Consider the following 57671-nt stretch of genomic DNA (forward strand, 5'->3'; position numbering starts at 1 on the left):
TGCAGTTGTTAAATCATTACTGTCAGCCTGCTCTACAATGGCCTGATGCAGACGTACATTGCCATCAGCTTCAAAGAAGTCTGCAAAGGCTTCGTATTCATCACAATATTGATTAAATAGCTCTACATTAATGCAATACACTAAGGTGTCTTCGAGGGCCTTGGCAGGAAATCGGACTTTGCGGTTCATCAGCAAACCCATTTGTCCGAAAATACCACCGACAGTTAAGCGGTTATACAAATCACCATCGCGTCGATACATTTCGACGGCTCCGGTTCTAATTACATATAAATCGGCAATATCATCGCCGTAATTAAGGATTTGTGTTCCCGCTCTGAAGTAGGCTATCTCTACTTGTGAAGCGAGAGTGTTAACCGCTTCTTCGGGCAAATCATCAAATGGAGCATGATCACTTAAAAATTGTGCTATATCGACGTGTTCGGCTTGCATAAGCGTACCTAGTTTTGAGCTTTTCCTTGATTGTGAGTGTAATCTGCTATTTTTTCAAAGAAAAAATAGCAGATTTAAATGGATTAAGCCTTTTCTAGTTCTTCGGCCAGAAGTTTCGACTCATCACCACGAGGTTTGGTAAAGCGCGCTAAACCAAGATAAATCACAGGTGTAAGGTATAATGTGAACAGCACTGCTAATGCTAAACCACCAAATACCACCCAGCCAATCGCGTTACGCGCTTCGGCACCGGCACCGGTGGATAATATAAGTGGTAATGCACCTAGCAAAGTAGACACTAAGGTCATCGCAATTGGGCGTAACCTCACAAGAGCAGCTTCTTCAACTGCTTCTCTAACACTGCGACCTTTATCTCGTAATTGGTCAGCAAATTCCACCAGCAAAATAGCATTTTTAGCTATTAAGCCAATAAGCATGACCAAACCTATTTGTGAATAAATGTTCAATGATGTACCCGTTAGATACAAGGCCAAAATTGCCGATGTAATGCCAAATGGCACAGTGATCATCACTACAATGGCACTATTAACACTTTCAAATTGCGCAGCTAACACAAGTAATACAATCAAAAATGCCAAAATATAAGTGATCAGCACTTCATTAGCCGTTTCTTCAAAGGTGAGTGCCTCACCCTTAAAGGCTAAACTGATACCAGCTGTCAGGTTTTGCTCAGATATTTCACGGATTTTATTTACAACTTCGGCAATGGTAATGTCATCTGGCATTTCCATGCTTAATTCGATTGCTCGGCGCTGAGCATGGCGCTCTAGTTCTGCTGCAACACCTTCTTCTGTAATGGTTGCCACACTACTCAGTGGCACTAACTGACCATTACGACCCCCAACATATAAGTTTGCTAAGTCACTTGGGTTTGTAATAGTTTGGTTTTGTGCTTGCAGCATAATAGGGATTGATTGGTCGCCGATGTTTAAATCAGCAATGTCATCGCCGTTAATGGCTGCTCTAAGCGTAATAGATATATCACTGAGCGATACGCCGAGCTCTTCAGCACGACGTCTATCAATATTAACCCGTAATTGTGGTTGTGACGGTTGGTACGAGATACGTACTGGCGCCACTTCTGGCAAGGCTTTTTCTATTTCTGCCGAGAAATTTTGTGCCGCTTTAAAGATCTCAAGGTAATCTTGCCCCAATAAAGCAAGCTCAATACCACCGCCTTGACCACGCAAGTTCAAACTATTTGAACCACCTGGATAGCCAGCCGCACCTGGAATGTTTCCTAAAGGCCCACGAATTTTATTGATAATTTCTTGCTGACTAAAATTTCGTTCGTCCCAATGCTTTAACGGCACAGTGATAAATACGATATTCGGATCCCATTGCCCAACGACGGTATAAATTGACTCAATATCACCACTTTCAACATAGGGCAGTAAAATATCTTCCATTTGCACCGCTTGCCTGTCCATAAAGTTAAGGCCGACACCATCTGGGCCACGGGCGAAAATGCGAATTTTACCGCGGTCTTCTGTCGGCAATAATTCATTATCTAAATTGAAATACAGCGCACCAGAGCCTGCTGCAACGAGTAAGCAAGCAAAAAATGTTAGCCATGCATGTTTAAGTACACCATGAATTGAGCGTTTATATATATTCGCTAAAGCATGCCCAACTTTTGCAAAAGGGTGAAAACCACCCTGCTTTAATTTAAGTTTTGAGGTTAGTGCAGGCACTAAAGAAAGCGCTACAAAGCTTGATATAATCACAGCTCCAGCAAGCACACCACCAAACTCTCTAAATAATCGCCCTGCTGTTGAAGGCAAAAAGGCAATCGGCACAAACACAGCTGCTAATACAGCGGTTGTTGCCACCACAGCAAAAAATACTTCGCGGGTGCCAATTACAGCCGCAGCTCTGCGGCCAAGGCCTAAGCCACGCTGACGTTGAATATTTTCACTGACCACAATCGCATCATCTACAATAAGGCCTGTCGCTAATACCAGCGCCAACAAAGTTAAGATATTAATCGAGAAACCAAGCGCCCAAATAAGTGCTAAAGAACCAATTAACGCAACAGGTATGGCAAATGCGGGGACGAGCGTTGCTCGCCATGAGCCAATAAACACCCAAAGTGTGATCACTACTAACAACACTGTCAGTAATAGAGAGTTTATTACTTCATCCACTGAGCTTCTAATAAACTCCGCATCGTCGGAGGTTAAAGTAAATTCCATTTCAGGAAAACGTACTCTCATACGTTCGATTAAGGTCAGCACTTCATCAGAAATTTCGATAGTATTTGATTGAGCTTGGCGTATTATCTCCATGCCAATCACTGGCGTCCCATTTAATCGCACGAATGAACGCGGATCAGCTGGGCCAAAATACACTGCAGCAACATCACCAATACGTGTATCGTCGCGCACTATAATATCTGCCACTTGTTCAGCTGATATTGACGTAGCATCGGCACGAACAATCACCTGTTGATCGCTTGATTTTAAACTACCGGCAGGCACATCAAAGGGAGCTTGGCGAAGTACATTGGCAATATCTGGTACCGTAAGGTTAAAGCTGCTTAGCTTAAGTGGGTCGATGCGCACTCTAAGCACCCGCTCACGGTCGCCATTTAAGCGAACATCAGCAACCCCAGGAATAGTTAAAAACTGCGGGGCTAAGTCAACATCAACGCGTTCAGTAAGTGCTTCTAATGATAAGCTGTCGCTTGATACCGTTAGCGATACCACCGCTTCGGCATCGTTATCAGCTTTAATGATAGATACACGCTCTACTTCTTCGGGCAATTCTCGCTGTACACGGGCAACCGATTCGCGCGTTTCGTTGGCTGCATCATCTAGGTTAACACCCGGGCGAAACTCAACCACAATACGGGCATTATTTTCTTCACTTTGCGCACGAATTGTTTTAACACCACTTACCCGAGCAACAGCCCCCTCAAGTTTACTGGTTACCTCGGTATCAACGGTTTCAGGCGAGCCCCCAGGAAACGATGCTGAAACAGTAATGCGAGGCCTGTCTACATCAGGTAGTTCACGTATTTCAATACCAGCAATAGCGGCAATACCCGCTATGATGATTAACAAATTCAGCACCACGATTAATACGGGGCGACGTATCGCCATTGATGGTAAATCTTCCATCATAGGTTGCTGTTTCATTATCACTCCTTGGCAAGCGTTGTATCATTCATAAAAGTAAGCTCTTGGTTTGGGCGTAAACGTTGCACGCCTTCAGTAACCAATAAATCACCTTCTTTTAAGCCACCAGATACCAATAACCGACCGGCTAAACGCTGTTCAATTTTAACATCAACACGTGTGGCTTTTTTATCAACACTTTTCCACACGTAAGGGCCCGCGGCTCCCCACATCATGGCAGCTTCAGGAACCACTGCATGCTCTTCACCAAGTAAATTAATATGCACACGAAAACTCATACCAGGCATAAACTGATGAGATTCATTATTTAACTTTGCTTTGGTTCTTAAGGTGCGCGCTTGAGGATTAATACGAGAGTCTAACTGGGCAACTTGTGCGCTGTAAGTTTTGTCGCCTAGCCAAGGGATCACTTCAACAGCTGATTTTTCCTTTAAAACATCAATTGCTGCTTCTGGTGCATTAAAGTTAATGTACAGTGTTGATACATCATCAATCGTTGCAATCGCAGTCTGTGTTGTGATCCGGTCGCCAACTTCTACATCTGTTAGCCCCATCACACCACTAAACGGAGCACGAATTTCGCGGTCTTCACGCTCTGTTTTTGCTTGCATCAACTGAACTTTCGCAAGCTCATGCAACGTTTTTGCATCGTCTAAATCGCTTTGTGGTACAGCACCTCGAGCATGGCTTTCTTCGAGCCGCTTCATTGTTCGCTCTGTGTCATTTAAGGTTATTTGTGCTTCTAAAAGAGCAGCTTGCTGCCTACGCGAATCAAGCTCAAGTAGCAAGTCCCCTTTTTTGACATTGTCACCGGGTTTGAAGTGAACAGCAGTCACTCTGTCCCCAACCGCAGGGTATAAGGTTACAGAACGCACAGCTTCAGCACTACCAACTGCTTTTATTTGTTGTTTTGCTTTTTCAACCGTAACTGATTCAACAACTACGTTTGCAGCCTCAGCGACTGATACGCAACTAATTAAGGCAAGAAAAGTCCATGCATGCAATTTGCCAATTATCAAAAGTGTCACCTAAATAAGAATCGTTTTAATTGTTACGAAGTGTAACAGCTTTGTGATCAATAAAAAGGATGCTTCGTTTAATAAACAAATTGATAAGTTAAAATGAATAATTAGAAATACGGCGCTGATTTTGCCGCATTTCTATCTGTAAAATCGTTTATTTAAGTGAGCTATTTTCAGGCAATAAATCCTTACTGATAGCTAAGTCACTTTAAACGCATGTAGCAACAGGTTTTATCCCTCAAACTGGTTTGTATGAATGCAGATTAATCTTATAAATTAATACAGTTAACTGCAGGCACGGTTTTTAAACGCGCTTCTGAGGCAATGGTCACTTCTACACAACCAGAATTAAGATCAATTTCGTCCTTTTGAATAACAGAAAAACGCCCTTCTTGCTCTGCTCTAAGTGCGTATTCAAAGGCATTGTTGCTACCCTCTGCAATGGCAGTAAAAAGCCCACCAATAATTGCACCGGCTAATGCCCCAGCAACCATATCTTCATGATTGCCATCTAATTCATCGATAAGCCCTATTGCAGAGCCACCAACAATGCCTGTTTTTACATTAGATGACAGTTTTACAGGTTTAACATCTTCAACTTTGGCGTAAAATTTTTTAATCATGACCTGCTGATCGGCTCTATCAACACCTTGTGTCGCGCAGCCACCTAGTAATAATAAGCTCACTAGTAGTTTCTTCATACCCATTTAGTCCTATAAAGTATTGCTGTTAGTTAGAATAATAACTACTTAGTTCGTAAGGGACTGTGAGATATATGTAGGTAAGTGTAAAAAAGCGCACTAACTTATTACTAGGTAACTTAACTAAAAAATCCTCGGGTAAATCAGATCTTAAACACTATTGAAGCAACGATATTATGTGTGTTGCTATCATTAATTTTTGTATTTTCATAATCAAGTGTTAAGGCCGTACCACTAGACAATGCATAACCAATACCTAGCCCGGTTAAAAGTGATACTCCAGAGTCTTTTTGATCAACAATAAAGTAATCATCAGAGAATTTTTGAAGAAAGCTAAAATTACTATCCCAAAGTACACTACCTAAATGCGCCCTAACAAATACATTGCCAGTAATTGGGTATGTACCAAGTAAACGCAGATCAAGTGCATTGGTTTCAAGCCCTCCGCTGTAAACAGAATTTTTAACGACCGTACCACTTTGATTAGTTGTTTCGCTATAGACATTAAATTCGGCTTCGCCAAGCACACTAAAACCTGCTTCTATTGCTAGATATTGATTAAATTGGTAGCCGGCAAATCCTCTAAATCCAGTTCCTGTGTCACTGTAGTCATAACGTAACGGTAAAATTTCTTGCTGTTCTATCAAGGGGATAAAATTAACATCGTAGTAATTTTTTTGAGCAGAAATGCCAATGTAACCAAATTTATTTTCGTTAAGCGCTGAATGAGCAAAAAATGGCATTGAACACATTGCCACCGTAAGTAGTTTGTACATTGTATATATCCTTATACTTCAAACGTTTACTTTTTAAAATTAAGAAAAGATAGTGTTGGAGATGGTATCTAAAATAAATAATCGGCAGATTGTACAGCAATAAGGAACAAATGGTAGCTTTTATAGCAATTACAGTGACTTAATAAACAAAGTAACTATATTTAAAAAGCTAACTAATAAATAATCCATAAAAAAACCCCAGACTATGCTGGGGTTTATAAGAAATTTGCTAAAGGTTACTGTTGGCGCTGTGCTTCTTTTTGCGCTCTTTTAGCTTCTTTACGTTTACGAAGTACTTCTTGCGCTTCGTTACCGATGTGACCTTCGCCACGCGCTTGTGCTAATTCGATTTGCTTTTGACGCTCAGCAAAGCGTGCACGTTGCTCTTCTGTTAGGCTGTCGTGACAGTGGTGACACGAAACACCTTCCATGTATTCAGGCTTTTGCTTTTCTTCTTCAGTGATAGGCATACGACAGGCATGGCATTGGTCGTAAGAGCCTTTTTGTAAGTCGTGATTTACCGCAACGCGGTTATCAAATACAAAACACTCACCTTCCCACATGGTTTCTTCTTTTGGTACTTCTTCTAAGTACTTAAGGATACCGCCTTCAAGATGGAATACCTCGTCAAAACCTTGCTCTTTCATATACGCAGTTGATTTTTCACAGCGAATACCACCGGTGCAGAACATAGCGACTTTCTTATGCTTTGCTGGATCTAGGTTTTCTTTTGCCCATGCTGGGAATTCGCGGAATGTCTTCGTGTTTGGATCAACCGCATTTTGGAAAGTACCAATCTCGATTTCGTAATCATTACGCGTATCGATAAGAATCACTTCAGGGTCTGAAATTAACGCGTTCCAATCAGCAGGCTTAACGTATGTACCCACTACTTCACGTGGGTCAATACCTTCAACACCCATAGTTACGATTTCTTTTTTAAGTTTTACCTTAGTACGGTAGAACGGGCATTCGTCATCGTATGACTCTTTAGTCACAATGTTATCTAGGTTTGGTTGTGCATCTAACCATGCTAATAGGTTATCAATACCTTCGCGCTTAGCAGAAACAGTACCGTTGATACCTTCAGCCGCAAGTAACAAAGTACCGCGTACTTCATTGTCTTCCATCACTTTAAGTAATGGTTGGCGAATAGCTTCAAAATCTGGAAGGGCTACAAATTTGTAGAGTGCGCACACAACAAAGTGCTCGCTGGTTACATTGTCTTTATGAACAGCAGTCATGGTTTTACCTTTTGCCTTAAATGCCCATGTGGGGCGTTAACCGAATCGTAAATCCGGCGCATTGAGGGCGCGTATTTTACGCGAATTAGCGATAATTGCAAAAACTGATGCGAAATAGCTGTGTTTTTACTGTCTCCTAGCGAGGCAAGTACGTTATAATGAACAGGATTTACTAAATTTTGCTCATCGGAGATTACGCATTGCATTTTACTGAACTTGGGATTGATACACGCCTCGAAAAACAACTTGCGCATCAAGGCATCACCCAGCCCACTGACATTCAAGCTCACGCGGTACCAACAGCTATCGCAGGCCATGATATTTTTGCACAGTCAAAAACAGGATCGGGCAAAACGCTGGCGTTTTTATTACCTGCTGTACAGCGTGTAATGAAACAAAAAGCACTCAGTAAACGCGACCCTCGCGTTTTGATCGTTGCGCCTACCCGCGAATTAGCAACCCAAGTATACAGCCAATTAAGACTATTAATTGCCGGCACAAATATTAGTGCCGTTAAAATACTCGGTGGCGAAAACTTTAATGACCAAATTAAGGCGCTACGCAAAGACCCTCATTTTGTAGTGGGCACACCGGGGCGTTTAGCTGACCATTTAAGTCAACGTTCATTACAGCTTTCAGGCTTAGAGCTTTTAATTTTTGATGAAGCTGACCGTATTCTAGATTTAGGCTTTACTGATCAAGTTAAAATGATCAACGAGCTTGCTGATCACCGATTACGTCAAACGTTATTGTTTTCAGCAACGCTTGACCATGCACAAGTTGATGCCCTGTCACGTAACTTATTACGTTCACCAAAACAAATACTGTTAAGTGCTTCTAATGAGCAGCATAGTGACATTACCCAGCAGCTTTATTTAGCTGATCATCTAGATCACAAAGAAGCGCTACTTGAGCACTTTGTAAAACAAGACAATGTCGGACAATGCATTATATTTACCGCAACACGTGCCGATACTCAGCGTTTAAGCCAATTATTAACTGATAAAGGCTTTAAAGCACAAGCACTCGCTGGTGACTTAACCCAAGCCAAACGCCTTGAAATCATGGATGCCTTTAGCCGTGAAAACTTTAAAATCTTAATCACTACCGATGTTGCATCACGAGGTCTTGATTTATTAAGCGTGACCCATGTAATTAACTTTGACCTACCAAAGCATGCTGAAGAGTATGTGCACCGTATTGGTCGTACAGGTCGCGCTGGCTTTAAAGGGACTGCTATTTCGTTAGTAGGCCCGAAAGATTGGCCAAGCTACAAAGCAATTAAAGCATTTTTAAATGATGAATTAAGCTTTTTCACCGTTGATGGCCTTGTTGGTAAATTTAAAGGCCTACGTGAGAAAAAACCACAAACGGTTTGGAATAAAGCAGAGAAAAAAGTCGCTGCAAAGCCTGCTAAACCAAAACGTAAAGCTGCCCCTAAAAAACCGAAAACGCCTATTAAACCACCTATTGATGTCGATGGTTTTTCACCTATGCGTCGTAAGAAAAAACCAGAATAGGAATAATAATGAGCATTCTTGGAACAACCCAAACACTATTCGTTAACGAAATGTCAAACGAAGGCGCCTATTTAGATGGCCGTGACTTAGGTGAAGTATTTTTACCAAGTAAAGAAATTGAATTCGAACTTGAAGCTGGTGACAGCGTGCAAGTATTTATTTATTTAGATCATGCAGGCCACCCAACAGGCACCACAAAAAAACCTTTAGCTGAAGTGGGCGAATATGCTCTACTCCGTGTTAAAGCTATTAATAGCACTGGTGCGTTTATGGATTGGGGCCTCGAAAAAGATGTACTTGCGCCATACAATGAACAAAAGCCAAAAATGAAAGAAGGCTTTTCGTATCTTGTACGCTTATATCTCGATAACGCCAGCCAACGTATTTGTGCATCAAGCAACTTTAATAAGTTTTTATCGAAAGAAGAACCAACTTACTCAACGATGGAAGAAGTTGACTTAATCGTTGCCGGTAAAACAGACCTAGGCTACAAAGTACTCGTAAACGAAGCTCACATTGGTGTGGTTTACTACAACACCGTATTTAAAAAGCTATTTGTTGGCCAGCGATTAAAAGGCTTTATTCAAAAAGTACGTGAAGACGGTAAAATCGACGTACTACTTGAAAAGCCAGGTATGGGCAAAGTAAACGACTTAGGCGAAAAAATCTTAGCTAAATTAAAAGCCGAAGGCGGTGTACTTCACCTTGGTGATAAGTCTGACCCAGAAGCAATTAAAAAGACTTTCTCAACCAGTAAAGCAAACTACAAAAAAGCCATTGGCGGCTTGTTTAAGCAAGGTTTAATCGAGATTGAAGCAACGTCGATTAGATTAAAATAAGTTGCGAGTTGCGAGTTGCGAGTTGCGAGTTGCGAAAGATATTTAATTATCTGAAAGAGTAAAGTGAAAGCTTTACTCTTTTTTTATTTTTTATAGGTTCGATAGCCGTAAACTTTCTAACGCTATTTCGAGTATTTTTCATAGATGTGAAAGTCGGTATTGTGTCATAAGCAGACTTTCCGGATTAACTCATTTCTGCCCCAAGAAGTATTTACGAGAATTTGTCAAAAGAGCGAACTTCAGCCGTTCACAATTGCTTTTCTATTACGTCAAAGTTTATTGCTTGCATATTCAAGAAAATGACCCAATCGCTCGTTTTTGTTCCGTGACAAAAGCTAAAACCACTGTGTTTTAGTAGTATTGGCAATTAGTTAAGAAGTTTGTTACAAATGAGTCATTATGAAAAGCGAATGACGCTGCGGTAGAAAAACGAGCGACTTGCTTGCAATAAACATGTTTGGATTTACAACAAAAATTAACAAGGATGACGAAATGGTAAGGTTTTATCTAATTTTTACTGTGCTAGGTGTATTGCTACCCTATGGTGCGTTTGTTCCTTGGCTAGTAACCAATGGCTTAGAAATAGGTCTTTTGTTCAGTGAAGCGGTCGCAAACCCAATTAGTATATTTGCTTGGCTTGATGTCTTAGTTACGGCGATTGTTTTGTTAGTTTTTGTCATAGTAGATGGCCAAAGACATAAAGTGAAGTATCGATATTTTGCCGTGCTGGGAACTTTATTAATTGGAGTGTCGTTTGGGCTCCCAATGTATCTTTACTTAAAAGAAAAACAATCTCTTCAACCACAGCCCTAACTTCGAGTCAGTCGGATCTGGGTCGGAACATTTATTCCTATTTCCTATTAGATTCATTACACAGTGCAGAGCATAGTACTGAGTTTTAACAAACATTTTTACTATTAGTTGAAAGCTTGTACGCAATTCATCCCAATTTAGTGCATCCTCCATAGTACAACCCGCTGCCTCACTTTTGTACAAAGACTTGCTTAGCCAATCACCTTCTGTAAAAAGTGGTTCAGACAAGTCTTTTTATTGACATCTTTCTTTACTTATCAGCCTCTATCTAAACTTGCTTGGTGCGTTAAATGATCAATAAACACCGAGACCTTTTTTGCCAAGTATTTTCTGGAAGAGTAAAAGGCATACAAAACCAAATCTTCAGGCTCATATTCCATTTTCACTACTTCCAGAGAGCCAGAATCTATCTCATTACGACAGGATTCGGTTGGCAGTATAGCAAAGCCCAGAGCTGCCAATGTGCCAGATTTAGCAAGATGCCCGCTATTGACCTTAAATGAAGACTGAACTTTTTGAGTAATAAGCTCACCTTTAGTATTTTTGAAAACCCAAGGTACTCCATTTAACGCAGTAAAAGTATTGATACACGGGACGTGCTTCAAGTCGGTAATCTGAAAAGGTCTAGGATAGGTCTTTAAGAGTTTTGGCGATGCCACAACAGTACTTGGCCAACGTTTTAACTCCTTAGCTACCCAATTATTATCTTCGAGCTTTCCTCGGTGAAAACTTAATATGATATCAAACCCATCAAGTAAATCCTCTTTCGGGCTGATACTTGTATCGCAACATAGTGAAATTGAGGGATGCTTGGTACAAAAAGACACAACTGCTTGAGCTAAAGCAGGCGAGTCTGGCATTAAAACTCTAAGCTGCCCTATGACTTCATGAGAGTGCAGTTTCACTTCCTCAAGAGCATCATTAAGTTTGTCAAACAAAGGCTGTGTGCGTAAGTAGAGATGTTCTCCTGCATCTGTTGGAGCGATTCGGCGTGTGGTTCGGTTGAATAGTCGTATATCTAGTCTTTCTTCCAGCAAAGCAACATGACGACTGACATTTGATGTTGGCAAACTTAAAAATTCAGCAGCCCGTTTAAAACTGTTGTTCTCATAGACAGAGTGAAAACTTTTTAGCCACTGCTGGTCAATTTTATCAAGCACCATATTTTAATCCCATTTTGTTGGATTATAAAAACAATAAAGCACACTTTATTACCAAAAATAGGTCTATACAATACTTATCACTAAGGTTATATGAAAAGGTTTCCGATGAGTTGGTTAGAAAAACTATTAGATAAGAAGAATATAATCAGTACACGTAAAGCTTCGATCCCAGAGGGAATTTGGACTAAATGCCCATCCTGTGATCAGATCTTATATCGCATTGCCCTCGAAGAAAATTTAGAGGTATGCCCAAAATGCGGTCATCATATGAGAATGTCGGCATGCCGCCGCTTAGACAGCTTTTTAGATAAAGGAGAGCGAATTGAGATTGCGAGTGAGCTTGAACCGAAGGACTTTCTGAATTTTAAAGATCTTAAACGCTACAAAGAACGCCTAGCTCTAGCCCAGAAAAGTACTGGAGAAAAAGATGCCTTAGTAGCGATGAAAGGAAAACTTATGGGCTTACCTGTTGTTGCTTGCGCATTCGAGTTTTCTTTTATGGCAGGCTCAATGGGCTCAGTTGTAGGTGCACGTTTTGTTCAGGCAGTTGAAGCTGCTGTAGATGCAAATTGTGGATTAGTTTGCTTTTCAGCGAGTGGGGGCGCTCGTATGCAAGAGTCTCTGATATCGTTAGTGCAAATGTCAAAAACTAGTGCTGCGTTAAATCGTTTATCCAGTAAAGGCTTACCATATATTTCTGTATTAACAGACCAAACACTGGGTGGCGTTTCAGCGAGTTTAGCCATGCTTGGGGATATTAATATTGGTGAACCTAAAGCAATTATCGGCTTTGCTGGACGACGCGTGATAGAACAAACCGTTCGGGAGAAATTACCCGAGGGCTTTCAGCGGAGCGAGTTCCTCTTAGAGCATGGCGCTATAGATATTATTATGGATAGGCGTGAGATGCGTAAACGAGTTGGTGGATTGCTGGCTAAAATGACAAATACAACTATTCCTTTAAACCCATAATTTATAGGTTCTGTAACGAAGCAGAGCTAGCTAACTGGATAAAGCTCACTCTAATATGTATAAAACCATTTAGAGGTATTCAAAGTTATAAAGCCATTTATGCCTAGAACTTTCTATTGCGACCACCGCTAATAAAAGTAGTCTTAGACGTTTTTGGATACAAAAAGTTACCTGAAAGCAGGATTGTAGAGCATTTACCTTAAGTCGATTCTATCAAAAAACGAGTTTGCCCGCTCGTCTGTTTTTCGCTGAATATTTTTTTGAAATCGCCACAAACAAAAAGAGCACTGTATTTAGCGCGATATAAATCACACATACAATGCTCTTTAAAGACTATTTAAAAATAACGAGGTTATTTTAGTGAGTCGTTAATTTCTTTTAGTGTTGCAACTGGGTCTGCCGATTGGGTGATTGGGCGGCCTACAACTAAATAGTCGCTACCATCTTCTACGGCTTGTTTAGGTGTCATGATGCGCTTTTGATCACCTGCATCGCTGCCTGCTGGGCGAATACCTGGGGTAACCAGTTTAAAGTCTGCGCCTAATTCAGCTTTTAGCTTTTTCGCTTCTTGCGCTGAGCACACTACCCCATCAAGGCCTGACTCTTTAGCAAGTTTTGCTAGGTAAATTACTTGCTCTTCTGGCGTTTTATCTACACCTAAACGAGTAAGCTCTGCGGCATCCATACTGGTTAGTACAGTTACTGCAATCAGTAATGGAGCATCATCACCAAACTGCTCTAAAGCTTGTTTTGCTTTGGTCATCATTTCAACGCCACCAGAGGCATGCACGTTAACCATCCACACACCCATTTTTGCAGCTGCGGTTACAGCTTTAGCCACTGTGTTTGGAATATCGTGAAATTTTAGGTCTAAGAATACATCAAAACCTAAGTCGATTAGTTCCTTAACAAAGCTAGGACCAAAATACGTGAACATTTCTTTGCCTACTTTAAGGCGACACGTATCAGGCGATAATTGCTTTACAAACGCAAGAGCTGTTTGTTGATCATCGTAATCAAGGGCAATTAATACTTTTTTTGAATCTTCGACAGACATAACTTTCCTAAAAACTAATGGACTAATATGAATTAAAAACCGTCTATGCCACGGCTTGGAACAATTGTTTCCCAGTGCTTACACGATGGACATACCCAATAAATGGTATGACTGGTAAAGCCACAGTGCTGGCACTGAAAATCAGGTTTGGTTGCGATATAAGACGTTACTAGCTTATCAATTTGATCGAGTACATCTTTAATATCGTTATTTTGCTTGGCAAGTAGCTGTAATAAAAAGCTAAAGCCACGAATAGTCGGATGACGCTTTAAACTATCCGTTAAAAATTTGATTGCTTGCTCAATATGGCCTTGTTCAAGTAAAGCTTGGCAATGTTTTATTTTTATTAATACACCACCTTTATCGAGCAACTCGTTGAGTAACTCATGAAATTGGTGGGTTAGGTTTAATTTTTGATAACTAACTGCAAGCTCTTCAATAAATACCGGCGCAAAAAATGTAAATTGGCTAATAAGCTCGCGCCAATAATAAATTGCTTTTACATAATCTTCATTGGTAAAGGCACTGTGGCCAAGCTCATACAATGGGCGAATGGCTTTATGGTTTAAGCTTATGGCTTTACGCATAATTTGCGTATCGTTATCTTGTAAGGCTGCTTCGCAGTAAAAATTAGCAATGGCTTTCACATGCTGAGGTTTAGTAAATAAATCACTGTGTGCCTCGAACATGTTAATGCCCTTTTCCCATTCACGTGTTTGTGAATAAAGGTTAATAATTGGCTCTAGTGCCTCTTTATGCCCTGCCTTTACAAGCCAGACTAAATGCTCTTCTGCGCCGTCTAGCAAACCTGCCATAATATAATCTTCAGCAAGTTCTAGGCGACTGGTTGCAGCTTGTTGTTCATCAAGGCTTGGATGTTTTAATAGCAGCTCATGAATTTTAATTGCGCGATCAAGCTCGCCGCGACGGCGAAACATGGTGGCCAATGTTGAATAATGCTCAACTGAGTCAGCTGCAACTTCGAGTAGATTAATAAGGTGTTCTAAGCCCTGGTCTTCTTCTCTGTCTAAGAGAAATTTAAGGCCTTTAGAATATTCAGAGGTAATTTGGCGGTTAAGCTGATGAGCTTGGTTTTTAGCGCTGTTTTTGCCCATTATCCAACCGTAACCGGCTGCAACGGGTAAAAGTAAAAACAGAAGCTCAATCATGATTAGGTGTCTTTATTAGCAACAAGCTTTTTATTGTTTTTTTCAGGCGCTAATTTCTTCTTTAAGCGATAATTCTGCCACTTTAACTGAGAAAACAGTGTAAAGCTTATAAAACAACCAATTGCGACACCTAAAATAAAGCAGATACTTATTACAACAGCTAGGGGTAAGGTATTACTGGCGATTAAATAATTGATTTGCACCAATTGTGGATTCTGTGAACCAAGTACAAACGCAATAAATAAACACAGCGCAATTAATACAATTTTTAATACCCTAAACAAGTAACTACTCCTGTATAAAACTAGGCAATACTCGCATTTACGCGGTCACGTAATTCTTTACCTGGTTTAAAATGTGGTACGTGCTTACCGTCTAACTCAACTGTTTCGCCAGTCTTTGGATTACGACCTGTGCGAGGAGAACGATAATGCAATGAGAAACTTCCAAAGCCACGGATCTCGATGCGATCTGAGCTAGATAATGAGCCGGCCATTTGTTCAAGAATTTCTTTAACGGCATTTTCAACATCTTTCACAGGGATGTGTGCGTGTTGCTCAGCAAGTTGTTCTATCAATTCTGACTTAGTCATAGCGTTTCCTTAAAGAGTGGTAAAGGAAGGGCAAAGCTGCCCTTCCAATTTAAAAAGACTAGATATTAGTCTTTTTGAGCATTTTTGAATGCTGCAGCCATAGCGTTTTCGAACGCTGGCTCTTCTTTCTTAAGCTTCTCTAGTACTTCTTTCTCTTCAGCTTCGAAAAGAGCTTTAACAGATAAGCTTAAAGTGCGGTTCTTACGATCAACACCAACGTATTTCGCTTCGATTTCGTCGCCTACAGAAACTACAGTAGTAGCATCTTCAACGCGCTCTTGAGCGATATCAGCTACACGGATGTAACCTTCAACGCCTTCGATTAGCTCAACAGTTGCGCCTTTCGCATCAACTTCAGTCACTTTACCTTTAACAATAGCACCTTTTTTGTTTGCGTCCAGGTAGTTATTGAATGGGTCAGCTTCGATTTGTTTAACGCCTAGAGAGATACGCTCACGCTCTGGGTCAACTTGTAATACGATAGCAGTGATTTCGTCGCCTTTCTTGAATTCACGTACAGCTTCTTCGCCTGGCGTGTTCCAAGAAATGTCTGAAAGGTGAACAAGACCGTCAATACCGCCTTCAAGACCGATGAAGATACCGAAGTCAGTGATTGATTTGATCTTACCAGTAACTTGGTCGCCTTTGTTTTGTAGACGAGCAAATTCTTGCCATGGGTTAGCAATACATTGCTTAAGACCAAGAGAAATACGACGACGCTCTTCGTCGATTTCAAGAACCATAACTTCAACAGTGTCACCTAGTGAAACAACTTTTGAAGGGTGGATGTTCTTGTTAGTCCAATCCATTTCAGAAACGTGTACTAGACCTTCTACGCCTTCTTCGATTTCAACGAAACAACCGTAGTCAGTAAGGTTAGTTACACGACCAGAAAGCTTAGAACCTTCTGGGTAACGACCAGCGATAGCTGCCCATGGATCTTCGCCAAGCTGTTTAAGGCCTAGAGATACACGAGTCTTTTCTTTGTCGAATTTAAGAACTTTAACTGCGATTTCGTCGCCAACATTAACGATTTCTGAAGGGTGCTTAACACGCTTCCACGCCATGTCTGTGATGTGTAGTAGACCGTCAACACCACCAAGGTCAACGAACGCACCGTAGTCAGTAAGGTTCTTAACGATACCTTTAACTTCTTGACCTTCAACAAGGTTAGCAAGAAGCTCTTCACGCTCTTGTGAGTTTTCTGATTCGATAACTGCACGGCGAGAAACAACAACGTTGTTACGTTTTTGGTCAAGCTTGATTACTTTGAACTCAAGCTCTTTACCTTCAAGGTGAGTTGTGTCACGTACTGGACGAACATCAACAAGTGAACCAGGTAAGAATGCACGGATTGAATCAACTTCAACAGTGAAACCGCCTTTAACTTTACCGTTGATAACACCAGTAACAGTCTCTTGCTCTTCACATGCTTTTTCTAAGCGGATCCACGCTTCGTGACGCTTCGCTTTCTCACGAGAAAGGATAGTTTCACCGAAACCGTCTTCGATTGCGTCTAAAGCTACATCTACTTCGTCGCCAACAGCAACTTCTAGTTCACCAGCAGCATTTTTGAATTGCTCAGCAGGGATTGCACTTTCAGATTTAAGACCAGCATCAACAAGTACGATGTTGTTCTCGATTGAGATAACTGTACCTTTAACGATAGAGCCTTGCTCTGCTTCAAAACCCTTTAGGCTTTCTTCAAATAACTGCGCAAAATTTTCTGACATTATACGTCTCTAAATAATTAAATAACCAATTAGCAACCATGCTGCATGGGGTTGTTAAAATCGCGCTAGCATCCTGCCGGCACCTTATAAATTTACTTTTTAGCTTTTGGAAGCTTTCCTGCAAGTACTGCTTCGTCGAGTAAAGTTACTACTTTATCAAACACTTGCATCGCATCAAAATCGCTAGTATCGATTTCAATGGCGTCTTCTGCAGGCACTAATGGCGCAACCTCACGTGTCATATCACGGTGATCTCGCGCTTTTATGTCCTCAAGTAGACCACTTAGTGTAACATCAAGACCGCGTTCATTCAACTCAGCAAAGCGACGACGTGCGCGCTCTTCAGCTGTAGCAGTTAAATATATTTTCAACGGTGCATCAGGAAACACAACAGTGCCCATATCACGACCATCAGCAATTAAGCCATTTTCTGTACGAAATGCACGCTGACGGCGTAATAATGCTTCTCTCACTCGTGGTAAAGCTGCGATTTTCGATGCAGCTGCACCCACTTCTTCATTACGAATCGTGGTTGTGACGTCTTCGCCTTCCAACACAATTTTCGATGTGTGAGTGTGGCTATCAACCAAAAACTGCACATCTAAGTTTGCTGCAAGTGGTACTAATGCATCTTCATTATCTAATTCAATCTGATGGTGAAGCGCAGCAAGTGACAGCACACGGTAAATCGCACCGCTGTCTAATACATCCCAACCTAATTTCTCGGCTAACAAGCGACATACAGTTCCCTTACCTGAACCGCTTGGACCATCGATGGTGATTACGGGCATTGATAACGCCTGCATTTATAACCTCCTGCAATGCACACCAAAATAAAACCGGAATATTATACGCCAGTTATTAAAATAGATCCGCACTTAGAGTGTAACTTTTTATATTTTCTTCTGTTTTATTGACTTGAGACAGACTCTAGAACTTTGAAAAATGTAGGAAACGTTTTATACGTACACTTAGGATCGTTAATGGTTATCGGCTTGCCACCCACTGCAACCATCGCAAAACACATTGCTATACGGTGATCGTTATAGGTATTAATCGCAACATCATTAAATGTGTCAGGTGGAGTAATTTCGATAAAATCTTCACCTTCTACAACCTCTGCACCTACTTTTCTCAGTTCGGTTGCCATTGCATATAAACGGTCAGTTTCTTTAACACGCCAGTTATAGATGTTACGAATCGCCGTTTTACCCTTTGCAAAAAGTGCTACAGTTGCCAGTGTCATGGCCGCATCAGGTATTGCGTTAGCATCAATATCTACAGCATTCAGCTCGCCTTTGCGAACCACCAGCTTTTCATCGTACCAATCGATTTTTGCGCCCACTTGTTCCATAACTTTGGCAAAGCCAATATCACCTTGAACAGACGCCGCACCTACCCCATTAATTTCAATTTCGCCGCCCGCTATTGCAGCTGCCGCAACGAAATAAGAAGCACTTGATGCATCACCTTCAACCATAATACGCTCAAGTGCTTGATACTGCTGACAGCCTTTTACATAAAACGTTTCGTAGTTGTCATGGCTTACAGTAACACCGAAACGCTTCATCACATCTAGGGTAATATCAATGTAAGGTTTAGACACCAGCGTGCCTTTAATGGTAATTTCTGTGTCGCCATTAAATAACGGTGCTGCCATTAATAGCGCTGTTAAAAACTGGCTTGAAATACTGCCATCAATGGCTACTTTACCACCATTGATTTTACCGCCTTTAATAGCCAGTGGTGGATAGTCGTTATTTTTTAAGTAAGTTACATCACCACCCAGTGCTTGCAATGCATCAACCAAATGGCCGATTGGGCGTTCTTCCATGCGTGGCTCACCAACAAGCTCATACTCACCTTCAACAGCAGCAAGTACAGCTGTTAGCGGGCGATACGCAGTTCCAGCGTTACCTAAAAATAACGGTTCAGATGGTGTATTAAATTTACCCGCTACACCTTCAACGGTCGCCACTGTTTTGTCTTCATTAAGCGTAACATTAACACCTAATAATTTTAGTGCGCCAAGCATATGACGGATATCGTCGCTATCAAGCAGGTTTTCGACCACTGTTGTACCTTTAGCAAGCGCTGCTAAAAGTAAAATACGATTTGATAAGCTTTTTGAGCCGGGTAAGGTTACGCTACCATTAACTTTTGCAATAGGTTCAAGACGTAGTTGTTCCATTTAACTATTCTCCTTTGCAAACTTAGCCATAAAATCAACCAAGGCTTGCACGCCTTCAAGTGGCATTGCATTGTAAATACTTGCGCGCATACCACCGACAATACGGTGACCTTCAAGGGCTAATAAGCCTGCTTCTTTTGACTCACTAATGAATTTATCATTCAGCGATTCATCATTTAACCAAAACGGAACGTTCATACGCGAACGGCAATGCTTAGCAACTTTATTGCTATAAAAATCTGAGCTATCAATATAATTGTAAAGTAGCTCGGCTTTTGCGATGTTTTGCTCTTCCATCGCCTTTACACCACCATTTGCTTCTAGCCATTCAAACACTTCAGCGGCTAAGTACCATGCAAATGTCGGTGGTGTGTTGTACATGCTGCCTTGTTTCGCTTCTAATGCATAATCAAGAATACCCGGCTTTGCAAGACCTTCACGTTCAAGTAAGGTTTTACGGATAATTACAATAGATAAACCAGATGGGCCGATATTCTTTTGCGCACCAGCGTAAATAAGATCAAACTGATTTACATCAAATTCGCGCGATAAAATAGTCGACGACATATCAGCAACAATCGGTGCTGATGGGTGTGATGGTACGTCAAAAATTTCGATGCCATCTACGGTTTCATTCGGGCAATAGTGAATATATGACGCATCAGCAGGTAATTCCCAGCTGCTTGCAGGCTTAATTGAAAACTGACCATTTTGCTGTTCATCATCACGTACGTTGATACTTTGAACTGTGGTGAATTTTGCCGCTTCTTCTGTTGCACCTTTCGACCACACGCCATTTTCACAGTAAATAGCAGGCTTACCATCAAGGTGAAGATTCAGCGGTACAGCACTAAATTGACCACGACCACCGCCATGCATAAATAATACTTCAAACTCATCGCTAATATTCATTAAGCGACGCAGGCTTGCTTCACATTTAGCAGTAAGCGCTAAAAAGTCGCTGCTGCGATGGCTAATTTCCATCACAGATACACCTAAACCTTGCCAATCAATAAATTCTTTTTGTGCTTTTTGCATAACTGCCGGCGGTAGCATTGCCGGTCCTGCACAAAAATTATATTTAGTCATTACTTTGCCTCATTCCAGTAATTATAGTGCGGATAAAAAAAGCGGCCGAAGCCGCTTTTTAAATCAATGTTATTCTGAAGGTGGGTTATCACCCGCTTCTTCAGGATTAGTATCGACTACTTCAACGGCCTCGCCTTCGATGGCTGCAAGCTCATCAACTTCGATTTCTTCGATACGTTGTAAACCAACTACTTGCTCTTCGTCAATAGTTCGTATCAAAATAACGCCTTGAGTATTACGACCAACCGTAGAAACCTCATTTACACGAGTACGTACAAGTGTACCGCGATTAGAGATAATCATGATTTCGTCGTTTTCATCAACCTGTACTGCACCAACCACAGCGCCGTTACGTTCGCTAACTTTGATTGATACAACACCTTGAGTTGCACGGCTCTTCGATGGGTAATCTTCAAGTGCTGTACGCTTACCGTAACCGTTTTCTGTCACAGTTAGGATTGCACCATCTGATTTAGGAACGATTAACGATACAACGCGTTGATCGTCTGCCATCTTAATACCGCGAACACCTGTTGCTGTTCGGCCCATTGGACGTACGCCTTTAAAGCGAATTTCCGGGTTACCGTTTTCATCAAGTACAGGGTTACCGTTTTCGTCTAATACTTCAGACTCTTCAGCTTCTTTAAAGCGTACAACTTTACCAGCATCAGTAAATAGCATGATTTCATTCGTGCCATCTGTGATATCAACCCCAATTAGGCTATCGCCTTCATTAAGGTTAACGGCAATGATACCGCTCGCACGTTGGCGGCTATAAGCTGTTAATGGTGTTTTCTTAACTGTACCGAACGCAGTAGCCATGAAGATGTATTTATCTTCTTCGTACTCACGTACCGGTAAGATAGCAGTAATACGCTCATCTGCTTCAAGTGGTAATAGGTTAACAATTGGCTTACCACGCGCTGCACGGCTTGCTAATGGTAACTGATATACTTTCAACCAGTATAAGCGCCCTGCAGTTGAGAAGCACAGAATTGTATCGTGTGTATTAGCAACCAATAGACGCTCGATGAAGTCTTCATCTTTCATCTTCGTAGCTGACTTACCTTTACCACCACGACGCTGTGCTTCGTAGTCAGATAATGGTTGATACTTAACGTAACCTTCGTGAGAAAGCGTTACTACAACGTCTTCTTCATTGATTAGGTCTTCAAGGCTAATATCGTGAGCAGCAGCGCTGATTTCAGTACGACGCTCATCACCATATTGTTCTTTAATTTCTACTAGCTCGTCACGGATAACTTCCATTAGACGATCAGGGCTTGAAAGAATGTGTAAAAGCTCGGCAATTAGATCAAGTAACGTTTGGTACTCGTCTAAGATCTTCTCATGCTCAAGACCCGTTAGTTTGTGTAAACGTAGGTCAAGAATTGCTTGTGCTTGTTGCTCAGATAAATAGTATTGACCATCACGAATACCTAAGTCTGCAGCTAACCAATCAGGGCGAGCAACGTTATCTTCACCTGCTTTTTCAAGCATAGCTTTAACAGTGCCTAGCTCCCAAGGGCGAGCTGTTAGTGCCACTTTAGCTTCAGCTGGTGTTGGTGACTTACGAATTAGTTCGATAATTGGGTCGATGTTCGCAAGAGCAATTGCTAAGCCTTCAAGCGTATGAGCACGGTCACGGGCTTTACGTAAATCGAATACTGTACGACGTGTAACAACTTCACGACGGTGAATGATAAACGCTTCAAGCATTTCTTTAAGGTTAAAGCACTTAGGTTGGTTGTTATCAAGTGCAACCATGTTCATACCAAACACAGTTTGTAACTGAGTTTGTGCATATAGGTTGTTTAAGATTACTTCACCAACATCACCACGTTTGATTTCGATAACGATACGCATACCGTCTTTATCTGATTCGTCACGTAGTGCGCTAATACCTTCAATTTTCTTATCTTTAACTAACTCAGCGATTTTTTCGATAAGACGCGCTTTGTTAACTTGATAAGGGATTTCGTGAACGATGATTGTTTCACGACCGGTTTTTTCGTCAACTTCGATTTCAGCACGAGCACGGATATATACTTTACCACGACCTGTTAGGTACGCTTGCTCAATGCCTTTTTTACCGTTGATAATCGCCGCAGTCGGGAAATCTGGACCCGGGATATATTCAATTAGATCTGCAATTGACATATCTGGGTTTTGAATAAGCGCTAAACAGCCGTTAATAACTTCTGTTAAGTTATGCGGAGGAATGTTCGTTGCCATACCAACCGCAATACCTGATGAACCATTAACTAGTAAGTTAGGTACTTTAGTAGGTAATACGTCAGGAATTTGCTCAGTACCATCATAGTTAGGTACGTAATCAACGGTTTCTTTTTCTAAGTCAGCTAATAATTCATGTGACATTTTCGCCATACGGACTTCCGTATAACGCATTGCTGCCGCAGAGTCACCGTCAACAGAACCGAAGTTACCTTGGCCGTCAACAAGCATATAGCGTAATGAGAAAGGCTGCGCCATACGAACGATGGTGTCATATACCGCGCTGTCGCCATGTGGGTGGTACTTACCGATTACATCACCAACAACACGTGCTGATTTCTTGTAAGGTTTATTCCAATCATTATTGAGTTCGTTCATTGCAAATAAAACACGACGGTGAACTGGCTTTAAGCCGTCACGTACGTCTGGCAATGCACGTCCAACGATTACACTCATTGCGTAATCAAGGTACGAATTTTTTAATTCATCTTCAATATTGACTGGCAGAATTTCATTGGCGAGATCAGTCATTTGATTTCACATTCCTTCAGTATTGACTCACAAAGAGGCACAATGCCGTCTTAAGAGCTTTAGTTATTATTTCCAGACCATGCTATCACAATTTATTTAGATTTACAGGCGCTAAATCTTTGCGATTTAGTAATTTCCCCCTATATAATGGCCTCAGATTGACGAGGAAGTTTTTTATGACCGAACATCAAAATGTAGATAATGCAGAAATTGCAAAGTTTGAAGCCATCGCAGAACGTTGGTGGGACCGCGACGGAGAGTTCAAACCTCTTCATGAAATAAATCCTCTTCGCTTGGATTTTGTCGCCGATAAAGTAGGCGGCTTATTTGATAAGGAAACCTTAGATGTTGGCTGTGGTGGCGGCATCTTAAGTGAAAGCATGGCGCGCATGGGCGCTAAAGTAACCGGTATCGATATGGGCCAAGAGCCACTCACCGTTGCTAAGTTACACAGTTTAGAAACAGGTGTGCCTGTTGACTATATAAAAGTACCAGCAGAACAGTTTGCGGCTGAGCACCCTGCTCGCTTTGACGTTATTACCTGTATGGAAATGCTTGAACATGTTCCAGATCCTGCGTCTATTATTCGTGCTGTAGCAGAACTTGCTAAACCGGGCGCCGATGTCTTCTTTTCAACACTAAACAAAACACCAAAGGCCTACTTGTTTGCCATTGTGGGTGCAGAAAAGCTTTTAAAAATGGTGCCTGAAGGTACCCATGACCATAAAAAGTTTATCAAACCTGCACAACTTATTGCCTGGGCAGAAGAAGCGGGATTAAAAGTAAGAGCCAGCACAGGCCTGAACTATAACCCGTTCTCTAAGCAGTACAGTTTAAATGATGATGTAAGTGTTAATTACATCCTGCACTTTGAGAAATTAGCCTAATGAGTGGTGTAAACGCACCCTCTATCGATTTTGATGCTTTTATTTTTGATCTCGATGGTACGCTCCTTGATACCGCCGATGATCTGGGTCATGCATTAAATCGTGTATTAGCCGATGCAGATATTGCCCCAGTCGCTGAACATATTTATCGTCCTGCAGCTTCAAACGGAGCCAATGCATTATTAGAGATTGGTTTTGGTGATAAGTGGCCTGATGTAGAACAACTGGCTTTACGTCAACAGTTACTCGATTATTACGCTGATGATATTGCCGTACACAGTAAATGCTTCAACGGCATCGAGCAGCTTTTAATTGCACTTGAGCAAAACAATATTAAGTGGGGCATTATGACCAATAAGCCCGGCTTTTTAACTGAGCCCTTAGTGCAAGCGATCCCATCTTTAAGCAATGCTCAAGCCGTTGTCAGTGGCGATACATTAGCTGTTTCAAAACCATCACCGGATCCACTGTTACATACAGCTGAGATCTTAGCGGTTGATCCAACTCGTTGTTTATATATCGGTGATGCTGAGCGAGATATTCAAGCTGCAAAAGCAGCTAATATGTACAGTGCAACGGCGCTTTGGGGTTACATACCGAGTGTTGACGCTGCGCTTGGCTGGCAGGCAGATTTTAATTGGCATTCGCCAATTGATGGCTTTAACCATATATAGTGTTATTTATTATCTAAAACACCATATATTGTGATCTGATTCACTTTTGAACATTCTTTGATGATAAAAAAATCAGTCGAAATTTATTTTTTAAAACGGTAAATTTTCTGGATCTTGAGTTGATTTCTACAAATTTCGTCGTCTGTGAATGTTCAAAGGTTAATGGTCACTAACACAATGCGCTTATCCAATAGTTATCCACAAAATGGGGCAATTCTATCCCTTGCAAAACAGCGCAGACCACACTATCTTGTGATCTGCAATTTAAACAACACCAGATATTGTGGCTAAATGTTATTCAATTAGCTGCATATAGTGTTTAATAATAATAATTACATAAAGAATACCTTTGTCTTTACAACTAAAATTTCCCAAGGAATACAGGCAAAACTATGAACCAACAGCTATCTGTAAGCAAACGTGACGGCCGTAAAGAGTCACTCGATCTAGATAAGATCCATCGCGTAATCGCTTGGGCCGCAGAAGGTCTGAATAATGTGTCTGTCTCACAAGTTGAATTAAAATCACATATTCAATTTTATGATGGCATTCGCACCGACGACATTCATGAAACAATCATCAAAGCGGCAGCGGATCAAATCTCAAAAGATACGCCTGATTATCAATACCTAGCTGCTCGCTTAGCTGTATTCCACTTGCGTAAAAAAGCGTATGGCCAATTTGAGCCACCACGTTTATATGATCACATTACAAAATTAGTTGAAGACAAACGTTACGATCAGCATTTACTTGTCGACTACACAGAGCAAGAAATCGATGAGTTAGACTCATATATTGATCATAATCGTGATTTAAACTTCAGCTACGCTGCTGTAAAGCAACTTGAAGGTAAATATCTAGTTCAAAACCGTGTTACTGGCGAAATTTACGAAAGTGCACAGTTTTTATATATTTTAGTTGCGGCAAGCTTATTCTCTGATTATCCAAAAGAGACACGTCTTGATTACATCAAGCGTTTTTATGATGCAGTGTCTACATTTAAGATTTCATTACCTACACCAATTATGGCCGGTGTTCGTACACCAACACGTCAATTCAGCTCATGTGTATTGATTGAATGTGGTGATAGCCTTGATTCTATTAATGCGACATCGTCTGCGATTGTTAAATATGTTTCGCAACGTGCTGGCATTGGTATTAACGCGGGCCGTATTCGTGCTCTTGGTAGCCCTATTCGTAACGGCGAAGCGTACCACACAGGTTGTATTCCGTTTTATAAACACTTCCAAACAGCGGTTAAAAGCTGTTCACAAGGTGGTGTTCGTGGCGGTGCAGCAACGTTGTTCTACCCACTTTGGCACTTAGAAGTTGAAAATCTTCTTGTCCTTAAGAACAACCGTGGTGTTGAAGACAACCGTGTACGTCATCTTGACTACGGTGTCCAGTTCAACAAATTAATGTATAGCCGTTTAATCAAAGACGATTACATCACATTGTTCAGCCCGTCAGATGTACCGGGTCTATATGATGCATTCTTTGAAGATCAAGCGAAGTTTGATGAGCTATATGTTAAGTACGAACAAGACGAGTCAATTCGTAAAAAGCGTATTAAAGCAATTGAGTTATTCTCAATGTTTGCTCAAGAGCGTGCAAGCACTGGTCGTATTTACTTACAAAACGTTGACCACTGTAATACACACAGCCCGTTTATCTCGACTGTGGCGCCAATTCGTCAATCTAACCTATGTTTAGAAATCGCATTACCAACTAAGCCACTTAGCAATGTAATGGATGAAGAAGGTGAAATTGCACTTTGTACGCTATCTGCATTTAACTTAGGTGCGATTGAGTCGCTTGATGAGTTAGAAGAGCTTGCTGAACTTGCAGTACGTGCCCTTGATAACTTACTTGATTTCCAAGACTACCCTGTTCCTGCGGCTAAAAACGCAACGATGGGTCGTCGTACGCTGGGTATAGGTGTAATTAACTTCGCATACTACCTTGCTAAAAACGGTAAACGTTATTCTGATGGTAGTGCTAATGCCTTAACTCACAAAACGTTTGAAGCAATTCAATATTACCTAATGAAAGCATCAAACGAGTTAGCGAAAGAACGCGGTGCGTGTCCTAAATTTAACGAGACAACGTATTCTCAAGGCATCATGCCGACAGATACTTACAAGCGTGACCTAGATCAGTTCTGTAATGAGCCACTTCATTTAGATTGGGATTCATTACGTGCGAGCATTAAAGAGCACGGTATGCGTAACTCTACGCTATCTGCATTGATGCCATCAGAGACATCATCACAAATCTCTAACGCAACAAATGGTATTGAGCCACCACGTGGTCATATCAGCGTTAAAGCAAGTAAAGATGGTATCTTAAAGCAAGTAGTTCCAGATTATGAAAACCTGAAAGACAACTATGAGCTACTGTGGGATATTCCATCAAACGATGGTTACCTACAGCTTGTTGGTATTATGCAAAAATTCGTTGACCAAACGATTTCTGCAAACACTAATTATGATCCATCTAAGTACGAAGGCGGTAAAGTACCTATGAAGGTGCTATTAAAAGACCTACTGACTGCTTATAAACTTGGTGTGAAGACCTTGTACTACCACAACACACGTGACGGTGCATCGGATGCTCAAGATGAGCTAACACCAGAGGTAGAAGATGACGGTTGTGCAGGCGGCGCTTGTAAAATCTAATTAAATTAATAACATAACAAAAGCGGGCTCATTTGCCCGCTTTGTCCTGACTGTTTTTTTGAGAAATCACTATGTCATATACAACTTTTAGCCGAAACCATAATAACCAATTACAAGAACCGATGTTTTTCGGCCAAACTGTAAACGTGTCACGTTACGACCAACAAAAGTACCCTATCTTCGAAAAGCTAATTGAAAAACAATTATCGTTCTTTTGGCGTCCTGAAGAAGTTGACGTAAGTAAAGACCGTCTTGACTTCCAAGCGTTACCGGACCACGAAAAACACATCTTTTTAAGCAACTTGAAATATCAAACCTTGCTAGATAGTGTGCAAGGTCGTTCACCTAACGTTGCGTTACTACCCATTGTGTCTATTCCTGAGCTTGAAACTTGGATTGAAACATGGGCGTTTAGTGAAACAATTCACAGCCGTTCATACACGCATATTATTCGTAACGTTACGCAGTCTCCTGAGCTTATCTTTGATGATATCGTCAGTAACGAGAAGATCAGTGAACGTGCTGATGCGGTTACCAAATACTACGATGATTTAATCAATATGATTTCTGTTTACAATCTATATGGTGAAGGTAAACATGTGATCAACGGTGAAGAAGTAAAAGTCAGCTTATTTGACCTTAAAAAGCAACTTTACCTAGCTATGATGTCGGTTAACATTCTAGAAGCTATTCGTTTCTATGTAAGCTTTGCCTGTTCATTCGCGTTCGCAGAGCGTGAACTAATGGAAGGTAATGCGAAAATCATCAAGCTTATTGCCCGTGATGAAGCGCTCCACTTATCTGGCACGCAACACATTCTAAATATCATGCAAGAAGGCAAAGACGATCCTGAAATGGCAATCGTTGCTGCACAATGCCGTGAAGAAGCGATTCAGATGTTTGTTGAAGCTGCTGAGCAAGAAAAAGATTGGGCTGAATACTTGTTTAAAGATGGTTCTATGATTGGCTTAAATAAAGATATCTTATGTCAATATGTTGAATACATCACAAATGCGCGTATGACAGCGGTTGGCTTACCTGCACAGTTCGAAAGTAAGAGTAACCCTATTCCATGGATCAACTCTTGGTTAGTATCAGACAACGTTCAAGTTGCTCCACAAGAAGCTGAAATTAGCTCTTACCTTGTAGGCCAAATTGATTCTCAGGTTGATGCATCAGATTTTGGTGACTTCGATCTGTAATGAGCACTAACACTACTGCAGAGGTTATCCTTGCAGGAACAGACAGCCAGAGTCTCGAATTTGATTCTGGCTGTTCATCTCTCCTTGAATGCCTAGAACAACACAAAATAGACGTCCCCTACCAATGCCGTGAAGGTTATTGTGGCGCATGCCGCGCTAAATTAGTCGAAGGTGATGTGAATTATAACCAAGAACCACTTGCGTTTGTTCGCTCAGGTGAAGTGTTGCTGTGTTGTAGTAAACCCAACGGTAAGGTAAAAATTGAACTTTAATGCCACACAAGATCGTTTGTTTGGTAGAAGTTTTCTTTGTCTGAGACACTTACTGTTTGTTGATCTATCGTTACATCCCACTGTAAGTTTTTAGTCAAATGGCTCGCCAATTGCTCAATAAAGTTTCCATCAAAGGCAATTAAATGGCTGTTATTTATCAGCTCTAATTGATGCTCATATTCTTGTAACCACTCATTGTTTAGCGTAGTTACAACCCATAGTTCGTCAACACGTTTAGCAATTTTACTCAATATTGTAAAATCAGGTTCTCCAACTGCTAGCCACATTTCATAATGCTCATCAAGGGCTTTAATTGACACATCTGGCTCACTACTTTTAAGCCGTGCGTTCATGGTTGCCATTTTATTATGAGAAAATAAGCAGTAGCTTAAAAGCTTTAACACAAAATGTTCATAGCTTTCTTGCCTATCACATGCCGTGGTGAAAACCTCTTGGTGATTTCGCTGTTCGCGCAAATCTGCAATAGTAAAATTGGCTTTAAAAACACGATTCTTATCAGACATAACGAATGTCCATCTAACTGAAACATTCTAAGTATAGTTTACGGTGTAAAATTCGCGACTTAGTTAAAAGTTATAGTATAACGTTATTGCAGATAAAAAATTGCAGTGTTATATTATATCACAACACTCAACAACAAACTTAGAAGTAGTAATAATGAAGCAAATTTCAATTCTTTCTAGTGCTGTTGCCGCTGCGCTGTTCTCTCAATCAACAATGGCTGCTGTGATCACAGGTCAAGTATTAGATAAAAATCAGCAACCTATCAGTAACGCTGAAGTTCACGTTCATGGTAAGTCACAAAGCGTTGTGACCAATAAACAAGGCCAGTTTAAAATCGATGTAGATAACAAAGGCCAATTACACATCAGCAAAGATGATTTTATCGATAAACGTGTTGAAATTAATGGTGACAATCAAAATCTAGTTATTACTCTCACGCCAACATCTGTAGAAACAGTTGTTGTCTATGCTTCTGCGCTTCATAAAAATAGCCTTGAAATGATCTCACCTGTTAACGTATTGGCTGGTGATAATCTTAAAAATAAGGCTAAGCCGACCTTAGGCGAAACACTAAAAGGCCTACCTGGTGTGAATGCTAGTTATTTTGGTCCAGTTTCATCAAGCCCAATCATTCGCGGCTTAGATGGTCCGCGTGTGAAAATCACTCAAAATGGCCTTGATAGCAGTGATGCATCACGTATTGGCCCAGATCACGCAACATCAAATGACAGCCTAGCCGCTGAACAAATTGAAGTGCTACGAGGCCCTGCTACCCTACTTTACGGCTCCGGTGCGATAGGTGGTGTGGTAAATGTTGTTGATAATCGTATTCCTACCGACAATATAGACACTTTAACAGGCGCTGCGCAATACACCCATGACACAGTATCAAACACCAATACTTATGCCGCAAAACTTGAAACCGGTAATGAAGGCTTCAACTTCCATTTTGATGGCACAAAGCGCAAAGGTCATGATTACAAAACACCAACATTCGAGCTTCCTGAAGAGCATGACGAACATGAGGGTGAAGATCATGAAGAACACGAAACCGCTAACCGTGTAGAAAACACTTTTATCGATAGCCAAAATGTTAATTTTGGTACGAGTTATGTTGGCGATCACCTAACACTAGGTGTGTCATATGGTCGCATCGAAACAGATTACGGTATTCCTGCCCATGAACACCATCATCACGAAGAGCATGAAGAAGGTGAGCATCATGATGAACACGAAGGTGAAGAAGAACACGAAGAGTCTGTCTTCGCGCAATTAGAGCAAGATCGCTGGCAAGGTTACATGAGCTATGCGCTACATGATAACTGGATTGAGAATATCTCACTACGTGTGGGTTACACAGACTATAAACATGCCGAAATTGAAGATGGTGCAGTTGGCACTGTGTTTTCTAACAAAACCACTGAAGCACGTGCAACCGTTGAACATAAATTAGGCCTTTGGCACGGTATGGCTGGCTACCACTACACAGAATCAGACTACGATGCTGATGGTGAAGAAGCCTTTACACCAGCAAGTGTAACTAAAACCAATGCACTATTCATGCTTGAAGAGCGTCAATTTGGTGATGTAACCGTTGAATTGGGCGCACGTATTGAGGATTACCAAATTGACTCGGCTGTTAGTATGGCAGAGCATCATCATGACCACGCTCACGAAGAGGAAGAAGGTCACGATGACGAAGAAGCAGAAATCATCAATTACAGCGAAGATTTCACAAATCTAAGTTTTTCTGCAGGTGCAATCTGGCAATATCAAGAAGGCCAAAGTGTTGCGCTTAGCGTATCTCGTTCAGAGCGCGCGCCTCTTAGTGCTGAACTACTTTCAAATGGTGTACACATTGCAACTGGCACATATGAGTTAGGCCTTGGTTATCATATCGAAGACGGAGAAATACACTTTGAGCCTGAAGATATCGATCAAGAAACTGCAACCAACTTTGATTTAAGTTTCCGCCGCTTTATTGGTGACTTTGGTTACACCGTTAACTTTTTCTACAACGACATTGAAAACTACTATTACCAGCAAAGTACTGGGCTCGTATTCGATGAAGAACACGGTCTAGAGTCAGCAGCAGAGGCTGACGAAGACGCAATGGCGGTGTATCAATTTGCAAGTAAAGATGCAAAACTTTACGGTATTGAGTTTGACGTCCACTACCAAGTGTCACCTAGCACATTGGTTAAAGTGTTTGGTGATTCAACAACTGCTAAATTAAAAGATGGCGAAGGTTACCTACCACGTATTCCAGCAAACAAACTTGGTTCTGAACTACAGTATACTGTTGGCGGTTGGCAATTTAGCCTAGCAGGCACTCATTATTTTGAGCAGTCAGATATTACCGCTTATGAGACAAAAACTGACGGTTATACCCTGTTTGACGCATCGGCAAATTACCAACTTGATTTAGGCCCTGTCGATACGCAGCTGTACATTAATGCTGATAACTTAACGGATGAATTAGGTTTCGTTCACAGTTCATTTATTAAAGAAAAAGCACCACTACCTGGTCGTAACTTTAGCTTAGGTATTCGCGGCTATTTTTAATCGCTTTTAATAGTTATAAAAAAACCCTTTCATTTTTAAAATGAAAGGGTTTTTTATTAAGCTTAGAAACTTAAACAATTAGTTAAAAGTTTAGCCCTTTTGTTCAATCTTTGCCCATGAATCACGAAGACCCACAGTTTGATTAAATACTAGTGAGTCGGCTTTGTTATCACGACAGAAATAGCCCATGCGTTCAAACTGGAAGCCCTGCTCTGCTTGTGCATTAGCAAGAGACGGTTCAAGTTTCGCGTTAGCAAGCACCACGAGTGATTCTGGATTTAGCGTTGCATTGAAGTCTTCAGCAGCAGCTGGGTTTGGTACGTTAAATAAACGGTCGTATAAACGTACTTCAGCGGTGATTGACTCACTGGCTGATACCCAATGGATTACACCTTTAACTTTACGGCCATCGCTTGGGTTTTTACCTAGCGTTTCTGGATCGTAAGAACAGAAAATAGTGGTGATTTCACCGTTCTCGTCTTTTTCAACACGCTCAGCTTTAATTACATAAGCACCACGTAAACGTACTTCTTTATCAAGTACTAAACGTTTGAACTTGTTATTTGCTTCTTCACGGAAATCTTCACGCTCGATATAAATCTCACGTGTGAAAGGCACATCACGACGGCCCATCTCTTCTTTATTCGGGTGATTGGCAACTGATAAAGTCTCTACTTTATCTGCATCATAGTTTTCGATAACAATCTTCACCGGATCAAGAACAGCCATTGCACGTGGTGCATGTTCATTTAGGTCTTCACGGATACATGCTTCTAGCATACCCATTTCAACCATGTTTTCTTGTTTAGTGATACCGATACGAGAGCAGAACTCACGCACTGACGCAGGTGTGTAACCACGACGACGTAAACCAGCAATCGTTGGCATACGTGGGTCGTCCCAGCCTTCAACATGACCATTAACCACTAAGTCGTTTAATTTACGCTTAGACATAATGGTGTATTCAAGGTTTAATCGTGAAAACTCGATTTGCTGTGGGTGACACTCAAGGCTGATGTTATCTAATACCCAATCGTATAAACGACGGTTATCTTGGAACTCAAGCGTACACAATGAATGCGTGATACCTTCTAGCGCATCTGAAATACAGTGCGTGAAGTCGTACATTGGGTAAATACACCACTTATCACCTGTTTGGTGGTGGTGAGCAAAACGTACACGGTATAAAATCGGATCACGCAATACCATGAATGAACTTGCCATATCGATTTTAGCACGCAGTACACACTCGCCTTCTTTGAATTCGCCATTACGCATTTTTTCAAATAGCGCTAGGTTTTCTTCAACTGGCGTATCACGGTACGGGCTATTTTTACCTGGCTCTTTTAAAGTACCACGGTATTCACGTGCTTGATCTGGCGATAAGAAACACACATACGCAAGGCCTTTTTCGATAAGCTCAACAGCATAGCCGTATAACGCATCGAAATAGTTAGATGAATACTTAATTTCACCATCCCACTGAAAACCTAACCACTGCACATCTTCTTTAATTGAATTTACGTAATTGATGTCTTCTTTTTCTGGATTCGTATCATCAAAACGTAAGTTACAAAGACCTTGATAATCTTGGGCAATACCAAAATTTAAACAGATAGACTTTGCATGACCAATGTGTAAAAAACCGTTTGGTTCAGGTGGAAAACGCGTGTGTGTAGTCGCATGCTTACCGCTTGCGAGATCTTCGTCGATACGCGTTCTAATAAAGTTACTTGGGCGATTCTCAATTTCCGCCATAGGAGCATAATCCTCAAAATATTGCATGGTGACAAAACTAATGCATTATTACAAAAACAAACCCTAACATACAGTAGTTGAGCCATGTTTATTGAAGATAATAAGCCGATTATTGAATACATTGTTTACAGACGCTGCAAAATCGGTAAAAAAATTGTTCTAACGCAATAAAATGATCATTGACTAGCGATATAGTGCCGTCAGTTTCACTACCAATAAGGAAAAAAGATGGCTTCGCTCAATCAACATAGAGTCTATATTCCAAGCTCTGCGCGTGCTAACCAGTATGTGCTAGTTGAGTTTAAACCTACTGATGAGTTTTTTGCTCAGTTTAGTAATGTAAGCTGTGCTTATAAGCGTCTTGCAAGGGAGTTATTTGCACTATGTGATGAATATGAACTGCACAATGTACATCTGATCGCTAACGATAAGTTACCTGTCGTTCGTTACCATGATGAGGCATATAGTTTAGAAACCGCTAAGCAGATTTTATTTTTCTATAACCCACAATACCACGAAGCACATAATGTGTTTGCCGCTGATGAAGTAAAATGCAAAAAAATTCGTTTATTATTTTTGGCTACAGGTGAAGATATTCGTGCTAATGCAGCAAGTTTTCATCATAACGTACAGCGCGTTATAAACTCATTACAAGAAAAACTATTAAGCGGTCAACCTCCACTTAAAATTCGCGATCACCAGCATCTTACTTATGATTTATTTGCTAAAGCAAAAGGTCACAAAGAAAGCTATGGCTATAAATTGCGTAGCTTATATCCACGCTATCAATCTCGCCAATGTCATTTACCAACACAGCACAGTGAAATGACTTATGCTGGGTTTTCTATACCAGTAACCCGCGCGATTAAAACGCAATTTCAACATATGTTGAATGAAGAGAATTACACGCAATTTTATCAATATATTTTTGATGCATTTAAACGAGCTTGCGAAAAACGAGCGCTAACCCTTGGTGCTTTTATCGCTAATGGTACCCGCCCTATTGTTCGTAATAGCAATATTGATAACGCACAAAGTAACAGTGAACTGCAAAAGCTAACCTTTGATTGCAGCTCAGAGCAAGTGCAATTACAACATTATTGGGATGCAAATCAACTTGTTGATTCTCTACATTTTGTGATTGCCGCAGCCGATAAAGACAAGCATGACATTGGTTATGGTAAGTTTATGAATCAAGTGCAAAGCGCAATTAATGAAGTAACTGACGAGCTGGCCTTTAATCCAACGCGCCAAGATTTACGTGTGCGCTTTTATCAGCACATTAACTATGAGTATTAATTAAATACAATATATAGAATTAGAGGTGACGCACATGCGTCACCTTTTTTATAGCAACCCACTCAGTTGTCCTATCAACGGTTTTTACTTAGTTTAGTAAGGTCCAGTCGCAGTACTTTAGAACGGCGCTCATAGTTATACAGTGCCTTTTTCTTCGCCGGTAACTCATCAACGGTCACCAATTCAAAGCTTTGTTCTAAAAACCAATGAATACTGCGTGTGGTTAAAGCGAATAAATGCGAGTAACCAGCACGTTTAGCTTTATTAATAATAAAACGCAGTAGGTAACTCCCTCTATCTGCATCTCGGTATTGTGGATGAACAGCCAGACTTGCAAACTCCCCCACTTGTTCTTCAGCAAATGGGTATAAAGCGGCACAGGCGATAATTAAACCATCACGCTCAATGACAGTAAATTGCTCTATTTCTATCTCAAGCTGCTCTCTAGAACGCCTAACTAAATAGCCCTGCTCTTCAAGCGGTCTGATCAGATTAATAATCCCGGTAATATCAGATATTGTTGCACTACGTAACTGTTCGGAGCTTTGCGGCGCGATTTGCGTACCAATGCCATCTAATGAGAAAAGCTCTTGTAATAATGCGCCATCTTCTTTGTAACTAACAAGATGACAACGATGTACGCCGCCACGACATGCATCAATGGCCGCTTGTAAGAATACCGTTGCACTTAAACATGAATCAGGTTGATTACGGTAGTTTGCTAAGACAGATTCTGCCTCATTTGGCATAAGCTCGGCAATTGCTTCACCGTTTTCATCCAAGATACCGGCCTCTTTACAAAAACCAAGCATTTTGTCGGCACGTAGTTTTAATGCAACCTGAGTTGCAATTTCTTCAGCGGTTAAATTAAAACTTTCACCTGTCACTGAGGCGGCAATCGGACCAAGGAGTACGATACTGTTATTGTTTAATTGATGACGAATCCCTTCAACATCAATACGTCTTACACGGCCTGAGTGATGATAATCAATGCCTTCGTCAACTCCTAAAGGCTGAGCGATAACAAAATTACCGCTGACCACATTCAAGTATGAGCCAGTCATAGGAGTACTACTTAGCGAGGTCGATAAACGTGCAGTAATATCGAACTGCATTGCACCCGCAACTTTCTTTATTACATCAAAAGTCGCGTTATCAGTAACACGTATTTCATTATGAAACTGACTAGTTATGCCAAATTCTTGCAGTGCCGCATTGAACTGTGGCCTTGCACCAAACACTAAAACAATTTTGATACCTAAGCTCGTTAATAATGCAACATCATTAATGATGCTACGACAACCTGGCTGATCAATTGCTTCTCCGCCGAGCATTACAACGAAAGTTTTACCTCGGTGAGCATTAACATAAGGAGTTGACTGGCGAAATCCATCTACCAATTCTGTGGTACGCACGTGATATTTACCTTTTTTAATAACAGCGTTTTATATAAAAACAAATAAACAAGGTATCAGTGTATGGAATTTTTATTCACAAATAAAGCATTATTATTCTTAATCTACAGCTAGAATTTTCGTGCACAAACTAGGAAACTCTCAGATACAAAAAAGGCCCGCATAAGCGAGCCTTTTTTAAGAGATTAAAACTGATTACCAGCCTGTTTTCTCTTTAAGTGCAGCACCGATGTCAGCTAGTGAACGTACAGTTTTTACGCCAGCAGCTTCTAATGCAGCAAATTTCTCATCAGCAGTACCTTTACCACCTGCGATGATTGCACCTGCGTGACCCATGCGCTTACCTGGAGGAGCCGTAACACCTGCAATGTAAGAAACAACTGGTTTAGTCACGTTGTGCTTGATGTATTCTGCAGCTTCTTCTTCTGCAGTACCACCGATTTCACCGATCATTACGATTGCTTCAGTTTGCTCGTCTTTTTCGAACATTTCTAAAACGTCGATGAAGTTAGTGCCAGGGATTGGGTCACCACCGATACCAACACATGTTGATTGGCCGAAACCAGCGTCAGTAGTTTGTTTAACCGCTTCGTAAGTTAAAGTACCAGAACGTGATACGATACCTACTTTACCAGGCTTGTGGATGTGACCAGGCATGATACCGATCTTCGTTTCACCCGGAGTGATAACACCTGGGCAGTTAGGACCGATCATACGAACACCAGTTTGCTCAAGCTTAACTTTAACGTCAACCATGTCTAGTGTTGGGATACCTTCAGTGATACAAACGATAAGCTCGATGCCAGCATCGATAGCTTCTAAGATTGCATCTTTACAGAAAGGTGCTGGTACATAGATAACTGATGCAGTTGCACCAGTTGCTTCAACAGCGTCACGTACTGTGTTGAATACTGGAAGACCAAGGTGCGTTTGACCGCCTTTACCTGGGCTTACACCACCAACCATTTGTGTACCGTACTCAAGCGCTTGCTCAGAGTGGAAAGTACCTTGGCCACCTGTGAAACCTTGACAGATAACTTTTGTATCTTTATTGATTAATACAGACATTATTTGCCCTCCGCAGCAGCAACAACTTTTTCAGCTGCGTCTGTTAGTGATTCAGCAGCGATGATGTTAAGGTCAGAATTAGCAAGTACTTCACGACCTAGTTCAGCGTTAGTACCTTCTAAACGTACTACTACAGGAACGTTTACGCCTACTTCTTTAACTGCGCCAATGATACCTTCAGCGATCATGTCACAACGTACGATACCACCAAAGATGTTAACTAAAACAGCTTTAACGTTGTCGTCAGATAAGATGATCTTGAATGCTTCAGATACACGCTCTTTAGTAGCACCACCACCAACATCTAGGAAGTTAGCTGGCTTACCACCGTGTAGGTTTACGATGTCCATAGTACCCATTGCAAGGCCTGCACCGTTAACCATACAACCAACGTTACCGTCTAGTGCAACGTAGTTAAGCTCGAAGCTTGCAGCGTGAGCTTCACGTGCATCTTCTTGTGAAGGATCGTGCATTTCACGGATTTTAGGTTGACGGTAAAGCGCGTTACCATCTACACCGATTTTACCGTCTAGACAGTGAAGGTTACCTTCGTCTGTAATTACTAGCGGGTTGATTTCTAATAGTGCGAAATCGAAATCGTTGAACATGTTAGCAAGACCCATGAAGATCTTAACGAACTGTTTCATTTGAGTAGGGTTTAAACCTAGTTTGAAGCCTAATTCACGAGCTTGGTATGCTTGTGGACCAACTAGTGGATCGATCTCAGCTTTGTGAATTAGTTCTGGAGTTTCTTCTGCAACTTGCTCGATTTCAACACCACCTTCAGTAGATGCCATGAAAACAACTTTACGAGAAGCACGATCTACTACAGCGCCAAGGTATAATTCGTTAGCGATGTCAGTGCAGCTTTCAACAAGGATTTTAGCTACTGGCTGACCATTTTCGTCTGTTTGGTAAGTAACTAAGTTTTTACCTAACCAGTTCGCAGCGAACTCTTTTACTTCGTCGATTGTTTTAACTAGCTTAACACCGCCAGCTTTACCACGGCCACCTGCGTGAACCTGTGTTTTAACAACCCACATATCACCGCCGATTTTCTCAGCAGCTGCTGCAGCTTCTTCAGGTGTATCGCAAGCGAAACCTTGAGAAACTGGTAAACCATATTCGGCAAAAAGTTGTTTTGCCTGATACTCATGCAAATTCATGATGCTTTATCCAATTTTTTATACTAAAAGAGCTGAATATTTATGCAAAATAAACAGCTATCCCAAATTGCGCACTTAGTATAAATCCCAAGGCTCCACATGAAAACCCCAGTTAGACCAAAGGCGCAAAAAAAAAGCTGTGAACAGGGTTCACAGCTTAGTTTTTATACAACCAGATTAAACATCTAGTAGTAAACGAGTTGGATCTTCAAGTAACTCTTTAATTGTTACTAGGAAGCCTACTGATTCTTTACCATCGATTTGGCGGTGATCGTAAGATAACGCTAAATACATCATTGGTAAGATTTCAACTTTACCGTTAACAGCCATTGGGCGATCTTGGATTTTATGCATACCCAAGATTGAAGACTGTGGCAAGTTGATGATAGGTGTAGAAAGTAATGAACCGAATACACCACCGTTAGTAATTGTGAAGTTACCACCAGTCATATCTTCGATAGATAGTTTACCGTCACGACCTTTAAGTGCTAATTCACGGATACCTTTTTCGATTTCTGCCACTGATAGCTTGTCACAGTCTTTAAGAACTGGTGTAACAAGACCACGTGGAGTTGAAACCGCAATGCTGATGTCGAAGTAGTTATGATAAACGATATCATCACCATCGATAGATGCATTCACCTCAGGGAAACGCTTAAGTGCTTCAGTAACTGCTTTCACGTAGAAAGACATGAAACCTAAACGGATACCATGACGCTTTTCGAACACTTCTTGATACTGCTTACGAAGATCCATGATTGGCTTCATGTTAACTTCGTTGAATGTAGTTAACATTGCAGTTGAGTTTTTCGCTTCAAGAAGACGATTAGCGATAGTTTTACGTAAACGTGTCATAGGAACACGTTTTTGTGTACGGTCACCCATAGGTGCTGCTGGCGCTGCTTCAGCTTTTGGTGCTGCTGCAGGTGCTTTTAAGAATGTATCAACATCTTCTTTAGTCACACGACCGTTTTTGCCTGTGCCTTTGATTTTAGATGCATCAAGACCTTTCTCAGCGATTAAACGACGAACTGATGGTGTTAACACATCAGAGCTATCATTTGATTCGCTTGCAGTAGCCTCTTCAGCTTTTGCTGCAGGTGCTTTAGCTGGTGCTGCGCCCGCTTTAACTGTACCAATTACTTGCTCACCAAGTACTGTTTCGCCTTCAGCGTGAATGTGCTCACCCATGATACCGTCTTCTTGAGCAACCACTTCAAGAACAACTTTATCAGTTTCGATATCAACTAGGTTTTGATCGCGAGTTACCGCTTCACCTGGTTGAACATGCCAAGTAGCAATTGTCGCGTCTGCGACAGATTCTGGAAGTACAGGTACTTTAATGTCCACTTCTTTACCTTCTGATGCTGGTGCTGATTGCGCCTCTGGCGCGTCTTCTGATTTTGCTGGTGCAGATTCTTTGGCAGAGTCGTCACTTGCTGGTGCAGCATCTGCATCACCAAGTAATGCAATTACTTGCTCGCCAAGTACCGTTGCACCTTCTTCTTGTGAAATTTCAGTGATTACACCATCGTTTGGTGCAACAACTTCTAAAACAACTTTATCTGTTTCGATATCAACCAAGTTTTGGTCGCGGCTTACTTTGTCGCCAACACTTACGTGCCATGTTGCAACAGTAGCATCAGCAACCGACTCAGGAAGTACAGGAACTTTAATTTCTGTGCTCATTGCTTATCCTTTCTTTTCAATAGTAAGCGCGTCTGCAACGAGCGCTTGTTGTTCTTTATTATGCACTGACATGTAACCACACGCTGGTGATGCTGATGCTTTACGACCTGCGTAAGTTAATTTAGCACCTTCAGGAATTGCATCAACAAAATGATGTTGAGAACAATACCATGCACCTTGGTTTTGCGGCTCTTCTTGACACCAAACAAAATCTTTAACGTGTTGGTAACGTTGCATGATTGTATCCATCTCAGCGTGTGGGAATGGATATAATTGTTCTACACGAACAATAGCAATGTTATTTAATTCTTGTTTACGACGCTCTTGTAGTAACTCGTAATAAACTTTACCACTACAGAATACAACGCGTTCTACCTTATCTGCTGCAATATCATCGATTTCATCGATCATATTGTGGAACACACCTTCAGATAATTCTTCAAGTGTTGAAGTTGCCAGCGGATGACGAAGTAGTGACTTAGGTGTCATAACAATCAATGGACGACGTAAAGGACGTACAGATTGACGACGAAGCATTGCATAAACTTGCGCTGGTGTTGAAGGCACACACACTTGCATATTGTGATCAGCACACAATTGTAAGAAACGCTCAAGACGTGCTGAGCTATGCTCTGGGCCTTGACCTTCATAACCATGTGGAAGTAAACATGTAAGACCACATAAACGGCCCCACTTTTGTTCACCTGAACTTAAGAATTGGTCAAATACAACTTGTGCACCGTTAGCGAAGTCACCAAATTGTGCTTCCCACATTACAAGTGAAGTTGGTTCAGCTGTTGCGTAACCATATTCAAATGCAAGTACCGCTTCTTCAGAAAGTACTGAGTCGTATACTTCAAATGAACCTTGTTTTTCGCTGATGTTTTGCAGCGGCAAGTAGGTTGATGCATCTTTTTGGTTATGGATAACAGCATGACGGTGGAAGAAAGTACCACGGCCTGAGTCTTGACCTGTTAAACGGATATCTGTGCCCGCATCAACAAGTGAAGCATAAGCTAGCGTTTCTGCCATACCCCAATCAAGTGGTTTTTCACCTGATGCCATTAGCTTACGGTCGTCGTAAATTTTCTTAACACGCGACTGAGCTTTGTGGTTCTCTGGGTAGCTTGATACTTTTTCACCAAGTTCTTTTAGTTTTTCAACAGAAAGTTTTGCATCGTACTCAACATCCCAATCGTGACCAACGAATTTAGCCCAATCTGAAGAGTGAGATGTTTCTGGTTGAATTTCTTCAACAACACAGTTACCGCCATCAAGACCGTTACGGTACTCATCAGCAAGTGCTTTGACTTCATCTTCTGTAAATGAACCTTCAGACACAAGTTGGTCAGCATAAATTAGGCGTGGAACTGGGTGTTTTTTGATTTTCTGGTACATAAGTGGTTGAGTCGCATTCGGCTCATCCGCTTCGTTATGACCATGACGGCGATAACATACTAAATCAATTACAACGTCACGTTTGAATTGGTTTCTGAAATCAAGTGCGATTTGAGTAACAAATGCAACCGCTTCTGGATCGTCAGAATTAACGTGGAAAATAGGTGCCTGAACCATTTTCGCAATGTCAGTACAGTATGGTGTAGAACGAACATCCGCTTGTTTTGACGTTGTAAAACCAACTTGGTTGTTTACCACGATACGGATACTACCACCACAACTAAATGCATTAGTTTGCGATAAGTTAAATGTTTCTTGAACAACACCTTGACCTGCGATTGCAGAGTCACCGTGAATAGTAATTGGTAATGCTTTAATACCTGACTTATCACCTAAACGGTCTAAACGAGCGCGTACCGAACCCATAACTACTGGGTTAACGATTTCAAGGTGAGATGGGTTAAACGCAAGTGCCATATGCACGTTGCCACCCTTTGTAGCGAAGTCAGATGAATAACCCATGTGATATTTAACATCACCTGAGCTTAAAGTATCTTTGTGTTTACCAGCGAACTCATCGAATAATTCTGATGGGTTTTTACCTAAAACGTTCACTAGTACGTTCAAGCGACCGCGGTGAGCCATACCAATAACAGCTTCTTTTTGTCCGCTTTCACCTGCACGATGAATTAGTTCTTTAAGCATTGGTACCAACGCATCACCACCTTCAAGTGAGAAACGTTTTGCACCAGGGAACTTAGCCCCTAAATATTTTTCAAGGCCATCTGCAGCTGTTAATCCTTTAAGGATACGTAGCTTTTCTTCTTTAGAGAACGTTGGACGAGATTGCACTGATTCTAAACGCTGTTGTAACCAACGTTTTTCTTCAGTTGAAGTGATGTGCATATACTCTGCACCAACTGAACCACAATACGTGGTCTTAAGTGCTTGGTATAGCTCACCTAAAGGCATGGTGTCGCGACCTACGGCAAACGAACCCACATTGAATTCACGGTCAAAATCAGCTTCAGATAAATCGTGGTATTCAAGTTCAAGATCTCGAACTCGTTCGCGTTCCCAGATACCTAATGGATCTAGGTTAGCATTTTGGTGACCACGGAAACGGAAAGCATTAATAAGTTGTAGCACTTTGACCTGTTTAGGATCGCCAGAGCCACCCTCTGCTACCACTACTTCTCTATGCTTGTTTTTAGCAAGCTCCGCAAATTGTGAACGAACCTCTGAATGTTTTACGTCAACATCCACACCATCTACTTTTGGTAATTGTTCGAACACTTCTCGCCATTCTTCTGGCACAGAAGTCGCATCATCTAAGTACGCTTCATAAAGCTCTTCTACGTAAGCAACGTTTCCGCCGTTTAAGTGAGAAGATTCTAGCCATGCCTTCATCACACCTTCGTGCATTTATAAGCCCTTTTCTTTAGCGCAGAAATTAATTGTTGTAAAAACAAGGTGGTTAATCACTTAACCACCTTACATATTCAAGCTTTAAACAGCGCGGTTTAAAAGCATTGATTTGATTTGTCCAATTGCTTTAGTCGGATTAAGACCTTTAGGACACACGCTAACACAGTTCATAATACTGTGACAACGGAACACGCTGAACGCATCGTCAAGATCTGCAAGACGCTCTTCAGTCGCTGTATCGCGGCTATCAGCCAAGAAACGATACGCATGAAGAAGACCCGCAGGACCGATGAACTTGTCTGGATTCCACCAGAACGAAGGACACGATGTAGAACAACATGCACATAAAATACACTCATATAAGCCATCTAACTTATCACGTTCTTCGATAGATTGAAGACGCTCACCCGCCGCTGGCGTGTCATTAATTAGATAAGGCTTAACTTTTTCGTATTGAGTGTAGAACTGACTCATGTCAATAACAAGGTCACGTACCACAGGTAAACCAGGTAATGGACGAATTACGATTTTACCTTTGCCACCTTTAAGTAGCGTTGATAAAGGAGTAATACATGCTAAACCGTTTTTACCATTCATGTTGATACCGTCAGAACCACACACACCTTCACGGCATGAACGACGGAATGATAAGGTTGGATCTTGCTCTTTTAGTTTCATTAGAGCATCCAATACCATCATATCTTGGCCTTCTTGCGTTTCTAGCGTAAAGTCCTGCATACGTGGTGCATTATCAACATCTGGATTGTAACGATAAACGGAAAATTGTACTTGTGCCATCGTCTCGCTCCTAGTATGTACGTGCTTTAGGTGGGAAAGCTTCACGCAGTTTCGGCGCGTAGTTTACTTCACGTTTTGTCATTTCATCTGTAACTGGGTTAAAGATAGAGTGACATAACCAGTTATCGTCATCACGATCTGGGAAGTCAAAACGAGAATGTGCACCACGGCTTTCTGTACGGAAGTTTGCAGCTACTGCAGTTGAGTAAGCTGTTTCCATTAAGTTGTCTAACTCTAGACATTCGATACGCGCAGTGTTGAACTCTGTTGACTTGTCGTCAAGACGAGCATACTGCAGACGTTCACGAATTTCTTTAAGCTCTTTAAGACCTGTAGCCATTGCATCACCTTCACGGAATACCGAGAAGTTAAGCTGCATACACATTTGTAGGTCTTTCTTAATTTGAACTGGGTCTTCACCTTGGCCAGCTTTAGAGCTTTCCCAACGGTTGAAGCGCGCAAGTGATGCTTCAAGGTCTGATTCAGACGCATCTTTACCTGCTTCAACACCATTTAGGTATTTACCTAAGAAGTTACCAGCTGCACGGCCGAACACAACTAAGTCAAGAAGTGAGTTACCACCTAGGCGGTTAGCACCGTGTACAGATACACAGGCAATTTCACCCACAGCGAATAAACCTTCAACTACTTTCTCTTGACCATTTGCATCGATTTGTAATGCTTGACCATTTACGTTAGTTGGTACACCACCCATCATGTAGTGACATGTTGGAATTACTGGAATTGGTTCTTTAGCTGGGTCAACGTGTGCGAATGTTTTCGCAAGGTCACATACACCAGGAAGACGTAAATTAAGCGTCTCTTCACCTAAGTGGTCAAGTTTAAGCTTGATATGTGGACCGTAAGGACCATCGCAACCACGACCTTCACGGATCTCTGTCATCATTGAACGAGCAACAACGTCACGAGATGCTAAGTCTTTAGCATTTGGCGCGTAACGTTCCATGAAGCGTTCGCCGTCTTTGTTTAGAAGGTAACCACCTTCACCACGACAACCTTCAGTTACTAGTACACCAGCGCCTGCGATACCTGTTGGGTGGAATTGCCACATTTCCATATCTTGCAATGCAACACCAGCACGGGTTGCCATACCAACGCCGTCACCTGTATTGATGTGTGCGTTAGTTGTTGATGCGTAGATACGACCTGCACCACCTGTTGCTAAAACAACGGCTTTTGATTTGAAGTAAACAACTTGGCCTGATTCAATGTCGATTGCTGTACAACCAACAACATGACCATCGCTGTTTTTAACTAAATCTAGTGCATACCACTCTGAAAATACGTTTGTTTTGTTTTTAACGTTTTGCTGGTAAAGACAGTGTAACAGTGCGTGACCAGTACGGTCAGCAGCTGCTGCAGTACGTGCTGCTTGTTCACCACCAAAGTTTTTCGACTGACCGCCGAAAGGACGTTGATAAACACGGCCATTTTCAAAACGAGAAAATGGTAAGCCCATGTTTTCTAATTCAGTAATAGCTTCTGGGCCTGTTTTACACATATATTCGATAGCGTCTTGGTCACCGATAAAATCAGAACCTTTAACAGTATCGTACATGTGCCATTCCCAGTTATCTTCATGCGAGTTACCTAACGCAACAGTAATGCCGCCTTGTGCTGACACAGTGTGAGAACGTGTAGGGAAAACTTTAGAGATAAGTGCACAGGTTTTGCCTGATTCAGTAATAGCAAGTGCTGCGCGCATACCCGCGCCGCCTGCACCAATTACTACTGCGTCAAATTCACGAACAGAATAATTCACTTAAACACCCCATAAAACGATTAGACCAATTGCTACGTAAGCAACGGCCATAAGGTTTAATACAAAGCCTAAAACAGCACGTAATTTCGCATTTTTGACATAGTCAGTTAGAACTTGCCAAAGACCGATACGGGTGTGAACCATAATGCAAACAAGGGCAATTAGTGTAAACCCTTTCATTGCTAGATTAGAGAATAGGCCTTGCCAGGCTTCAAAAGTGACTTCTGGTGTACATAAAAAATAGCCGATAATAAAAATCGCATAAGCGCTGATTATTAATGCTGTTGTACGAAGTGATACAAAATCTTGTACACCATCACGTTTAAGAGTTGCTTGATTTAAAACCATATCCACACTCCTGCTAGAATTGCAGCTACAACACCTAAAGCCATCGCAACTTTAGCGCTGAAGTTACCTGATTCAAGTTCTTCCCAGTGACCCATATCCATAATGATGTGACGAACACCACCGATTAGGTGATATGCCAACACAGAAATGGTACCCCACGCTATGAATTTGGCAATGAATCCGCTGAACAGACCCTTGACGAATTCAAAACCTTCTGGAGAAGAAAGAGACTCAGACCAAGCCCAAATGACAAACGTTAAAGCAAAAAATAGTGCCACACCGGTGACGCGGTGAAGAATTGATGCTTTAGCCGTTGCCGGCATAGATATAGTTGTTAGATCTAGATTTACAGGTCTTTGCTTTTTCACAGTTACTTGCCCATCTTGCCCACTTAGGAGCTCATCTACTTGTTTTTCTAAACCCATCAAAATGAATTTCGATGGAACTATCTAAGTAAACCGTGTTGATACACAAAAAGTTCACACTTATGCAAAACTTAAATGTAAAAATAAAGTTTACCTACAGACAATACGGTATAAAACCTTGGATAGTATATATAGCCAAAGGTCTTTTTACAATTCTTGTTTAGTAAGAGTCGTTTGCGAATTAGCCAATGGTATAATATTTAATCCTGGCAGAATATTTATTATCCATTTATGCATAATGTTTATAAAAATTGACTTTACACCCCTCTTTCACGTTAAAATGAAAAGAATGTGCTTAAACAGATTCAGAACATAACAATCAGAGTTGTTATCTTAATAGGAGATAAATAGATGGCGGATAATAAAGCCACGGTCCATATTGATGGTCTTGATCCAATCGAACTTCCAATTTACCAAGGCACTGCTGGCCAAGACGTAATCGACGTACGTACGTTAGGTTCTCATGGCTACTTCACTTACGACCCAGGTTTCATGTCGACCGGTTCTTGTGAATCTTCAATCACTTATATCGACGGCGGTAAAGGTGTATTACTACACCGTGGTTACCCAATTGAGCAACTAGCTGATGAGTCTAACTACATCGAAGTTTGCTACTTACTGTTAAACGGCGAATTACCAACTAAAGAACAATACGATGAGTTTGCAAAAGAAATCACGCATAGCACTATGCTTGATACTAAAATCGCAAACTTCTTCCAAGGTTTCCGTTTTGATGCTCACCCTATGGCGATGCTATGTGGTGTTGTAGGTGCTTTATCTTCTTTCTATCACGAAGATTTAGACATCACTGATGCGACACAACGTAAAACTAGTGCAATCAAACTAATTGCTAAGTTACCAACAATCGCTGCTATGGCTTACAAATACAACGTAGGTCAACCGTTTGTACACCCGCGTAACGACTTAAGCTTTGCTGAAAACTTCTTACATATGATGTTCTCAGTACCTGCTGAAGAATATAAAGTTAGCCCTGTTCTTGCTAAAGCAATGGATAAAATCTTCATGCTTCACGCAGACCACGAGCAAAACGCTTCAACGTCAACTGTACGTTTAGCTGGTTCATCAGGTGCAAACCCTTACGCGTGTATCGCGGCTGGTATCGCATCTTTATGGGGTCCTGCGCACGGTGGTGCTAACGAAGCATGTCTTAACATGTTAGAAGAAATCGGTTCAGTAGACCGTATCGACGAATACGTTGCTAAAGCAAAAGATAAGTCAGATCCATTCCGTCTTATGGGCTTCGGTCACCGTGTATACAAAAACTTCGATCCACGTGCGACAGTAATGCGTCAAACATGTCACGAAGTACTAGCTGAGTTAAATATTCAAGATCCACTTCTTGATATCGCAATGAAGCTTGAGCAAATTGCACTAGAAGACCCATACTTCGTTGAGAAGAAACTTTACCCTAACGTAGACTTCTACTCAGGTATCATCTTAAAAGCTATCGGTATTCCAACAAGCATGTTCACTGTAATCTTTGCAATGTCACGTACTGTTGGTTGGATCTCTCACTGGGATGAGATGCTTTCTCAACCTGGTCACAAGATCAGCCGTCCTCGTCAGTTATACACTGGTGAAACTTCACGCGATTACGTACCAACAGACAAGCGTTAATACGAATTTGCGTTTAAAAAAGGCCGCTATGCGGCCTTTTTTGTTGCCCTGCACTTGTCTATTTGTGCAAAGTAATTAAAATCGTCGCATTCTCGTAGCTTAAGGCCTTCCATGTTCGATATTGCAAAAATACGCGCTGACTTTCCATTACTGAATGAAACGGTTAATGAGCAGCCTCTGGTGTATTTAGACTCAGCAGCGACCTCACAAAAGCCACAAGCAGTTATTGATGCCCTTGCCCGTTTTTATAGTCATGAGAATGCCAATGTGCACCGTGGCCGTCATACACTCAGTGAAAACGCGACCCGCCAATATGAACACACCAGAACGCTACTTGCAGATTATTTTTCTGTTAAAGCCAATGAGTTAGTGTGGACCAAAGGAGCGACTGAATCGATTAATTTAATCGCAAATGGTCTGGCTTCACGGCTTAAACCAGGCGATAAAATTGCTATCTCTGCGATTGAACATCACGCCAACATAGTGCCATGGCAACAACTAGCAAAGCGTACTGGTGCAGAACTGATTATTTTACCTATTGAAGATGACTTGGTCATTGATAGCGTAAGGTGCAGTGAGTTTATAAAACTGTATCAGCCTAAGATAGTTGCTGTTACTCATGCATCAAATACATTAGGTAATATCACTGATTTAGCACCTATCATTACAGCATGTAAAGCCATTAATGCTATTTCTGTGATTGATGGTGCGCAGGCTGCGATGCATTTACGCCCTAATCTACAAGAAATTTCTTGTGACTTTTACGTATTTTCTGCCCACAAAATGCTCGGGCCTACAGGTCTGGGTGGTCTTTATGGACGTTTCGAGCTGTTAAATTCGCTCGATGTTTATCAAACCGGTGGCGAAATGATCGAAACAGTGAGCCTCACGCAAAGCACTTTTCGGGATGCACCGGGTAAATTTGAAGCAGGAACACCTAATATTGCGGGTGTAATCGCCTTTAGTGAGGCAATAAAGTATTTAACATCGTTAGATTTTCAGCAAATGCGTCAACATGAGCATACAGTTTTTGACTATGCGATAAAACAATTATCAGCTATTGATGGTATTAATATCTATTCAAACCAAATACATAACATTGGTAACATTAGTTTTAATTATCGCGATGAACATCCCTTCGATTTAGCCACTCTGCTTGATGGGTTTGGTGTGGCCGTGCGCAGTGGCCACCATTGCACACAACCTATAATGAGCCATTTGCACATTCCTGGTACAGTAAGAGCAAGCTTTGCGTTATATAACAATAAAGATGATGTAGATACGTTTATTGATGCTCTTAAAAACAGTATTGAGTTATTAGATTAAATTTGGATAAGTTATGAATTCAACGTTTGAAGCCGTTAGTAAAAACATTGAAACAGCTGCAGGTTGGCAGCAAAAATACCGCCAGATAATGCTATTAGGTAAGCAATTACCAGTTATGCCAGAAGTGCTTAAAGTAGATGATGCCCTAGTTAAAGGCTGCGAAAGTAAAGTGTGGCTATATATCGACTTTGATCATACAGAAAATAGCCTTGTTTTAGCTGGTGATTCAGATACCCGTATCGTTAAAGGACTATTGGCTTTAATTTTAGCCTTATACAATGGTCTAACACCGGAACAAGCAGCACAAATAAATGCCTATGATGAATTTGAACGACTCGGTCTAATTAGCCATTTAAGCCCTTCTCGCGGCAATGGCATCAAAGCCATGGTTGATAAAATTCAAACCATGGCTGAGCAAAACTGCTAAATGTTATAAAGAACGCTGTTTTTTATCTAAATATTTTCTGATTGCTTTGGCTGCGACAAAAAAGCCAAAGCTTCCTGTTACCATTGTGGCTGAGCCAAAACCATTGTTACAATCCATATTCATTGAACCATCTGCGCCTTGTTTTGCTTGGCAAACTTCGCCTTCAGAGGTTGGATATACAAGCTGTTCAGTTGAATAAACACAATCTACGTTAAATTTACGCTTTGGATTGCTACTAAAGTTGTACTGTTTTCGCAAAATATACCGTACTTTTGCAAGCAAAGGATCATGGGTTGTCTTAGCTACATCACCAAAGCTAATTTGGCTCGGATCAGTTTGTCCGCCTGCGCCACCGGTTGTAATAACGGGTAATTTTATACGCTTACAATGTGCAATTAACGCTGCCTTTTCTTTCACTGCATCAATACAATCAATCACATAATCAAAGCCTTGAATATGCTCACGAATGTTATCTAGCGTTATAAAGTCATCAATAACATTAATTTTGATGTCTGGGTTTATCAGCTCACAACGTGTTTTCATCGCTTCAACTTTTGCTTCACCTACGGTGCCAGTCAAAGCATGGATTTGACGATTAACATTAGTTGCACAAATATCATCAAGATCTATTAAGGTTAGTTGTCCTACCCCCGTGCGAGCTAGCGCTTCAGCGGCCCAACTACCTACACCACCAATACCAATGACACAAAAATGTGCTTGTTGTAACCAATCAAATTGCTGATGACCATATAAACGTTTAATGCCACCAAAACGGATGTCTTGTGTTGTTTCTTTCATTTACCAATCCAACGTCCAAGGAGCTGTCCACTCTTTGAATTCGTCTGAGTTAAAAACTTCATTGAGATGAGCACCCAAAGTGTAATCGCATCGATACTCTTTAAGCTGCCCTTTATAGCTAAATTGTAGTGCATAAGCATGCAAATTTGTGCGCTCGTCTTTACTTCCTGCATACGTGCTATCACCAAGAATTGGCGCACCCAAGCTTTTCATCGCGACTCTTAGTTGATGTGTTTTACCCGAAAAAGGTTTTAATAGGTAGGCACGTAGCCCTGGACGAATACTTTTTGAATAAAAGCGGGTAACAGCCGGGTTGGTTTGGCTTTTTAGCAATTTAAAAGCGCCCCGACGACTTTTTTCCATATCCCCTTTTATCCAACCTTGTTTCTTCTTTGGTTTTGCATCACTGAGTGCAAGATAAAATTTATGCACTTGATGGGCGCTGAATAGCGCAGTGAATTCGGCTGCTGCTTCTTTGTGACGGGCTAAAATAATTAAACCTGAGGTGACTTTATCAAGGCGATGTACAGGATATAGTTTTTCGTTTACAAGTTGCTCTGCAAGTACAACAAAACCAGCACATTCTTCACTATGAAAGCTTACACCTGCTGGTTTATAAAATACAAAAAAGTCATCTTCACTTGCATGAAGATGAACTGTATTTACATCGTGCATTGGTTATTTACTCAGCACTGCAATGACGCGGGCTAAGTCCTTTGGCGTGTCTACACCTGCTTGTGGAGCACATAATGCCTTAGCTATTTTGATTTTATAACCATGATAAAGCACACGAAGCTGCTCTAGAGATTCAAGGACTTCTAACGGAGATTCTGGCAGCTCAATATATTGAGTAATAAACCCTGCTCGGTAAGCATAAATACCAATATGGCGGGCATAATCATCAAGATTGATTTTATCAGTTTGATTACTCATCATCGCATCACGATGATAAGGAATGGTTGCACGCGAAAAATACACTGCATTGTTGTGCGCATCGCTAACCACTTTTACACAATTAGGGTTAAATATATCGTCGATATCATCAATACTTGTGCTCAATGTTGCCATAGGCGCATCAGAATCAGCGAGCAGTTTAGCCACTTGCGAGACATTTTCACTAGCTAATAAAGGCTCATCACCTTGCACGTTAACGACAATGGTATCACTTTCAAGTTGGAGTTGTTCAACCACTTCAGCTAAACGTTCTGTCCCTGATTGATGATCTTCACGCGTCATTAGAACATTACTTGTAAACTCACTAACAGCGTCAAATACTGCTTGATGATCGGTGGCAACATAAACGTGTGATGCGCCTGAAGCAACTGCTTTTTCATAAACATGTTGGATCATTGGCTTACCACATATATCAGCAAGTGGTTTAGCTGGTAAACGTGTCGATGCGTAACGTGCAGGAATTACAACTACGAATTCCACTTATCAACCTCTTCTTGGCTTAGTTCACGTGCTTCATTTTCTAAAAGCACTGGGATATCGTCTTTGATTGGATAAGCAAGTTTCGCTGCTGTACTAATCAGCTCTTGATTTTCTTTATCAAGACGTAATTTACCTTTACACACTGGACAGGCGATAATTTCAAGTAATTTTGTATCAAAGGCCATTGAGGATCCCTTTTTGTTTTAATAATAAATTTAGTTTTTCGATAACCGTTGTTGTCGGCTTTGCATCCACAGGCAAATAATACCAATTTGGCTTGGCAAAGCTAAAGCATTTAACTGCATCTTTTTCTGTCATAAAAACAGCGTCATCACCAAACATAGTAAAGTCACTTGCTTGGTAGGCATAGTGATCACGAAAATGATGAGTCGATAGCAAGTTAATGCCTTGCTGCTCTAGACTTATCTCAAAGCGTTTGGGGTTACCAATAGCACTGACTGCATGGCCTTTATCTTGAACTGAATTGGCGAGTGTTGAATCACTCACGGTTCGAAATGGGCTCGATGCTAAATCATAGCGGCTTTGTGCATTGCCGCCATTTTCAATGACTAAATCAACCGATTTTAAGCGCGCTTTGGTTTCACGAAGTGGACCTGCTGGCATTAATAAACCGTTACCAAACTGGCGTTCACTATCAACAATACAGCATTCTATATCTCGGGCCATTTTGTAATGTTGCATACCATCATCAGAAATGATGACATCAATATCGTGCTGTTCTAATTTTTTAATACTGGCTTGACGGTCAGGTCCAACCATAACAACACAACCTAAACGACGTCTAATAAGTACAGGTTCGTCACCCGCTTGTGTTGTAGTCGTCTCATCAGTAACTAACAATGGATACGAGTCAGACTGACCACCATAACCACGACTGATCACCGCCACTTTTAAACCTTGTTGTTCTAAGAACTCAGCAAGCCAAATTACAAATGGCGTTTTGCCGTTGCCACCCACACTTATGTTACCAACCACTATAACAGGTACATGCGCTTTAAAAGCCTTCAGAATATTAAGCTTGTATAGCAATACACGGAGCGTTGAGATTAGCCAAAAAAGCACACTCAAAGGTAAGAGTAAAACACTGAGGAAACCTGGTCTTTTATACCAGCTTTTTTCAATAACACTCACTACTGCTCACCAAATTGCATTTTACAAAGAGCGGAATAGGTGCCGTCTTTTTCAAGCAGCTCGCTATGCGTGCCCTTTTCGATAACCTGACCATGATCAATAACATAAATACAATCACTGTTTTCTATTGTTGATAAACGGTGTGCTATCACAATTGATGTTTTTTCTTTCATTAAGCTATCAAGTGCATGCTGGATCAGCTTTTCAGACTCAGTATCGAGAGCTGATGTCGCCTCATCGAGAATTAAAATAGGTGCATCTTTTAAAATGGCACGTGCAATCGCGATACGTTGACGCTGACCGCCAGATAACATCACGCCGTTTTCACCCACCATGGTATTTAAACCTTCTGGCAAGTCTTTAACAAATTCCCAAACATGGGCTTGTTTGGCAACCGCCATTAACTCTTCATGACTAAGTTCACGTTCAAGGCCATAGCATATGTTATTTGCAATAGTATCGTTAAATAACACCACTTGCTGTGAAACCAATGCAAATTGCTTACGAAGATCCGTTAGCTTGTAGTCAGCGATATTGACACCATCGAGTAAAATTTCACTTTCACCTTCTAGCTCATAGTAACGTGGCAATAAATTTGAAATGGTCGATTTACCAGAACCAGAGCGCCCCACTAATGCAATGCTTTCGCCGGCATTAATCGTTAGCGACAAGTTTTTCAAAACTGGTTCATCTTTAGTTGGGTATTTGAAAGTAACGTTGTTTATTTCAATGTGCCCTGTCACTTTATCAATACTATAGGTGCCAGTGTCTTTTTCTACATCTTCATCAAGTACCAAAAAGATACTTTGTGCTGCAGAAATACCACGTTGTAAGTCACTATTTACATTTGAAAGTTGCTTAAGTGGACGTAATAACATCATCATTGATGATATTAGTAATACGAAATCACCAGAGCTGATTGTGTCTATCATTGATGGCATTGACACGACCCATAAAATCACTGCCATTGCGCTCGCTGCTAAGATCTGAATAACCGAAACACTTAACGCCTTTGTTGCATCCATTTTAATGCGTTGCTGACGATTATGGTTATTAATCGCTGAAAACTGAGAAATCTCTTGCTGCTGACCACCAAATCCGTGGATTACTTTATGCCCAGAGAGCATCTGCTCTGAACTACGAGTAACTTGCCCCATCGCTGATTGAATTTTTTTAGAGATCATCCGAAAGCGTTTCGATACAAAGGCAACAATCACTGCCACCAGCGGAATAATAACCAAGAAAATCAGCGATAACTTCCAACTTGTATAAAACATATTGAAAAGTAAAAAAACAACAAACGCCCCTTCTCTCACCACAATTAACAGCGCTTTAGTAATTGCCTGTTGTACTTGCTCTGTATCGAAAGTGATTTTAGAAATTAAATCACCATTAGAATTTTTGTCATGAAAAGACACAGGTAAATGTAATATATGTTCGAATAATTGTTGGCGAAGAGTTCTAACAACTTGAGAGCCAACATAACTCAAGCAATAAGATGACATGTAATTAAACATGCCTCGACCAAGCACTAACGCGATAACAACGAATGGTGCATAAGTTAATACATCAGTATTACGAGCATTTAAGCCTTCATCAATAAAAGGTTTCATTAAATTGATAAACAGTGCATCCATGGCAGAATAGCCAACCATGCCAACAATGGCGAAAAACGCGATTAATTTATAATCACCCACATAACTGATTAATCGCTTATAAATTTGGGATGTAGTTTGATCCATAACACTCTCTTATTCATAGACTTCGACTATTGTAGCCTTATGGGGGTAAAAACAAAACGTCAATCTTGTTCGAACCAGTAACTTTCATGCTCGCGAGCTGATTCAACTAAAAAGGTATCGTTATAGAATTTGATTCTAATATGGCCACTGTCTGCTGTACTTAACTGCGCTATATCACGGTCTTGATAACGTTTTACAACCTCAGGGTGAGGAAACTGCCACTGCCCTTGGTATGCACTTGAGTGGATAACCAGTTTAGGCCGCACCTGCTCAATAAACGCCTGACTTGACGATGTATTACTACCGTGATGAGGGCTGACGAGTACTGTCGCTTGCAGGTCTGGGAGCCTGGTAATGAGTTGTTGCTCTGCTTCAGCAGAAATATCGCCGGTTAATAACACACTATACTCACCCGACTTCACCCTCAAAATGCAAGATTGATCATTGTTATTATCACCAGGCATACTAAAGCTAGTTAAACTAACATTGCCGATTTTTAAAAGCTTTGGCTCACAACGAGCATTCATACCATGCGGATGAAAATACTTTAACGTTGCTCCAAAGCCATTTTCATTCCAAGAGTGAAGACCTCCAATGTGGTCATTATCTTGATGACTTACTATTGTGGCAATCACCTCAAGCTTAAGCGCATTTATGTTTGCTAATAAAACTGACTGAATATAGTCATATCGACCAAAATAACGTGGCCCTAAATCATAGACCACCGCCTTATTTTCTTCGCTGAGCATCACCATTAAGCCATGACCAACGTCAAATACATCTAACTGAAAAGTGCTTTTCGGCGACAAAAGCCAATCAAAAGTTACAATCAATACAGGAATAATGGCAAATGCTCGATAAGGATAACAAAGAAACAATAACAGAGTGCTGTAAATCAAAACTAAGGTATTGAACTCAACAAATGCGAACTCAAGCCAACGCCATTGTTTTGGGACTAACATTATCGATTGATAAAGGTAATTTAAAACAAAATCTAAGCCATATAGAAGTAGCGATAAATCTAAAAGTAAGGATAAAAAACTGTACAAAACTAAGAATGGTAAAACAATGACACTAATTATTGGCACAGCGACTAAATTTACCAGCAAGCCAATCGTACTTACGCCATCAAAGTAAAACAGTGACAATGGCAACAGGCCTATAAATAATGCTAATTGTATTAAGCCAAGCTGTATAACACGTCTGTAGAAACCTAAGTTTTTGCCAAGAGAGCTTCGAATAACAAGAAAAATAATAGCAACAGCAATAAAACTAAAATACAAACCGGGGTTTAATAACGTAAATGGATCAATAATCAGCACTAGTGTAAGAGCATAAAGAATTGTTCGCCATCGCAATGGATTCTTATTTAAGATGTAGATAAATAGCAAACAGCCTAACATCAACAATGCGCGCACTGCAGACACGGCAAAACCACTTAGATATACATAGGTAGCTGCAAAACAAAAACCTATCAGCATAAACCAACTATTAATCTGACGGGTTTGAGACATAGGTATTCGCATTATACGGGTGATATATTTACTAAAGTAAAAGCCGATTGCATATACAAGCCCGATGTGTAGTCCTGAGATTGCCAAGAGATGGCTTATACCTAATTCACGTAGTTGTTGTTTATTTTGTTGCGATATTTTGCTTTTATCGCCAGTTAGCAAAGCATAGTAAAGCCATTGTAATTGACTGCCAGTAGTTATAGTCGATATGTAATTGCGATATACCTCAGTACTAGTAGGTTTACCAGTCTGATTTTCTATCTGTATTTTAGAAACTGTGCGCCCTTTATAAAATAGTCTTTGTCTAAACGCATGTCGTTCACGATCAAAACTATTATAATTTTTTACGCTTCTAAACGGCTTAAGCTTTATTTGCGCACTCACTTCATCACCAACCATCAGTTTTTGCGCTGTGCTAACACTAATCATTGCTAAAGGTGGTTTTAAATTAGAGAGACTGCACCCCTGTATGCTTTTCAGGCTTGCTTTAACGTAGAAAGGAGACTGGGCTGAGTGTATTGAAATCACTTGAAAATTAGCAATTACTGGTTTTTTAGGTCTTAAGTCGCATTCGCTTTGAGAATAAAAGACTAAGTAATGAAAAAATACTAAAAAAATACCGCAAATAAACCCTGACAATATTGGCAAAAAAGGCTTAAAATAGGCAGCTGCTAAAATAACAGCAAAACTTATTAGATAAAACACTGCAGTGTTTGCCGTATAAAGGGTAATAAAACAACCCAATATAAAACCACTGCATAACCAAACAGATGTAAATGGTTGCTTTAAATGGCTAAGAAAACGATCCAACGGTTTTTACCTGATCACAACAAGGTAAGAGATCATAAATACTTAAGAATTTTTGGCCGTTTATTACATGATGCCAATTTATGGCATTTAAATCGCCGTTCTGCTCGAGGAGCATTTGCTGTAGGTTTATTTTTTGCTTTCATCCCTGTTCCTTTTCAAATGGTTCTAGCAGCCGCCCTGGCCATTCCATTTCG

At 41.0% G+C, this 57671-nt stretch carries 49 protein-coding genes (2 of these 49 cut by a window edge); 15 read left to right on the forward strand and 34 right to left on the reverse strand.

Features of this window, described 5'->3' with window-relative positions:
- From ACSFVZ_RS04570 to trhO, 6 genes are all read right to left on the reverse strand, one after another.
- A protein-coding gene (locus tag ACSFVZ_RS04570) for a DUF294 nucleotidyltransferase-like domain-containing protein (RefSeq protein WP_199526453.1) crosses the window boundary here: on the reverse strand, positions 1-450 show its 5' portion. Its footprint begins 1449 nt before the window's first position; 450 of the gene's 1899 nt are visible here — the first part of the coding sequence; the start codon lies at positions 448-450; its stop codon lies beyond the left edge, outside the window.
- A gap of 83 nt (positions 451-533) precedes the next feature.
- Positions 534-3611 carry an efflux RND transporter permease subunit gene (locus ACSFVZ_RS04575; protein WP_435558224.1) on the reverse strand — a complete coding sequence of 1026 codons (3078 nt, stop codon included), beginning with the start codon at positions 3609-3611 and terminating at the stop codon, positions 534-536.
- Positions 3612-3613: 2 nt separating this feature from the next.
- A complete protein-coding gene (locus ACSFVZ_RS04580; protein ID WP_435558225.1) occupies positions 3614-4630 on the reverse strand; it encodes an efflux RND transporter periplasmic adaptor subunit in 1017 nt (338 codons plus the stop codon).
- Positions 4631-4902: 272 nt separating this feature from the next.
- Positions 4903-5334, reverse strand: coding sequence for a patatin-like phospholipase family protein (locus ACSFVZ_RS04585; RefSeq protein WP_138557488.1), 432 nt, complete (start codon positions 5332-5334; stop codon positions 4903-4905).
- A 143-nt stretch (positions 5335-5477) separates the two neighbouring features.
- Positions 5478-6110 carry an outer membrane beta-barrel protein gene (locus ACSFVZ_RS04590; RefSeq protein ID WP_435558226.1) on the reverse strand — a complete coding sequence of 211 codons (633 nt, stop codon included), beginning with the start codon at positions 6108-6110 and terminating at the stop codon, positions 5478-5480.
- Between the two features lie 236 nt (positions 6111-6346).
- Entirely contained in the window at positions 6347-7354 is a 1008-nt protein-coding gene (gene trhO / locus ACSFVZ_RS04595; protein ID WP_235382082.1) for an oxygen-dependent tRNA uridine(34) hydroxylase TrhO, read from the reverse strand.
- Positions 7355-7554: 200 nt separating this feature from the next.
- Between trhO and ACSFVZ_RS04600 the strand changes: the two genes are divergently transcribed.
- From ACSFVZ_RS04600 to ACSFVZ_RS04610, 3 genes are all read left to right on the forward strand, one after another.
- Positions 7555-8874 (forward strand): DEAD/DEAH box helicase, encoded by a 1320-nt coding sequence (locus tag ACSFVZ_RS04600; RefSeq protein WP_435558227.1) that lies wholly within the window; start codon positions 7555-7557, stop codon positions 8872-8874.
- An 8-nt stretch (positions 8875-8882) separates the two neighbouring features.
- On the forward strand, positions 8883-9713 hold the full coding sequence (locus ACSFVZ_RS04605; protein WP_253040181.1) for a CvfB family protein: 831 nt from the start codon (positions 8883-8885) through the stop codon (positions 9711-9713).
- Positions 9714-10166: 453 nt separating this feature from the next.
- Positions 10167-10526 (forward strand): DUF2834 domain-containing protein, encoded by a 360-nt coding sequence (locus tag ACSFVZ_RS04610; RefSeq protein ID WP_435558228.1) that lies wholly within the window; start codon positions 10167-10169, stop codon positions 10524-10526.
- Between the two features lie 257 nt (positions 10527-10783).
- Here ACSFVZ_RS04610 and ACSFVZ_RS04615 read toward each other — a convergent pair whose 3' ends face one another.
- Positions 10784-11689: a LysR family transcriptional regulator gene (locus tag ACSFVZ_RS04615; protein ID WP_435558230.1), complete on the reverse strand. Its 906-nt coding sequence runs from the start codon at positions 11687-11689 to the stop codon at positions 10784-10786.
- 105 nt (positions 11690-11794) lie between these two features.
- Here ACSFVZ_RS04615 and accD point away from each other — a divergent pair, with 105 nt between their 5' ends.
- Complete coding sequence (gene accD, locus ACSFVZ_RS04620) at positions 11795-12661, forward strand: acetyl-CoA carboxylase, carboxyltransferase subunit beta (RefSeq protein WP_435558231.1); 867 nt, start codon at positions 11795-11797, stop codon at positions 12659-12661.
- Positions 12662-13013: 352 nt separating this feature from the next.
- Here the strand turns inward: accD and pyrF are convergent, their stop codons facing one another.
- The 9 genes from pyrF to gyrA form a co-directional block, all read right to left on the reverse strand.
- Positions 13014-13718: an orotidine-5'-phosphate decarboxylase gene (pyrF, locus tag ACSFVZ_RS04625; protein WP_062564454.1), complete on the reverse strand. Its 705-nt coding sequence runs from the start codon at positions 13716-13718 to the stop codon at positions 13014-13016.
- Positions 13719-13750: 32 nt separating this feature from the next.
- Positions 13751-14887, reverse strand: coding sequence for a lipopolysaccharide assembly protein LapB (gene lapB / locus ACSFVZ_RS04630; RefSeq protein ID WP_135924712.1), 1137 nt, complete (start codon positions 14885-14887; stop codon positions 13751-13753).
- A gap of 2 nt (positions 14888-14889) precedes the next feature.
- Positions 14890-15171 carry a lipopolysaccharide assembly protein LapA domain-containing protein gene (locus ACSFVZ_RS04635; RefSeq protein WP_054551349.1) on the reverse strand — a complete coding sequence of 94 codons (282 nt, stop codon included), beginning with the start codon at positions 15169-15171 and terminating at the stop codon, positions 14890-14892.
- A gap of 20 nt (positions 15172-15191) precedes the next feature.
- Positions 15192-15479: an integration host factor subunit beta gene (ihfB, locus tag ACSFVZ_RS04640; RefSeq protein WP_036968575.1), complete on the reverse strand. Its 288-nt coding sequence runs from the start codon at positions 15477-15479 to the stop codon at positions 15192-15194.
- 65 nt (positions 15480-15544) lie between these two features.
- Entirely contained in the window at positions 15545-17212 is a 1668-nt protein-coding gene (gene rpsA, locus ACSFVZ_RS04645) for a 30S ribosomal protein S1 (RefSeq protein WP_063528811.1), read from the reverse strand.
- 92 nt (positions 17213-17304) lie between these two features.
- The gene (cmk, locus tag ACSFVZ_RS04650; RefSeq protein WP_135924714.1) at positions 17305-18018 is read right to left on the reverse strand and encodes a (d)CMP kinase; all 714 of its coding nucleotides are present in this window, start codon (positions 18016-18018) and stop codon (positions 17305-17307) included.
- Positions 18019-18122: 104 nt separating this feature from the next.
- Positions 18123-19403 (reverse strand): 3-phosphoshikimate 1-carboxyvinyltransferase, encoded by a 1281-nt coding sequence (gene aroA, locus ACSFVZ_RS04655; protein WP_435558232.1) that lies wholly within the window; start codon positions 19401-19403, stop codon positions 18123-18125.
- A complete protein-coding gene (gene serC / locus ACSFVZ_RS04660; RefSeq protein WP_138557556.1) occupies positions 19404-20492 on the reverse strand; it encodes a 3-phosphoserine/phosphohydroxythreonine transaminase in 1089 nt (362 codons plus the stop codon).
- A 69-nt stretch (positions 20493-20561) separates the two neighbouring features.
- Positions 20562-23258 carry a DNA topoisomerase (ATP-hydrolyzing) subunit A gene (gene gyrA / locus ACSFVZ_RS04665; RefSeq protein ID WP_135924722.1) on the reverse strand — a complete coding sequence of 899 codons (2697 nt, stop codon included), beginning with the start codon at positions 23256-23258 and terminating at the stop codon, positions 20562-20564.
- Positions 23259-23434: 176 nt separating this feature from the next.
- Between gyrA and ubiG the strand changes: the two genes are divergently transcribed.
- The 5 genes from ubiG (at position 23435) to yfaE (ending at position 28971) form a co-directional block, all read left to right on the forward strand.
- Entirely contained in the window at positions 23435-24145 is a 711-nt protein-coding gene (gene ubiG / locus ACSFVZ_RS04670) for a bifunctional 2-polyprenyl-6-hydroxyphenol methylase/3-demethylubiquinol 3-O-methyltransferase UbiG (RefSeq protein ID WP_199526442.1), read from the forward strand.
- Positions 24145-24819: an HAD family hydrolase gene (locus ACSFVZ_RS04675; protein WP_199526441.1), complete on the forward strand. Its 675-nt coding sequence runs from the start codon at positions 24145-24147 to the stop codon at positions 24817-24819. The genes ubiG and ACSFVZ_RS04675 overlap by 1 nt, the downstream gene beginning before the upstream one ends.
- A 392-nt stretch (positions 24820-25211) precedes the next feature.
- Positions 25212-27497: a class 1a ribonucleoside-diphosphate reductase subunit alpha gene (gene nrdA, locus ACSFVZ_RS04680; RefSeq protein ID WP_135924729.1), complete on the forward strand. Its 2286-nt coding sequence runs from the start codon at positions 25212-25214 to the stop codon at positions 27495-27497.
- Positions 27498-27568: 71 nt separating this feature from the next.
- Entirely contained in the window at positions 27569-28699 is a 1131-nt protein-coding gene (nrdB, locus tag ACSFVZ_RS04685; protein ID WP_130051426.1) for a class Ia ribonucleoside-diphosphate reductase subunit beta, read from the forward strand.
- Positions 28699-28971: a class I ribonucleotide reductase maintenance protein YfaE gene (gene yfaE / locus ACSFVZ_RS04690; RefSeq protein WP_135924731.1), complete on the forward strand. Its 273-nt coding sequence runs from the start codon at positions 28699-28701 to the stop codon at positions 28969-28971. The genes nrdB and yfaE overlap by 1 nt, the downstream gene beginning before the upstream one ends.
- On the opposite strand, the gene ACSFVZ_RS04695 is transcribed toward yfaE, so the two are convergent.
- Entirely contained in the window at positions 28968-29495 is a 528-nt protein-coding gene (locus ACSFVZ_RS04695; protein ID WP_135924734.1) for a YaeQ family protein, read from the reverse strand. The genes yfaE and ACSFVZ_RS04695 overlap by 4 nt on opposite strands.
- Positions 29496-29649: 154 nt before the next feature.
- Between ACSFVZ_RS04695 and ACSFVZ_RS04700 the strand changes: the two genes are divergently transcribed.
- Positions 29650-32061, forward strand: coding sequence for a TonB-dependent receptor (locus tag ACSFVZ_RS04700; protein ID WP_199526440.1), 2412 nt, complete (start codon positions 29650-29652; stop codon positions 32059-32061).
- 90 nt (positions 32062-32151) lie between these two features.
- Here the strand turns inward: ACSFVZ_RS04700 and glnS are convergent, their stop codons facing one another.
- Positions 32152-33819 (reverse strand): glutamine--tRNA ligase, encoded by a 1668-nt coding sequence (glnS, locus tag ACSFVZ_RS04705; RefSeq protein WP_135924739.1) that lies wholly within the window; start codon positions 33817-33819, stop codon positions 32152-32154.
- Between the two features lie 228 nt (positions 33820-34047).
- Here glnS and ACSFVZ_RS04710 point away from each other — a divergent pair, with 228 nt between their 5' ends.
- Positions 34048-35118, forward strand: coding sequence for a DUF3083 family protein (locus ACSFVZ_RS04710; RefSeq protein ID WP_199526439.1), 1071 nt, complete (start codon positions 34048-34050; stop codon positions 35116-35118).
- A gap of 74 nt (positions 35119-35192) precedes the next feature.
- On the opposite strand, the gene argA is transcribed toward ACSFVZ_RS04710, so the two are convergent.
- The 9 genes from argA to sdhC form a co-directional block, all read right to left on the reverse strand.
- Positions 35193-36533, reverse strand: coding sequence for an amino-acid N-acetyltransferase (gene argA / locus ACSFVZ_RS04715; protein ID WP_135924744.1), 1341 nt, complete (start codon positions 36531-36533; stop codon positions 35193-35195).
- A 195-nt stretch (positions 36534-36728) separates the two neighbouring features.
- Positions 36729-37601 (reverse strand): succinate--CoA ligase subunit alpha, encoded by an 873-nt coding sequence (gene sucD, locus ACSFVZ_RS04720; protein WP_036968616.1) that lies wholly within the window; start codon positions 37599-37601, stop codon positions 36729-36731.
- Complete coding sequence (sucC, locus tag ACSFVZ_RS04725) at positions 37601-38767, reverse strand: ADP-forming succinate--CoA ligase subunit beta (protein ID WP_135924747.1); 1167 nt, start codon at positions 38765-38767, stop codon at positions 37601-37603. The genes sucD and sucC overlap by 1 nt, the downstream gene beginning before the upstream one ends.
- A 177-nt stretch (positions 38768-38944) precedes the next feature.
- The gene (odhB, locus tag ACSFVZ_RS04730; RefSeq protein ID WP_135924749.1) at positions 38945-40456 is read right to left on the reverse strand and encodes a 2-oxoglutarate dehydrogenase complex dihydrolipoyllysine-residue succinyltransferase; all 1512 of its coding nucleotides are present in this window, start codon (positions 40454-40456) and stop codon (positions 38945-38947) included.
- Positions 40457-40459: 3 nt separating this feature from the next.
- A complete protein-coding gene (locus ACSFVZ_RS04735) occupies positions 40460-43279 on the reverse strand; it encodes a 2-oxoglutarate dehydrogenase E1 component (RefSeq protein ID WP_199526438.1) in 2820 nt (939 codons plus the stop codon).
- An 84-nt stretch (positions 43280-43363) separates the two neighbouring features.
- Positions 43364-44080 carry a succinate dehydrogenase iron-sulfur subunit gene (locus tag ACSFVZ_RS04740; protein ID WP_199526437.1) on the reverse strand — a complete coding sequence of 239 codons (717 nt, stop codon included), beginning with the start codon at positions 44078-44080 and terminating at the stop codon, positions 43364-43366.
- A 10-nt stretch (positions 44081-44090) separates the two neighbouring features.
- Positions 44091-45863: a succinate dehydrogenase flavoprotein subunit gene (gene sdhA, locus ACSFVZ_RS04745; RefSeq protein ID WP_135924757.1), complete on the reverse strand. Its 1773-nt coding sequence runs from the start codon at positions 45861-45863 to the stop codon at positions 44091-44093.
- Positions 45864-46211, reverse strand: coding sequence for a succinate dehydrogenase, hydrophobic membrane anchor protein (sdhD, locus tag ACSFVZ_RS04750; RefSeq protein WP_135924759.1), 348 nt, complete (start codon positions 46209-46211; stop codon positions 45864-45866).
- On the reverse strand, positions 46202-46579 hold the full coding sequence (gene sdhC, locus ACSFVZ_RS04755; protein WP_075593614.1) for a succinate dehydrogenase, cytochrome b556 subunit: 378 nt from the start codon (positions 46577-46579) through the stop codon (positions 46202-46204). The genes sdhD and sdhC overlap by 10 nt, the downstream gene beginning before the upstream one ends.
- Before the next feature lie 408 nt (positions 46580-46987).
- Here sdhC and ACSFVZ_RS04760 point away from each other — a divergent pair, with 408 nt between their 5' ends.
- From ACSFVZ_RS04760 to ACSFVZ_RS04770, 3 genes are all read left to right on the forward strand, one after another.
- Positions 46988-48274: a citrate synthase gene (locus ACSFVZ_RS04760; protein ID WP_135924762.1), complete on the forward strand. Its 1287-nt coding sequence runs from the start codon at positions 46988-46990 to the stop codon at positions 48272-48274.
- A 111-nt stretch (positions 48275-48385) separates the two neighbouring features.
- Positions 48386-49600 carry an aminotransferase class V-fold PLP-dependent enzyme gene (locus ACSFVZ_RS04765; RefSeq protein WP_435558234.1) on the forward strand — a complete coding sequence of 405 codons (1215 nt, stop codon included), beginning with the start codon at positions 48386-48388 and terminating at the stop codon, positions 49598-49600.
- A gap of 13 nt (positions 49601-49613) precedes the next feature.
- Complete coding sequence (locus ACSFVZ_RS04770) at positions 49614-50027, forward strand: SufE family protein (protein WP_435558235.1); 414 nt, start codon at positions 49614-49616, stop codon at positions 50025-50027.
- Between the two features lie 3 nt (positions 50028-50030).
- Here ACSFVZ_RS04770 and tcdA read toward each other — a convergent pair whose 3' ends face one another.
- Genes tcdA through ACSFVZ_RS04805 form a run of 7 tightly spaced genes read right to left on the reverse strand, consistent with a single transcriptional unit; the run spans position 50031 to position 57096 of the window.
- A complete protein-coding gene (tcdA, locus tag ACSFVZ_RS04775; RefSeq protein WP_054561573.1) occupies positions 50031-50825 on the reverse strand; it encodes a tRNA cyclic N6-threonylcarbamoyladenosine(37) synthase TcdA in 795 nt (264 codons plus the stop codon).
- Positions 50826-51500 (reverse strand): TIGR01621 family pseudouridine synthase, encoded by a 675-nt coding sequence (locus ACSFVZ_RS04780; RefSeq protein ID WP_138557567.1) that lies wholly within the window; start codon positions 51498-51500, stop codon positions 50826-50828. It abuts the gene before it with no gap.
- Positions 51501-51503: 3 nt separating this feature from the next.
- Positions 51504-52259 (reverse strand): 3-deoxy-manno-octulosonate cytidylyltransferase, encoded by a 756-nt coding sequence (gene kdsB / locus ACSFVZ_RS04785; RefSeq protein ID WP_435558236.1) that lies wholly within the window; start codon positions 52257-52259, stop codon positions 51504-51506.
- A complete protein-coding gene (locus ACSFVZ_RS04790) occupies positions 52247-52444 on the reverse strand; it encodes a Trm112 family protein (protein ID WP_036968654.1) in 198 nt (65 codons plus the stop codon). Before ACSFVZ_RS04790 ends, kdsB begins: the two co-directional genes overlap by 13 nt.
- A complete protein-coding gene (gene lpxK / locus ACSFVZ_RS04795) occupies positions 52434-53411 on the reverse strand; it encodes a tetraacyldisaccharide 4'-kinase (RefSeq protein WP_435558237.1) in 978 nt (325 codons plus the stop codon). The genes ACSFVZ_RS04790 and lpxK overlap by 11 nt, the downstream gene beginning before the upstream one ends.
- Positions 53411-55153: a lipid A export permease/ATP-binding protein MsbA gene (gene msbA / locus ACSFVZ_RS04800; protein WP_435558239.1), complete on the reverse strand. Its 1743-nt coding sequence runs from the start codon at positions 55151-55153 to the stop codon at positions 53411-53413. Before msbA ends, lpxK begins: the two co-directional genes overlap by 1 nt.
- 59 nt (positions 55154-55212) lie before the next feature.
- Positions 55213-57096: a DNA internalization-related competence protein ComEC/Rec2 gene (locus ACSFVZ_RS04805; protein WP_435558240.1), complete on the reverse strand. Its 1884-nt coding sequence runs from the start codon at positions 57094-57096 to the stop codon at positions 55213-55215.
- Between the two features lie 360 nt (positions 57097-57456).
- Here ACSFVZ_RS04805 and ACSFVZ_RS04810 point away from each other — a divergent pair, with 360 nt between their 5' ends.
- On the forward strand, positions 57457-57671 hold the start of the coding sequence (locus ACSFVZ_RS04810) for a DUF2062 domain-containing protein (RefSeq protein ID WP_135924782.1). Its footprint extends 295 nt past the window's final position; 215 of the gene's 510 nt are visible here — the first part of the coding sequence; it begins with the start codon at positions 57457-57459; its stop codon lies off the right edge, out of view.

It is taken from the genome of Pseudoalteromonas nanhaiensis (assembly GCF_051235485.1).
Lineage (GTDB): Bacteria > Pseudomonadota > Gammaproteobacteria > Enterobacterales > Alteromonadaceae > Pseudoalteromonas > Pseudoalteromonas lipolytica_C.

Excerpts from the sequence above, each read along its gene's own strand:
- ubiG (WP_199526442.1), top strand. The coding sequence starts at position 23,435 with ATGACCGAACATCAAAATGTAGATAATGCAGAAATTGCAAAGTTTGAA.
- ACSFVZ_RS04575 (WP_435558224.1), bottom strand. The coding sequence starts at position 3,611 with ATGAAACAGCAACCTATGATGGAAGATTTACCATCAATGGCGATACGT.
- aroA (WP_435558232.1), bottom strand. The coding sequence starts at position 19,403 with ATGGAACAACTACGTCTTGAACCTATTGCAAAAGTTAATGGTAGCGTA.
- ACSFVZ_RS04585 (WP_138557488.1), bottom strand. The coding sequence starts at position 5,334 with ATGAAGAAACTACTAGTGAGCTTATTATTACTAGGTGGCTGCGCGACA.
- ACSFVZ_RS04805 (WP_435558240.1), bottom strand. The coding sequence starts at position 57,096 with ATGATTAGTGTTAGCACAGCGCAAAAACTGATGGTTGGTGATGAAGTG.
- tcdA (WP_054561573.1), bottom strand. The coding sequence starts at position 50,825 with ATGAAAGAAACAACACAAGACATCCGTTTTGGTGGCATTAAACGTTTA.
- ACSFVZ_RS04615 (WP_435558230.1), bottom strand. The coding sequence starts at position 11,689 with ATGGTGCTTGATAAAATTGACCAGCAGTGGCTAAAAAGTTTTCACTCT.
- nrdB (WP_130051426.1), top strand. The coding sequence starts at position 27,569 with ATGTCATATACAACTTTTAGCCGAAACCATAATAACCAATTACAAGAA.
- ACSFVZ_RS04590 (WP_435558226.1), bottom strand. The coding sequence starts at position 6,110 with ATGTACAAACTACTTACGGTGGCAATGTGTTCAATGCCATTTTTTGCT.
- glnS (WP_135924739.1), bottom strand. The coding sequence starts at position 33,819 with ATGGCGGAAATTGAGAATCGCCCAAGTAACTTTATTAGAACGCGTATC.
- ACSFVZ_RS04780 (WP_138557567.1), bottom strand. The coding sequence starts at position 51,500 with ATGCACGATGTAAATACAGTTCATCTTCATGCAAGTGAAGATGACTTT.
- odhB (WP_135924749.1), bottom strand. The coding sequence starts at position 40,456 with ATGAGCACAGAAATTAAAGTTCCTGTACTTCCTGAGTCGGTTGCTGAT.
- ACSFVZ_RS04735 (WP_199526438.1), bottom strand. The coding sequence starts at position 43,279 with ATGCACGAAGGTGTGATGAAGGCATGGCTAGAATCTTCTCACTTAAAC.
- sucD (WP_036968616.1), bottom strand. The coding sequence starts at position 37,601 with ATGTCTGTATTAATCAATAAAGATACAAAAGTTATCTGTCAAGGTTTC.
- ACSFVZ_RS04790 (WP_036968654.1), bottom strand. The coding sequence starts at position 52,444 with ATGGCCTTTGATACAAAATTACTTGAAATTATCGCCTGTCCAGTGTGT.
- pyrF (WP_062564454.1), bottom strand. The coding sequence starts at position 13,718 with ATGTCTGTCGAAGATTCAAAAAAAGTATTAATTGCCCTTGATTACGAT.
- ACSFVZ_RS04695 (WP_135924734.1), bottom strand. The coding sequence starts at position 29,495 with ATGTCTGATAAGAATCGTGTTTTTAAAGCCAATTTTACTATTGCAGAT.
- ACSFVZ_RS04760 (WP_135924762.1), top strand. The coding sequence starts at position 46,988 with ATGGCGGATAATAAAGCCACGGTCCATATTGATGGTCTTGATCCAATC.
- ACSFVZ_RS04610 (WP_435558228.1), top strand. The coding sequence starts at position 10,167 with ATGTTTGGATTTACAACAAAAATTAACAAGGATGACGAAATGGTAAGG.
- trhO (WP_235382082.1), bottom strand. The coding sequence starts at position 7,354 with ATGACTGCTGTTCATAAAGACAATGTAACCAGCGAGCACTTTGTTGTG.
- ihfB (WP_036968575.1), bottom strand. The coding sequence starts at position 15,479 with ATGACTAAGTCAGAATTGATAGAACAACTTGCTGAGCAACACGCACAC.
- ACSFVZ_RS04765 (WP_435558234.1), top strand. The coding sequence starts at position 48,386 with ATGTTCGATATTGCAAAAATACGCGCTGACTTTCCATTACTGAATGAA.
- gyrA (WP_135924722.1), bottom strand. The coding sequence starts at position 23,258 with ATGACTGATCTCGCCAATGAAATTCTGCCAGTCAATATTGAAGATGAA.
- msbA (WP_435558239.1), bottom strand. The coding sequence starts at position 55,153 with ATGGATCAAACTACATCCCAAATTTATAAGCGATTAATCAGTTATGTG.
- ACSFVZ_RS04700 (WP_199526440.1), top strand. The coding sequence starts at position 29,650 with ATGAAGCAAATTTCAATTCTTTCTAGTGCTGTTGCCGCTGCGCTGTTC.
- rpsA (WP_063528811.1), bottom strand. The coding sequence starts at position 17,212 with ATGTCAGAAAATTTTGCGCAGTTATTTGAAGAAAGCCTAAAGGGTTTT.
- lapB (WP_135924712.1), bottom strand. The coding sequence starts at position 14,887 with ATGATTGAGCTTCTGTTTTTACTTTTACCCGTTGCAGCCGGTTACGGT.
- ACSFVZ_RS04605 (WP_253040181.1), top strand. The coding sequence starts at position 8,883 with ATGAGCATTCTTGGAACAACCCAAACACTATTCGTTAACGAAATGTCA.
- sdhD (WP_135924759.1), bottom strand. The coding sequence starts at position 46,211 with ATGGTTTTAAATCAAGCAACTCTTAAACGTGATGGTGTACAAGATTTT.
- yfaE (WP_135924731.1), top strand. The coding sequence starts at position 28,699 with ATGAGCACTAACACTACTGCAGAGGTTATCCTTGCAGGAACAGACAGC.
- ACSFVZ_RS04740 (WP_199526437.1), bottom strand. The coding sequence starts at position 44,080 with ATGGCACAAGTACAATTTTCCGTTTATCGTTACAATCCAGATGTTGAT.
- ACSFVZ_RS04770 (WP_435558235.1), top strand. The coding sequence starts at position 49,614 with ATGAATTCAACGTTTGAAGCCGTTAGTAAAAACATTGAAACAGCTGCA.
- sucC (WP_135924747.1), bottom strand. The coding sequence starts at position 38,767 with ATGAATTTGCATGAGTATCAGGCAAAACAACTTTTTGCCGAATATGGT.
- accD (WP_435558231.1), top strand. The coding sequence starts at position 11,795 with ATGAGTTGGTTAGAAAAACTATTAGATAAGAAGAATATAATCAGTACA.
- cmk (WP_135924714.1), bottom strand. The coding sequence starts at position 18,018 with ATGCAGGCGTTATCAATGCCCGTAATCACCATCGATGGTCCAAGCGGT.
- serC (WP_138557556.1), bottom strand. The coding sequence starts at position 20,492 with ATGACTAAATATAATTTTTGTGCAGGACCGGCAATGCTACCGCCGGCA.
- ACSFVZ_RS04675 (WP_199526441.1), top strand. The coding sequence starts at position 24,145 with ATGAGTGGTGTAAACGCACCCTCTATCGATTTTGATGCTTTTATTTTT.
- nrdA (WP_135924729.1), top strand. The coding sequence starts at position 25,212 with ATGAACCAACAGCTATCTGTAAGCAAACGTGACGGCCGTAAAGAGTCA.
- ACSFVZ_RS04710 (WP_199526439.1), top strand. The coding sequence starts at position 34,048 with ATGGCTTCGCTCAATCAACATAGAGTCTATATTCCAAGCTCTGCGCGT.